Raw genomic sequence first — 57671 nt, forward strand, 5'->3', positions numbered from 1 at the left:
GGGTTCCTGGCGCTCGCCCCGCTGTGGCTGGTGGCGGTCGCCGCGCTCGCGGCGACGCTGCCGTCGTGGGTGTCGCTGGCCGGCGCGGCGGCGGGGGCGCCCCGGCGCAACGGCGGGCCGGTCGGCAAGACCGAGCGCTGCCTGCTGGTCGTGGTCGCCGCGGCGAGCGGCTGGGCCGTACCGGTGCTGATCGTGATCGCCGCCGGTTCGCTGCTCACGGCGGCGACCCGGCTGGCCGGGCTGTGGAGGGAGCTGGCCTGAGCGCCGTACTGATCGCCGAGGAGGCCGCCGTACGGGCGGTGCCGCTGGTGGCGGGCGTGCTGGGGGCGGGCGGGGTCGCGGTCGCGGTCCTCCCCTCGAAGGTGCGGATGCGCGCCGAGCTGCGCAGGCGGTGGCGGACCTGGGCCCTGGTCGCTCCGGTCTTCCTGGGGGCGTATTTCCTGGGCGGCGGCGGGACGTACGCGCTGGCCGCGGGGCTCGGGGTGATCGCCGCGAGCGAGTTCGTCCGGATGGCGGGGCTGCGGCGCGGCGACCATGTGGTGCTGGCAGCGGCCGCGGTCACCCTCCCGGCACTGGCCTGGCTGGCGCCGCACCTTCTGGACCTGCGGGCGGCGGCCCTGCTGATGGTCGCGGCCGCACTGCCGTCGGTGCTGGCCGGGGACGACCGGACGGGCTTCACCCGCACGGCCCGCACCGCCTTCGGGCTGCTGTGGATCCCCGTCGCGCTGACCGGTCTGGTGACGCTCGGCGAGACGGCCGTGGCGGTGGGCCTCGCGGTGGCGCTCGGCGATGTGGGCGCCTGGTGCGGCGGCACGGCGCTGGGCCGGAGCGGTCCGCTCGCCCGGCCCCTGTCGCCGCTCTCCCCCCACAAGACCTGGGCGGGCGTGCTCGGCGCGGCCGTCGCGACGGCCGTACTCCTGCTCGTGCTCGGCGAGTTCAGCCTCCCGCTGTGGGCGGCGGTGGTCGCCGGCTGCGTGCTCGGCGACCTGATCGAGTCCATGGTCAAGCGCGAGTCGGGGGTCAAGGACGCGGGCAGCTGGCTGCCCGGCTTCGGCGGGCTGCTCGACCGGATCGACTCCCTGCTGGTGGCCCTTCTCCTGGCGACGGTGATGACGTGAGGGGCGCGCTCCTGGACCTTCCTGCCCGGGTCGTGCTCCCGCGCCGCTCCCGCCGCGCAGGCGCCGCGCTCCGGCGCGGGCTGTGGTGGGTCGTGCTGAGCCTCACCGGCGGGGTCGAGCGGCGCGGCCGGCTGCCGCGCGGCGGCTGTGTGGTGGTCGCCAACCACTCCTCGCACGCGGACACGGCGGCGCTCCTCGCGGCACTCGACGCCCGGCACAGCCCGGCGATCGGTGCGGCGGCCGACTACTGGTTCGCCTCCCCGTGGCGGCGGCGGATCTGCCGCCGGCTGGCGGCGGGCTTCCCGGTGCGGCGGGGCGGCGGCGGGATGGAGGACCTGCTCACGATGGCCGGGGAGCTGCGGGCGGGCCGCGCTGTCGTCCTGTTCCCCGAGGGGACCCGGGCGCAGGACGGAGAGCTGGGCTCCTTCCACCGGGGCGCGCTGGTGCTGGCCGAGGAGGCGGGCGTGCCGGTGGTGCCGGTGGGGATCGCCGGCACGGACCGGCTGCTGCCCAAGCACGGGCGGCTGCGTTCGGCGCTGGTCCGGGTGACGATCGGTGAGCCGCTGCCCCCGGCCGTGACCCCGGAAGGGGCCCGCGACGCGGTGGTCGCGCTGCATGCCCGTACGGTCTGCGAGCCGCTGCGGGACTCCGCGACGCGACGCCGGATGGCGGCGGTCGTCACCTCGCGCGGGGGCCTGCCGCTGGCGTTCTGCTGGGCGCTGGCCGAGGCCCTGAGCTGGCCGCTGATGCCGGAGCTGCTGCTCGGCGCGGTGTGCGTGGCGGTGCCGCGCGCGGCCTTGAAGATGTCGCTCGGCGCGCTGGCGGGCAGCCTGGCGGGCGGTCTGCTGGCGCTGCACCTGGCCTCGGCCGGCGTCCACCTGCCGGCGCCGCTGACCACGGAGCGGATGCGGGCGGAGGTCCGGCACGAACTGGCCCTGGAGGGCGCCTCGGCCGTGCGCCACCAGCCGTGGAACGGGATCCCGTTCAAGGTGTACGGCGCCGAGGCGGGCCGCGCCGGAGTCCCCGCGCCGGAGTGGCTGGCCGCGTCGGCGGCGGCCCGCGGCTCGCGCACCCTGACGGTGGGCCTCGCCTTCGCCGGCTTCGGCCTGCTGCTGCGCCGCCACCGCCGCCAGTACGGCCGCTACCTGGTGCTGCTGGGCGGCGGGTTCGCGGCGGGGCTGTCGTTGATCGTGCACGGCTGGGGGTGAGCGCGGCCCGGGGCGGCCGGGACGCTTTCCCGTACTGCCCGGACCGCGCCCGGAGAGCGAAACCGCCTCCCGGCCGGCAGGGGAACCGGACGGGAGGCGGAGTGGGTCGCGGGGCGCCGGGGGGGGCGGCGCCCCGCAGGTATCAGCCCTGGTGGGGGTAGGTGTAGTCGGTCGGCGGGACCAGCGTCTCCTTGATGGCCCGGGTCAGGGTCCAGCGCTGGAGGTTCTGCGGGGCGCCTGCCTTGTCGTTCGTACCCGAGGCGCGGCCGCCGCCGAAGGGCTGCTGGCCGACGACGGCGCCGGTCGACTTGTCGTTGATGTAGAAGTTGCCCGCGGCGTACCGCAGCTTCTCCATCGTGTACGCGGCCGCGGCGCGGTCGTTCGCGATGACGGAACCGGTCAGGGCGTAGTCGGAGACCGACTCCATCTGCTCCAGCATCGCGTCGTAGTTCTCGTCCTCGTAGACGTGCACCGCGAGGATCGGGCCGAAGTACTCGGTCGTGAAGACCTCGTTCTCGGGGTCGCTGCACTCGATGACGGTCGGGCGGACGAAGTAGCCCACCGAGTCGTCGTACGTGCCGCCCGCGATGATCGTGCACGCCGGGTCGGCCGCGGCGCGGTCGATGGCGGCCTTGTTCTTCGCGAACGAGCGGTCGTCGATGACGGCGCCCATGAAGTGCGACAGGTCGGTGACGTCGCCCATGGTGATGGCGTCGACCTCGGCCGCGAACTTCTCCTTGAAACCGGAGTTCCAGATGGAGGCCGGGACGTAGGCGCGCGAGGACGCCGAGCACTTCTGGCCCTGGTACTCGAAGGAGCCGCGGGTCAGCGCGGTCTTCAGGACCGCGTGGTCGGCCGACGGGTGGGCGACGACGAAGTCCTTGCCGCCGGTCTCGCCGACGAGGCGCGGGTAGGTGCGGTAGTTCGCGATGTTGTTGCCGACCGTCTTCCACAGGTGCTGGAAGGTGGGCGTCGAGCCGGTGAAGTGGATGCCGGCCAGGTCGCGGTGGTTCAGGGCCACCTCGGAGACGGCGATTCCGTCGCCGGTCACGAGGTTGATGACGCCCTTGGGGAGACCCGCCTCCTCCAGGAGCTGCATCAGCAGCACGGCGGCGTGGGTCTGCGTCGGGGACGGCTTCCACACGACGACGTTGCCCATGAGGGCGGGGGCGGTGGGCAGGTTGCCCGCGATGGCCGTGAAGTTGAACGGCGTGATCGCGTAGACGAAGCCCTCCAGCGGGCGGTGGTCCATGCGGTTCCACACGCCCGGGGAGTTGGCCGGGGGCTGCTCGGCGAGGATCTGGCGCGCGTAGTGCACGTTGAAGCGCCAGAAGTCGACGAGCTCACAGGGACAGTCGATCTCGGCCTGCTGGGCGGTCTTGCCCTGGCCGAGCATCGTGGACGCGGCCATCGTCTCGCGCCAGGGGCCGGCGAGCAGCTCGGCGGCGCGCAGGATGATGGCGGCGCGGTCGTCGAAGGCCATCGCACGCCAGGCCGGGGCGGCGGCGAGGGCGGCGTCGATCGCGTCCTGCGCGTCCTGCTCGGTGGCGCCGGCGTACGTGCCGATGACGGCCTTGTGGTTGTGGGGCTGGACGACGTCGAAGCGCTCGCCGCCACCCATCCGCTTCTCGCCGCCGATGGTCATCGGCAGGTCGATCGGGTTCTGGCCGAGCTCCTTGAGCTTCGCCTCCAGCCGGGCGCGCTCCGGGGAGCCCGGGGCGTAGGAGTGGACCGGCTCGTTGACCGGCGCGGGGACCTGGGTGACAGCGTCCATGGTTTCCGTGGCTCCTTCAGAGATAAAGGTGGGGGGCTCAGCCCTTGGTGAGGATGGAGCGGCCGAAGAACAGCAGGTTGGCCGGCTTCTCCGCGAGGCGGCGCATGAAGTAGCCGTACCAGTCGGTGCCGTACGCGGTGTAGACACGCATCCGGTGGCCCTCGGCCGCGAGGCGGACGTGCTCGTCGCTGCGGATGCCGTAGAGCATCTGGAACTCGTACTCGTCGAGCTTGCGGCCGGCCTTGCGGGCCAGTTCCTGGCCGATGGCGATGAGGCGCGGGTCGTGGGACCCGATCATCGGGTAGCCCTCGCCCTCCATCAGGGTCTTCAGGATGCGGACGTACGCCTTGTCGGTCTCGGCCTTGTCCTGGTACGCGACGGAGGCGGGCTCCTTGTAGGCGCCCTTCACGATGCGCACGCGGCTGCCTGCGTCGGCCAGGCGGCGGGCGTCGGCCTCGGTGCGGAAGAGGTAGGCCTGGATGACGCATCCGGTCTGCGGGTGGTCCTTCCGCAGTTCCTCGTGGATGGCGAACATCGAGTCGAGGGTGGTGTGGTCCTCGGCGTCCAGCGTGACCGTGGTGCCGATCGCGGCGGCGGCCTCGACGACCGGGCGGACGTTGGCGAGGGCCAGCTCGTGACCGTTCTCCAGCGCCTGGCCGAACATGGAGAGCTTGACGGACATCTCCGCCTTCGTGCCCAGGCCGAGCTCCTTGAGACGGCCGATGAGCTCCAGGTAGGCGTCGCGCGCCGCGGCGGCCTGCTCGGGGGTGGTGATGTCCTCGCCGACCACGTCGAGGGTGACTTCGAGGCCCTTGCCGGTGGCGTCCTCGATGACCGGGACGACCTGCTCGACCGTCTCACCGGCGATGAACCGGTCGACGACCTGCTTCGTGCCCGGGGCTGCCGAGATGAAACGGCGCATCTTGTCGCTGCGTGACGCGGCGAGAATCACGGGACCCAGCACGGGGCACCTCCACGGAAAGTACGAACGAAGGCCGAACCGCCGCAAGTACCCGATAGGGCACAGAAGCGGTCCAGCACGGAGAACCACCGTGAAATCTAAGGATCCCTCCGATCCTGTGCCATCGACAGCTGTCACGCATCCGTGCCCTGGATCTCAGACATATGTCTGAAGGGGTGCGAGAATGACGGGGTGAAGGGCGATTACCAGGAGCTGGTCGACGAGATCTCCGCGCTGCTCGGCGTCCCCGCGACGCTGGAGAACCGCGACTTCGGTCTGGTCGCCTTCGGGGCCCACGACAGCGACGACGACTCGGCGATGGACCCGGTCCGCACCCGTTCGATCCTGACCCGCCGGTCGACCCCGGCGGTCCGCGCCTGGTTCGAGAACTTCGGCATCACCCGCGCCACCGGCCCCGTCCGCATCCCGGCCGCCCCGGAGGCCGGTGTCTACCGGGGCCGGATCTGTCTGCCCGTACGCCATCGGGGCGTCGTGCTCGGTTACGTGTGGCTGCTGGACGCCGATCCGGGGCCGACCGGCGAACAGCTCGACGCGGCGATGGACGTGGCGGGCCGGATCGGGGAGCTGCTCTCCGACGAGGCGCGGGCGGGCACCGATCTCTCCCGGGAGTTCGGGGCCGTCCTGACGGCGGGGCGCGGCTGGCAGCGGGACATGGCGGTGGCGGCGCTGTCCGAGGCGCTCGGGCCGGACGCGGAGGGGCTGCACACGGTGGTGTGCGTGACCCCGTGGCCGGACGACCCGCCCTCGGCGCGCACGGTGCCGTCGGCGGCGGCCCTGTCCGGCCTCCCGGCCCCGGGCGGCACCAGGGCCCCTGCGCTGGCCGCACTGGTCCGGCTCCGGTCGCACGACGTCCTGGACCCGGCACTCGCGGCCGCGGACCGCCTGCGGGCCACGGCGGGGGCCGCGGCCACCGCGGGGGTCGCGGTCCCCCGCCGCGGCCTGGCGGAGCTGGCCGAAGCGTGGCAGGAGGCGTCGGCGGCGGCCCGGGCGGCAGCGGCGGAGACCCGGTTCGGCCCGGTCGCCGAGTGGTCGGCCATCGGCCCCTACCGCCTGTTGACGGCACTGACCACGGACGGCCCGCCGGACCACGCGGTCCGACCGCTGCTCACCCCGCCGCACCGGGACCTCGCCCGCACCGCCGAGGTGTTCCTCGACTGCGCGGGACAGGCGTCCCGGACGGCCGCCGAGCTGGGCGTCCACCGTCAGACGCTGTACTACCGCCTCTCCCGGGTCCAGCAGCTCACCGGCCTGGACCTGAACGACGGCGAGGACCGGCTGCTGCTGCACATGGCGTTGAAGGCGTCCAGGCTCTGAGCCAAGGGCTGGAAAAGGACCTACGGGCTGTCCCGCAATTCCTGGGGGGACAGCCCTTAGAGGGAATCGTCCTGGTCCGTGGCGCGCTCCCGGCCCGCGAGAACGGCCTTCAGCCCGTCCGTCAGGTCCTGCGCCGACGGCGCCGAGTCGCGGTCCATCATCCACTGGACCATGACCCCGGCGAGCAGTGCCTGGCAGAACAGTCCGGCCACCCGCGCCTTCTCGGGTTCGGTCGCCGAGTCGATGCCCAGCATGTTCTCCGCGAGCCCGTTGCGGCCCTCGCGCTGCGGTCCGGCCAGCGCCTTCTGGAGTTCGGGGTCGGTGTCGATCCTGGAGATGACCTCCATCTGGAGCTGCCAGACCGACCGGGTCTGGTCGTAGCTGCCGATCACCCGCTCCCAGGTGGCGCGGAACTGGTCGAGCGGGGCCCGGGAGCCGTCCTCGCCCTCGCCGGCCTGCCCGGACTCATCGGTCAGCAGGTCGCCCCACTCCTCCGTCACCTTGATGAAGGCGAGGTTGAGCAGCGCCTCCTTGGAGCCGTAGTGATAGCCGATGGACGCCAGGTTCGTACCGGACGCGGCGACGATGTCGCGGGCCGTCGTCCGGGCGTACCCCTTCTCCAGCAGGCAGCGCTTCGCGCCTTCGAGCAGATCCTCACGATGTCCCATGACAGCAGCGTACCCGGCCTCCAAACGCACGTGTAAGACGTACGTCTAGATGCCGGGTACGGAGTCTGCCGAACGGACTCAGTCGGTCAGGTTCACCGAACGGGCCGAGGCCGCGCCGATCTCGGCCGAGATCTCGGCCAGCACCGACGCCGGGACGTCGTCGTCGACGGTGAGGACGACCAGCGCCTCTCCGCCCACGTCGGCCCGGGAGACCTGCATGCCCGCGATGTTCAGCCCGGCCTCGCCGAGGATCTTGCCGACCGCGCCCACGACGCCGGGACGGTCCTGGTAGCGGAGGACGACCATGTGGTCGGCGAGCGCCAGATCCACGTCGTGCTCGCCGATCGCGACGATCTTCTGGAGGTGCTTGGGACCGGCCAGCGTGCCGGAGACCGCGACCTCCTGTCCGTCGGCCAGCGTGCCGCGGACGGTGACCACGTTGCGGTGGTCGGGCGACTCGGAGCTGGTGGTGAGGCGGACCTCGACACCGCGCTCCTGCGCGAACAGCGGGGCGTTCACGTAGGACACGGTCTCGTCGACCACGTCCTCGAAGACGCCCTTGAGCGCGGAGAGTTCGAGCACCTTCACGTCGTGCTGGGTGATCTCGCCGTACACCTCGACGTCGAGCCGGGCGGCGACCTCGCCCGCGAGCGCGGTGAAGATCCGGCCGAGCTTCTCGGCGAGCGGGAGGCCGGGACGGACGTCCTCGGCGATGACGCCGCCCTGGACGTTGACCGCGTCCGGCACGAGCTCACCGGCGAGCGCGAGACGGACGGACTTGGCGACCGCGATGCCCGCCTTCTCCTGGGCCTCGTCGGTGGAGGCGCCGAGGTGCGGGGTGCAGACGACCTGGTCGAACTGGAACAGCGGGGAGTCCGTGCAGGGCTCCTTGGTGTACACGTCGAGACCCGCGCCGGCGACGCGGCCCTCCTTGAGGGCGGAGGCCAGCGCCTCCTCGTCGACGATGCCGCCGCGCGCGGCGTTGACGATGCGCACGGAGGGCTTCACCTTGTGCAGCGCGTCGTCGCCGATCAGGCCGAGCGTCTCCGGGGTCTTGGGGAGGTGCACGGTGATGAAGTCGGAGACCTCCAGCAGCTCGTCCAGCGAGAGGAGCTTGACGCCCATCTGCGCGGCGCGCGCCGGCTGGACGTAGGGGTCGTACGCGACGATCTTCATACCGAAGGCCGACATGCGCTGGGCGACCAGGACGCCGATGCGGCCGAGGCCGACGACGCCGAGGGTCTTCTCGCTCAGCTCGACGCCGGTGTACTTGGAGCGCTTCCACTCGCCGTTCTTGAGGGCGGTGTTGGCCTGGGGGATGTTGCGCGCGGTGGCCACGAGCAGACCGCAGGCGAGCTCGGCCGCGGTGACGATGTTGGAGGTCGGCGCGTTCACGACCATCACGCCGGCCTTGGTGGCCGAGGAGACGTCGACGTTGTCCAGACCGACGCCCGCGCGGGCGACGACGCGGAGCTTCTTCGCGGCGGCGATGGCCTCGGCGTCGACCTTGGTGGCGGAGCGCACCAGGATGGCGTCGACATCGGCGATCGCGGGGAGGAGCTCGGCGCGGTCCGCGCCGTTGCAGTGCCGGATCTCGAAGTCCGGGCCCAGGGCGTCCACCGTGGCGGGCGACAGCTCTTCAGCGATGAGTACGACAGGTTTCGAGCTCACGTGAGTCCTCACAGATCCAGTGCGGACGGCCGTCCCGACGGCCGCAGGCGGTGGAGGGGCTTGCCGCGTGGAAGACGCACGACACTGTGGGCCTGACGCGTGTATGTGTGCAGAAGTGTAGTCATGCGCGAGGCCGCATACTGCGCCCCGTTGGAAGGATCACCCACAAGAGGCTGGACGACTTGTACACACGTACGACGCCGCCTCTTCCAGCGGGTGGGGCGGGGCGGAAGCCCGAGGCGGCGGATCCGGGGGATCCGCCGCCTCGGGCCCGGTGTTACGCGTCCTCGTCGTTGACCCAGCTCATGAGCTTGCGCAGCTCGCGGCCGGTGGTCTCCAGCAGGTGGTCGCTGTCGGCCTTCTTGTACTCGTTGTACTTGGGCAGACCGTTGTGGTACTCGGCCATCCAGGCGTTGGCGAAGGTGCCGTCCTGGATCTCGGTGAGGACCTTCTTCATCTCGGCCTTGGTGTCGGCCGTGATGATCCGCGGGCCGGTGACGTAGTCGCCCCACTCGGCGGTCTCGGAGATCGACCAGCGCATCTTCTCCAGGCCGCCCTCGTACATGAGGTCGACGATGAGCTTCAGCTCGTGGAGGCACTCGAAGTACGCGATCTCCGGCTGGTAGCCGGCCTCGGTCAGCGTCTCGAAACCGGCCTTGACCAGGGCGGCGGTGCCACCGCAGAGGACGGCCTGCTCACCGAACAGGTCGGTCTCGGTCTCCTCGGTGAAGGTCGTCTTGATGACGCCGGCCCGGGTGCCGCCGATGCCCTTGGCGTACGAGAGGGCGAGCTCCAGGCCCTTGCCCGAGGCGTCCTGCTCGACGGCCACGATGCACGGAACGCCGCGGCCCTCCTCGTACTGGCGGCGGACCAGGTGGCCCGGGCCCTTGGGGGCGACCATGCAGACGTCGACGCCGGCCGGCGGCTTGATGAAGCCGAAGCGGATGTTCAGGCCGTGGCCGAAGAACAGGGCGTCGCCGTCCTTGAGGTTGTCCTTGACGGACTCCTCGTAGACCTTGGCCTGGATCGGGTCCGGAACCAGGATCATGATGACGTCGGCCTCGGCCGCGGCCTCGGACGGGGTCACCACGCGCAGGCCCTGCTCCTCGGCCTTGGCCTTGGACTTGGAGCCCTCGTGCAGACCGACACGGACGTCGACACCCGAGTCGCGCAGCGACAGCGCGTGGGCGTGGCCCTGGCTGCCGTAGCCGAGAACCGCGACCTTGCGGCCCTGGATGATGGACAGGTCGGCATCGTCGTCGTAGAACATCTCGGCCACTGGGTCTTCTCCTTGGTGTGCAGGTGTTGCGTCCCACCGTACGGCGGGGTGCGTCAGTTACGTTTTCGGGTCTCGCGATGCGAGCGGCGTGGCGGACCCGGAAGGGTTACGCCGTGCGGTCGAGGGCGCGCAATGACCGGTCGGTGATCGAGCGTGCGCCACGTCCTATGGCGATGGTGCCGGACTGGACGAGCTCCTTGATGCCGTACTGCTCCAGCATCTTGAGCATCGCCTCCAGCTTGTCGGCGCCGCCGGTCGCCTCGATCGTGACGGCCTCCGGGGAGACGTCCACGGTCTTGGCGCGGAACAGCTGGACGATCTCGACGATCTGGGAGCGGGTCTCGCTGTCGGCGCGGACCTTCACCAGGACGAGCTCACGCTGGATCGCAGCGGACGGCTCGAGTTCGACGATCTTCAGAACGTTGACCAGCTTGTTGAGCTGCTTGGTCACCTGCTCCAGGGGCAGGTCCTCGACATTCACGACGATGGTGATGCGGGAGATGTCGGGGTGTTCGGTGGTACCGACCGCGAGCGAGTCGATGTTGAAGCCGCGGCGGGAGAACAGCGCGGTGATCCGGGCGAGGACACCGGGCTTGTTCTCGACCAGGACGGAGAGCGTGTGCTTGGTGGACATGGAAGTCGGTCTCTCTCTGTCTCTCAGTCGTCTTCGTTGTCGCCGAAGTCGGGGCGGACGCCGCGGGCTGCCATGACCTCGTCGTTGGAGGTGCCGGCGGCGACCATCGGCCACACCATGGCGTCCTCGTGGACGATGAAGTCGATGACGACGGGGCGGTCGTTGATCGCGTTGGCCTCGGCGATGACCTTGTCCAGGTCGGCCGGGTCCTCGCAGCGGATCGCGTGGCAGCCCATGGCCTCGGACAGCTTGACGAAGTCCGGCACCCGGGTGCCCTTGGCCGCGTTGCCGTCCGTGTCGGCGCCGGAGTGCAGCACGGTGTTGGAGTAGCGCTGGTTGTAGAAGAGGGTCTGCCACTGGCGGACCATCCCGAGGGCGCCGTTGTTGATGATGGCGACCTTGATCGGGATGTTGTTGAGCGCGCAGGTGGTGAGTTCCTGATTGGTCATCTGGAAGCAGCCGTCGCCGTCGATCGCCCAGACCGTGCGGTCCGGCATGCCGGCCTTGGCGCCCATCGCGGCCGGGACCGCGTAGCCCATGGTCCCCGCGCCGCCGGAGTTCAGCCAGGTGGCGGGCTGCTCGTACTTGATGAAGTGCGAGGCCCACATCTGGTGCTGGCCGACGCCCGCGGCGAAGATCGTGTCCGGCGGAGCCAGTTCACCGACGCGCTGGATGACCTGCTGCGGCGAGAGGCTGCCGTCCTCCGGCAGGTCGTAGCCGACCGGGTAGGTGTCGCGCCACCGGTTGAGGTCCTTCCACCAGGCGGTGTAGTCGCCGGTGTTGCCCTCGGTGTGCTCCGCCTGGACCGCCTGGACGAGGTCGGCGATGACCTCGCGGGCGTCCCCCACGATCGGGACGTCGGCGGCCCGGTTCTTGCCGATCTCCGCCGGGTCGATGTCGGCGTGGACGATCTTGGCGTACGGGGCGAAGCTGTCCAGCTTGCCGGTGACCCGGTCGTCGAAGCGGGCGCCGAGGGCGACGATCAGGTCGGCCTTCTGCAGCGCGGTGACGGCCGTGACCGCACCGTGCATACCGGGCATTCCCACGTGCAGCGGGTGGCTGTCGGGGAAGGAGCCGAGTGCCATCAGCGTGGTGGTGACGGGCGCTCCGGTGAGCTCGGCCAGCACCTTGAGTTCGGCGGTGGCCCCGGCCTTCATGACGCCGCCGCCCACGTACAGCACCGGGCGCTTGGCCTGGGTGATGAGCTTGGCGGCCTCGCGGATCTGCTTGGCGTGCGGCTTGGTGACCGGGCGGTAGCCGGGCAGGTCCATGACCGGCGGCCAGCTGAAGGTGGTCTTCGCCTGGAGGGCGTCCTTGGCGATGTCGACCAGGACGGGGCCCGGACGGCCGGAGGCGGCGATGTGGAACGCCTCGGCGATCGTGTGCGGGATGTCCTCGGCCTTGGTGACCAGGAAGTTGTGCTTGGTGACCGGCATCGTGATGCCGCAGATGTCGGCTTCCTGGAAGGCGTCCGTGCCGATGGCCGCGGAGGCCACCTGGCCGGTGATCGCGACGATCGGCACCGAGTCCAGGTACGCGTCGGCGATCGGGGTGACCAGGTTGGTGGCGCCCGGACCACTGGTGGCCATGCAGACGCCGACCTTGCCGGTGGCCTGCGCGTAGCCGGTGGCCGCGTGCCCGGCGCCCTGCTCGTGGCGGACCAGGACGTGGCGGACCCGCTTCGAGTCCATCATCGGGTCGTACGCCGGAAGGATGGCGCCGCCGGGAATGCCGAATACCGTGTCGGCCCCCACCTCCTCGAGGGAGCGGATGAGGGACTGCGCACCCGTGACGTGCTCAACGGTGGCGGACGACGATCCGCCGTTACGGGCCCGCGGCTGGGGATGGTGGGCCCCGGTGGCCTGCTCGGTCATCGGCATTCTCTTCTCGAAGCTGAGGGTTTACGCAAGTGTTTTGCGCTGGTTTGACTGGTGCCGGTGCAACAAAAAACCCCTCGTGCCGGGAGGCAAGCGAGGGGAGCGCGTCGGTGCGGTCTGCGGAGTGCCTTCGAGGAACTCTGCTTCAGCCGACGCGCTTTCCAAGTACGAGAATTCGGGTGCGCATGGCATTGACCCTCTCTCCGACGCACTCGACGTGTCAAGTGGGTGGGACGGGCGTCTCAGCATGTGAACCGGCGAGGAGGGGGACGGAGCCGCCCGCCAGGACCGGCTGGGCGGCCGGACTGCCGGGCACGGGGAACTCGCCGCGGACCAGGGCGCGGCGCAGCCGGTACTCGTCCAGCGGCCCGGAGAAGGCCATGCCCTGGCCGTGCGTGCAGCCCATGGCGCGCAGTGCGAGGACCTGTTCCGGGACGTCGACGCCGTCGGCCACGGACTGCATGCCGAGGTCGCAGGCGATCCGCAGCAGTCCGCTGGTGATCTTGTGCAGCCGGGCGGACTCGACGACGCCCTCCACCAGGCCGCGGTCCAGTTTCAGCACGTCGACGGGGAGCCGGCGCAGGGCGTTGATCGCGGCGTAGCCACTGCCGAAGCCGTCCAGCGCGATCCGTACACCGAGGCGCCGCAGGGCCACCAGGCGCTGCTCCAGCTCGTCGAAGGAGACCCGGGGGTCGCTGTCGGTGACCTCGATCATCAGGGCACCGGAGGGCAGCCCGTAGCGCGTCAGCAGCGCTTCGACGGAGCCGAACGGCGCCCCCTTGTCGAGCAGCCTGCGGGCCGAGAGCCGGACGGCGACGGAGACCTGGTGGCCGGCCCTCGCGCGGTCCGCGGCCTGTTCGACGGCCTCTTCGAGGAGCCAGCGGCCCAGCTCCGCGGTGCGGTCGCTGTCCTCGGCGACACTGAGGAACTCGGCGGGCGTGAAGAGGATGCCCTGGGCGGAGCGCCAGCGGGCCTGCGCGGCGACGGCGGCGACGGTGCCGGTCGCGAGGTGGACGACGGGCTGATGCAGCAGCGAGAACTCGCCGTCCCGCAGGGCGGTGCGCAGCCGGGCCGCCAGCTCGGAACGGCGCACCACCTCGGCCTGCATCTGCGGGGCGTACAGCTCGACGCGGTCCTTGCCGCCCGCCTTGGCGCGGTACATGGCCAGGTCGGCGTTGCGCATGAGGTCGTTCAGGGTGGTGCCGGGCTCGGCGAAGGCGACGCCGATCGAGGCGGTGACCCTGACCTCGCCGGCGCCGATGCGGTAGGGCTGGGAGAGCGTGAGGCGCAGCCGGTCGGCGATCTCGTGGACCTGGTACTCACGGGCCGCGTGGTCGCGTCCGCCGTCGCCGACGATGAGGGCGGCGAACTCGTCCCCGCCGAGGCGCGCGGCGGTGTCCCCCGCCCGGACGGACTCCTGGAGGCGGCGGGCCGCCTGGATGAGGAGTTCGTCGCCCGCCTGGTGGCCGAGCCGGTCGTTGGCCGCCTTGAAGCCGTCCAGGTCGATGAAGAGCACGGCGGTGCCCGCGTCGCCCGCCCGGCGGCCGCCGAGGGCCCGGCGGACCCGGTCGGTGAAGAGCGCGCGGTTGGGCAGGTCGGTGAGCGGGTCGTGCTCCGCGTTGTGCTGCAACTGGGCCTGCAGGCGGACCCGTTCGGTCACGTCCCGGCTGTTCAGGATCAGGCCGCCCTGGTGGCGGTTGACGGTGGACTCGACGTTCAGCCATTCACCGGTGCCGGAGCGGAAGCGGCACTCGATGCGCGTGGTGGGTTCCTCGGCGGGCGGGGCGGCCAGGAATCTCCGCACTTCGTGGACCACCCGGCCGAGATCATCGGGATGGATGATCGAGGAGAGCTCGGCGCCGACGAGGTCCTCCGCGTCACGCCCGTAGACGCCGGCGGCGGCGGGGCTGACGTAGCGGAGTATGCCGGTCGGGGCGGCGATCATGATGACGTCGCTGGAGCCCTGGACCAGGGAGCGGAAGTGGTTCTCCTTCTGCGCCAGTTCCTGGGTGAGGGCGATGTTGTCGACGAGCATGATGCCCTGCCGCACCACCAGCGCGAGCACCACCGCGCACCCGGTGAAGACCACGACGCGGTCCACCCGGCGGCCCTCGATGACGTTGTACAGGATGCCCAGGGTGCAGACCGCGGCGGCGAGATACGGCGTCAGCGCGGCCAGCGAGCCGGAGATGGGGCGGCTGGTGGTGCGGGCCGCGGGCCTCTGCCGGTCGGTGTCGTCCTCGTCACGGGTGACGCCCCAGGGGGCGTAGGCGAGGAGCAGCGAGCCGGCGAACCAGCCGGCGTCGAGCAGCTGGCCCGAGCGGTAGCTCTGGCGCAGCAGCGGCGAGGTGAACAGCGCGTCGCACAGGACGGTGAGGGCGAGGGCGGCGATCGCGGTGTTCACCGCGGCCCGGTTGACGCTGGAGCGCCGGAAGTGCAGCGCGAGCACCATGGAGACGAGGACGATGTCGAGCAGCGGGTAGGCGAGCGAGAGCGCCGCTCGGGCGACGCTGGCCCCCTCGACGTCCGCCACGTGCGCGGTGTGGGCGAGGGCGAGGCTCCAGGAGAGCGTGAGGAGCGATCCGCCGATCAGCCAGGAGTCGAGAACCAGGCAGAGCCAGCCGGCCCGGGTGACGGGGCGCTTGGCGAGGACGAGCAGCCCGACGATGGCGGGCGGCGCGAAGCAGAGGAAGAAGAGATCGGCCAGGGACGGGCTGGGCACCTGGACCTCGCGCACGCACTCGTACCAGCCCCATACCGCGTTGCCCGCCGCGGCCATCAGGGAGGAGAGCGAGAACAGCAGCCAGGCCGGCCGGGCGCTGCTGTCCGCGGAGCGCGCGAACAGGAAGCAGGAGACGGCGGCGACCAGGGCGGCCGCGCTGAGGCCGAAGTCCCCCATGAACAGGGCGAGTCGGTCCGATCCCCAGCCGACGGTCGCACCGACCGCGTATCCCCCGCAGACGAGGCCGAGGAGAAGCCGCGGCACCACCGCGGGCGCCCGGCCCACGGCCGGCCGGCGGGCCGGGAATGCTCCTCGGGCGCTCGCGGGCGCGCTCACCGGGGTGCCCCCGATGCCGCCCGGCGGCTGCGGCGCCGTCGCGCCTGACGCACCGTCGGCAGCCGCCGGCCGCCCCGCCGTGTCGGATCGTTCGCCCATCGGCCGTACATCGCCCGTCGCCCCCCTCGCGTGTGGCTTCCTCCCCGCGCCGCCCCTGCCACGGCGCAGCCCCCCTTTCGGGACGATACACCAGACTCGTCACAGAGGGACATAGTTCCTCTACTCTCCGTGACAACCTGCCGAGTTGTCGCCACGGAGTGGTACGTGACGTGCCCGTACCGTGTTCAGCCGGTGGTCCGCACGACGTTGTGCACCGGATCCCCCGCCGCGAAGCGGGTGAGCTGTCCGGCGAGCAGACGCTTGGCCCGAGGCAGGAACGCCGACGTGCTGCCGCCGACGTGCGGGGTGATGAGGACGTGGGGAGCATGCCAGAGGGGATGGCCGGCGGGGAGCGGTTCGGGGTCCGTGACATCGAGCGCCGCGTGCAGCCGCCCGGACTCGAGTTCGGACAGCAGGGCCTTGGTCTCGACGACGCCGCCGCGGGCCACGTTCACCAGCAGCGCCCCGTCCCTCATCGCGGCGAGGAACTCCGCCCCGACCAGCCCTTGCGTGGACGGGTTCAGCGGGGTGGACAGAACGACGATGTCGGCCTCGGGCAGCAGTGCGGGCAGGTCGTCGAGCGTGTGTACGGGGCCGCGTGCGGTGGTCCGTGCGGAGCGCGCGACGCGCGCCACCCGCGCGCACTCGAAGGGCGCGAGCCGGTCCTCGATGGCGGAGCCGATCGACCCGTAGCCGACGATCAGCACGGACTTGTCGGCGAGGGCCGGGTAGAAGCCGGACCGCCACTCCTCGGCGTCCTGGCCGTGCACGAACCCGGGGAACCCGCGGAGCGAGGCGAGGATCAGCGCGAGGGTGAGTTCGGCGGTGGACGCCTCGTGGACCCCCTTGGCGTTGCACAGCCGTACGCCGGCGGGCAACAGGCCCAGGCCCGGCTCGACATGGTCGATGCCCGCGGAGAGCGTCTGGACGACCCGGACCCCCCTCATGCCGCCGAGCGGACGGACCGCGACCGCCGGCCCCTTCATGTAGGGGACGACGTAGAAGGCGCAGTGCGCAGGGTCGGCGGGGAAGTCCTGCCCGCCGTCCCAGAAGCGGTAGTTGAACCCGTCGGGGAGCCCCTCGATCTCATCGGCTTCGAAGGGCAGCCACACGTCGGGGGCATCGGCGGAATGCGTGGTGTAAGTCATGGTCAGGAGGCTATGCGAAGCCCGGTGGGGCGCAGAGGTTAGTTTTGGGGGTGCGGTACGAAGAAGGGTTCGGGGAGTTGGAGCGCAGAAGTCTCGGTGCGGCGGCGCTCGCCGTGGGTGCGGTCGGCCTCGGCTGCATGCCGATGAGCTGGGCGTACGGCGCTTCGCGGCAGCGTGGTGACGAGGCGTTGCGCGCGGTGCACGCGGCGCTGGACGCGGGGGTGGACCTGCTCGACACCGCCGACATGTACGGGCCGTTCACCAACGAGCTGCTGGTCGGGCGCGCGTTGAAGGGGCGCCGTGAACAGGCGTTCCTCTCCACCAAGTGCGGTCTGCTGGTGGGCGATCAGCACATCGTGGCCAACGGCCGCCCCGGCTACGTGCGGCGGGCCTGTGACGCCTCGCTGCGGCGGCTCCAGACGGATGTGATCGATCTCTACCAGCTCCACCGGGCCGATCCCGAGGTGCCCGTCGAGGAGACCTGGGGCGCGATGGCGGAGCTGGTGACCGCGGGCAAGGTGCGGGCGCTCGGGCTCTGCGCGGTCGGTGCCAGGGCCGCCCGCAGGCCCGGAGCCCGGACGCACGACGAAACGATCCGGCAACTGGAGCGGGTGCAGCAGGTCTTCCCGGTGAGCGCGGTGCAGGCGGAGCTCTCCGTGTGGTCCCCCCAGGCGTTGGAGGCGCTGGTGCCGTGGTGCGCGGCGCGCGGTGTCGGGGTGCTGGCCGCGATGCCGCTGGGCAGCGGATACCTGACGGGCACGCTCACTCCGGGGGAGGGCTTCGAACCGGAGGATCTGCGGGCCAGGCATCCGCGGTTCACCGCCGAGATCATGGCGGCGAACCAGCCGCTGGTGGTGGGGCTGCGGCGGATCGCGGAGCGGCACGGGGCGACACCGGCGCAGGTGGCGCTGGCCTGGGTGCTGCGGCAGGGGCCCCAGGTGGTTCCGGTGCCGGGGACCAAACAGGCGCGGTGGGCCGTCGAGAACGCGGGGGCGGCGGGCGTGGAGCTGACTCCTCGGGACCTGACCGAGATCGACGGGCTTCCCGCCGCACGCGAGTCGTGGGACTGAGCGCCCGTACACCGGCCTCGGCGTGTGAAGTTTGATCGCCGAGCGAGAAAGTCCCCGGGCTTCGGGAACCCCGGGCCCGGCCGCGGTGTAAGAACAGGGGACAGGCGGTCGTCGAAGGGGTCGGTGCTGTGCGCGGTGCGAGGTTCGGATCTGTGCGGGAACCGGTGGGGCGTCGCGCGGCGCCCCCCGGGAGCGGTCGCGGTGCGCGGCGAGGTGCGCTGGCCGTGCTGGCGGCCGGCGCCCTGATGCTCGCCGCGGGGTGCTCCTCGCAGGAGGGGGCCGAGAGCACCGCGGGCCAGGGGGCGAGCTCACCGGCCGGTTCTCCCGCGGCTCCGTCGAACGGGACGGCCTCGCCGTCCACGTCGCCGTCGGCCTCGCGTCCTGCGGCCGATCTGCCGCCGGCGAAGGGCTCGGTGAAGGTGGTGTCGACGCTCACGCAGGGCCTGGACTCCCCCTGGGGTCTCGCGGAGCTGCCGGACGGCGATCTGCTGGTGTCCTCCCGCGACAAGGGGACGATCACCCGCATCGACGCGAAGAGCGGGAAGAAGACGCTGCTGGGCACCGTGCCCGGGGTGGCGGCGGCGGGCGAGGGCGGACTGCTCGGCCTCGCGGTCTCCCCCGACTACGGCACGGACCACCTCGTGTACGCCTACTTCACCACCGCATCCGACAACCGCATCGCCCGCATGCTCTACGACGAGGACGGCACGACCCCCGGTCAGCTGCTGGGCGCCCCCGACACGATCCTGCGGGGCATCCCGAAGGGCGCCATCCACAACGGCGGCCGGATCGCCTTCGGGCCGGACCGCATGCTGTACGCGGGCACGGGCGAGACGGGGGACGACGGTCTCGCGCAGGACGAGAAGTCCCTCGCGGGCAAGATCCTGCGGATGACGCCGGACGGCGAGCCGTTGCACGGCAATCCCCGGGCCGACTCCGTGGTGTATTCGTCCGGTCACCGCAATGTGCAGGGCCTGGCCTGGGACGGGCACAAACAGCTGTGGGCGTCCGAGTTCGGCCAGGACACCTGGGACGAGCTGAACCGGATCGTGCCGGGCGGCGACTACGGCTGGCCGGAGGCCGAGGGCAAGGCGGGCAAGGCGGGTTTCGTCGACCCCGTGGCACAGTGGAAGACGTCCGAGGCGTCCCCGAGCGGTATCGCCTTCGTCAAGGGTTCGATCTGGATGGCCGGTCTGCGGGGTGAGCGGCTCTGGCGGATCCCCCTGTCCGGTACGGCGGACAAGGAGCCTCTTGCGGCCCCCCAGGCATTCCTGAACGGCACGTACGGCCGTCTGCGCACCGTGCTCGCGGCGGGCGGCAACAGGCTCTGGCTCGTCACGAGCGAGACGGACTCGCGGGGCACCCCGAAGCCGGGAGACGACAGGATCCTGGTGGTCGAGGTGCGTTAGCGGCTACAGCGGCGGAAGGGTGCGCGGCCCGTGTTCAACTTCTTCGAGGAACTCTTCGCACCCGGTCGCAAGCACGCCGCCGAGGAGCGGAAACGGCTGGAGCTGACCCGCGTGGACCTCGGCGTCGGCGACCCCTCGCGGGGCCCCATCGACCTGAGCTCCGGCAAGGTCGTGGTCCGCCGCCGCGACGAGGACCCGGACCCCGGGGAGGCGGACGGGGACCGCGACGGCACGGACGACGGCGAGGCGGGCGGAGCCGGATCCCGCGGTGACGTAGCCGGTGCGGGCGCCGAGGACCACGGCGCCGGGGCCTGACCTTGCCGGGGGCCGCCCGGACGGTCGCGCTGTCCCGCAGTTCCCGGTGGATCAGCGCGCGGCGTCGGACGCGGTGCATCGCAGGCGGAGAGGCGCCCGCATACCGAATGTACTCGGGCATTTCAACAACGGGGCGAGGTGCCTTAGCTGTCGTCGCGCGCCCGCCAGGAATTGCGGACCAGCCCTCAGGAGTCCTTCGGCATCCGGTACAGCCGCAGCCGGTGGGCGAGGGCGGCGGCCTCGCCGCGGCCGGAGACGCCGAGCTTGGCCAGGATGTTGGAGACGTGGACGCTCGCGGTCTTGGGTGAGATGTAGAGCTCCTCGGCGATTCTGCGGTTGGTGTGGCCGGCGGCCACAAGCCGGTGGACGTCCTGCTCGCGGGGGGTCAGCCCGAAGGACTCCACCGCGGCCGCCGCCGCGGCCCGCAGCTGTTCCTCGGCGTGGTCCTGGCCGTCCGGCTCGTCGCCGTCCGCGACGGTCACGGCCACCGGGAGCGCGTCGGCGGAGCCCGGCGCGGTGCCGGGGTCGGTGAGCGGGATGCGCGCGCGGCCCGCGAGCAGTTCGATGGTCTCGGTCAGCGGGCGCGCCCCGAGCTGCCGGGCGGTGCCGTGGGCCTCGCGCAGCAGGGTGGTGGCCGCGGCCCGGTCGCCGGAGGCGATGAGGAGGGCCTCCGCCCAGCGGTGGCGGATCTGGGCGAGTTCGTACGGGCGGTGCAGGGGGGCGAACGCCTGGGCGGCGCGGGACCAGTGATCCGGGGTGTCGAGGCCCTCGGCCCGCGCCAGTTCGGCGTCTATCAGCACTCCGTAGGCGGCCCATACGGGGACGAGCGCCGGAAGCCGCTTGAGATGGCTGCGGACGAGCGCGAGGACCGCCGGCCTGCCGGGTTCGGTGGCGGGCAGCCCCCGGGCGTCCGCCTCCGCCGCCGCGACGACGTGCAGCAGCGGGAACGCGTACCGCTGGGTGCCGGGCGGGAACCCCTGTTCCGCCTGCGCCTCGAAGGCCGCCCGCGCCTCGGGCAGGGCCCCCTGCTGGACGGCGATGGCGATGGTGTGGCGGACGATGTTGACGAAGTGCTGCGGCTGCCGGTCGTTGGATCCGAAGTTTCTCCGGCACAGGGCGAGTTGCCGTTCGGCCTCGGCGAGGTCCCCGCGGGCCAGGGCCACTTCGGTACGGCGTGCGGCCACCAGGGCCTGCGACTTCCGGGAGAGTGCGGTACGGGCGGCGGCCTCGGTCGTGGCCAGGGCCTCGTCCCAGCGGCCGAGGGAGAACAGCGACATCGCCTGGTTCGTACGGGCCCAGGACTCCATGTCCGCGACGCCGTGGCTGTGGCAGATCTCGATCCCGTGGTCGGCCGCGGCCACCGCCTCCAGCGACCGGCCGACGGCTTCGAGCGTGGAGGGGAGGTTGATGCTGGCCCGGCCTATGACGCCCACGAGGCACAGTTCCTCGGCCCGGTCCCGTGCGGCGTATATCTCGGCGATGCCCTCGTCGACGGCTCCGGCGTCTGCGTTCAGCCAGCCTCGGGTGAGCCGTGCGTGCAGCTCGATGTACTCGTTGCCGATCAGCCGGGCGTACTCCACGGCCCGTTCGGCGGCGGCGAGGGTGTCGGGCCCGGGCCGGTGCAGCGCGCCCCAGCCGGCCACACTCGTCAGGACGTCCGCGTGCACGGCCGACGGCGGCAGGCCCCGGACCAGTTCCTCGGCGGTGGCCAGTTCCTCCCAGCCGTCGCCCCGGGTGAGGTCCTGGACCAGTCGGGAGCGCTGGACCCAGAACCAGGCGGCGCGCAGGGCGTCGTCCTCGCCCTCCAGGACGCGCAGGGCCTTCTTGCAGAGCATGAAAGCCCGTTCGCGCTCGCCGCCGAAGCGGGCCGCGACGGTGGCCTCGGCCATCAGATCGAGATGGCTCAGCGGCCTGGAGCCGTCGCGGCCGCAGGCCGGGTAGACCTCGGCGTAGTCGAGGGGGCGCAGGGTGCGGAGCACTTCCGCGGGCGTGTCGTCCCAGAGCTCCATCGCCCTTTCCAGCAGCCGCAGTTGCTCGGCGTAGGCGTTGCGGTGGCGCGCTTCGACCGATGCTTTCAGCACGGCGGGCAGGGCCTTGGCGGGGTCGTGCGCCCCGTACCAGTAGCTGGCCAGGCGCGTGGCCCGCTCCCCGTCGCGGACGAGGGTGGGGTCGGCCTCCAGGGCCTGGGCGTAACGCCGGTTGAGCCGGGAGCGTTCGCCGGGGAGCAGATCGTCGCTGACCGCTTCCCGCACCAGGGAGTGCCGGAAACGGTAGCCGTTGCCCTCCGGGGTCGTGAGCAGGAGATTGGCGCCGACCGCACCGCGCAGGGCCTCGATCAGCTCGTCCTCGGTAAGACCGGCGACGGCGGCCAGCAGTTCGTACTCGACGGCGGAGCCGCCCTCGGCGATGATCCGGGCGACCTTCTGGGCATCCTCGGAGAGGGCCTCGACGCGTACCAGAAGGAGATCGCGCAGGGAGCCGGGCAGCCCGGCCCCGTCACCGCACTCCAGACTGCAGGCGAGCTCCTCGACGAAGAAGGCGTTTCCGTCGGACCGCTCGAATATCTCGTCCACCAGGGCGGGTTCGGGCGTGCCCGCGAGAATGCCGGTGAGCTGGCGGCGCACTTCGGCCCGGTTGAACCGGGAGAGCTCGATGCGGCGGACCGTACGCAGCCGGTCCAGCTCGGCCAGCAGGGGGCGCAGCGGGTGGCGGCGGTGGATGTCGTCGGCGCGGTAGGTGCCGATGACGACGAGGCGGCCGCTGCGCAGCGTGCGGAAGAGATAGGCGAGCAGGTGCCTGGTGGAGGAGTCGGCCCAGTGCAGGTCCTCCAGCACGAGCACGACGGTGCGGTCGGCGGAGATGCGCTCCAGCAGCCGGGCGGTGAGCTCGAAGAGGCGGGCGGTGCCGTGTTCGTCGGCGGCGTCCCGGCCGGTCTCGCCGAGTTCGGGAAGGAGCCGGGCCAGCTCGCCCTCCTGGCCCGCGCAGGCGGCGGCCATCTCCTCGGGCAGGGTGCGGTGCAGGGCGCGCAGGGCGGTGGAGAAGGGGGCGTACGGCAAGCCGTCCGCCCCGATCTCCACGCAGCCGCCGACGGCGACGACGGCCGCACGGCGGACCGCGACCGCGAGGAACTCCTCGACCAGACGGGTCTTGCCGACGCCGGCCTCGCCGCCGACGAGGAGCGCCTGCGGCTCGCCGCCACCGCCGGCGCGGGCGAGCGCGTCGGTGAGCGCGGTGAGTTCAGCTGCGCGGCCGACGAACACGGGACTGACTGACCTGGTCTCCACGTCGCCGAGCATCGCACACGGGTCCGACACCGCGGAGCCCGGAAGCCGGACAGGCACGGCCGTCCGTCCCTACGCGGCGTGCGCGAACCGCTCCCGGCCCCTGTCCGCACTCACCGTCCTCTCGCGTTCCTGGCGGGCGGAGACGCGGGCCGCCTTGCGGGCCCGGCGGGCCTCGCGGACGAGCCGCTCGTTGTCGGCGCGGCGGACGAGTTCGGCGGCCATGATCTTGTGGAGTTCCAGCTCGTACATGTGATGCCCCCTGGAGACGGGCCCGTCGGGCCTCGGTGGCGGCAGTGTTTCTGCCGTGCCACCACTGTCGTCCCCCAGGGGGTGGTGCCGCATCGGGCGAGTTCCGCATCTGTGGCGGGCGGGGGCCTTAGGGAGGGGCTCGGGCCACCGCACGGCCCCGCCCGGGACCCCCGCGCATGCCTTAGGCCGGGCCTCAGGGCGGCGTACGGGGCAGCGAAGCCCCCTCACCGGCCGGGCGCCATGGGTCCTAACCCGCCGTGGCCGGTGCCGTCGGCAGGGGGACGATGAGGTCGAAGTACATGCACACGGCGAGCAGTACGCCCAGCCCGGCGAGGGCGAGGCCCCCCTTGGCCACCGCGCGGATCCAGCCCGGCTGCGGGTGCGCGGACGGCGTGCCGAACGCCGGACGGACCAGGACGTACACGCCGACGAGCAGCGCGAGCAGGCCGAAGAGGCCGTTGACCAGCGCGGTGGCGTGCCAGGCGTCGCCGTAGATCTCGGAGATCTGCTGTGCGGCCGAGCCTCCGGACGAGGTCTTCATCTGCCCTGTCAGCGTCTCGCGCTCGGCGGCGACCCGGCCGCTCCAGGCGCCGGTCAGGGAGACGATGCCGAGTCCGGCGGTGACGACGGCCGCGGCGCCGGTGGCGAGGGCGGAGGACCGCTCCTCGTCCGACTCGTCGAGGTCCTGGTCCGGGCCGAGGTCCTGGTCCTCGTCGAGGTCCTGGTCCTGATCCGGGTCGGCGCCGGGCTCCGGGGCCGTCTTGTCGAGCCGCGTGGCCGGCGCCTCGGGCACGCCGGCGTCGGCGACGGTCTTCTCCGTGGCGGTGTCGGTGGTGGTGTCGCCCTCGGCGACGGGAGCGGTGGGAGTAGTGGGGGTGGTGGAGTTCATCTTCCGCACGCTAGGTGCGGCAGATGAGAACCCGCTTAACGCCCGCCCCGCACCGGTCGGTGACCTCACGCACTCCAGGTGGCACGGGCGCCCCGCACGGTCAGTGCACCCGCTGCGGGGCCGCCACGGCCTCGTCCTCCACGGCCCCGCCCGCGTACGCCGCCGGGATGTTCGCTCGCGGGGCCCCGCAGCCGGGCGGTTCGATGCTGATGCGCGGCAGCCGCCGGTCCAGCCACCCGGGCAGCCACCAGTTCGCGCCGCCCAGCATGTGCATCAGGGCGGGGACCAGCAGGGTGCGCAGGACGAACGCGTCGAGGGCCACGGCCGCGGCGAGCGCGATGCCGAACATGGCGATGACCCGGTCGCCGCTGAGCACGAAGGCGAGGAAGACGGAGATCATGATCACGGCCGCCGAGTTGATCACCCGGCTCGTCTCGGCCAGCCCGACCCGGACCGCCCGCCGGTTGTCCCCGGTCTCCAGCCACTCCTCGTACATCCTGCCGACAAGGAACACCTGGTAGTCCATGGACAGCCCGAAGAGCACGGACACCATGATCACCGGCAGGAACGGCTCGATGGGGCCGGAGCTGCCCAGACCCAGCAGTTCGCTCCCCCAGCCCCACTGGAAGACCGCCACCACGACGCCGAACGAGGACGCCACCGCCGCCACGTTCATCACGGCGGCCTTCAGCGGGATGCCCACCGATCTGAAGGCCATCAGCAGGAGCAGGCAGCCGAGTCCCACGACGACGCCGATGAAGAGCGGGAGCTTGCCGATGACGACCTGCGCGAAGTCGTCGTAGCTGGCCGTCACACCGCCCACATGGGCCCGGAGCGAGGTGTTCTCGGACACCTTCGGCAGGACGTCCGTCCGCAGCCGGTCCACCAGTTCGCTGGTCTGCCGGGACTGCGGCGCCGAGTCCGGGACGACGGTGACGTACGCGGTGTCGCCGCTGGAGTTGTACGTCACCGGGTAGGCCCAGGAGACCCCGTCGGTGGCGCGCAGCGTCGCGGGCAGGGTGTCCATCGCGAGCCGGTCGTCCGCGCCGTCCAGGTGCGCGGCGACGGTCAGCGGGCCGTTGACGCCGGGGCCGAAGCCGTCGGCGAGCAGGTCGTACGCCTGCCGGGTGGTCGAGGACCCCGCGTTGTTGCCCTGGTCGGAGCTGCCCAGGTGGAGCGAGAAGGTGGGGAGGGCGAGGGCCAGCATCACGGCGGCGGCGAGGGCGCCGAGGAGTTTGGGGCGCCGCTCCACGAAGGCGGCCCAGCGGGCGGCGAAGCCCGTGGCCGGCTCCGGCTGCGGGCCGTGCGCGGCCAGCCGTCTGCGCTCCCGACGGCTCAGCGCCCGCATGCCGATGAGGGACAGCAGCGCGGGCAGGAGGGTCACGGAGGCGGCGACGGTCAGGACGACGGTGAGCGAGGCGGCGACGGCGACGCCGTTGAGGAAGCTCAGCCGCAGGATGAGCATGCCGAGCAGCGCGATGCAGACGGTGGCCCCGGCGAAGACGACGGCCCGCCCCGTGGTCGCGACCGCGTGCTGCGCCGCCTCGGGTACGGTCATGCCGCGCCGCAGCCCTCTGCGGTGCCGGGTGACGACGAAGAGCGCGTAGTCGATCCCGACGCCGAGCCCGACGAGCATGCCGAGCATGGGCGCGAAGTCGGCGACGGTCATCAGGTGTCCGAGCAGCGTGATGCCCGCGTACGCCGTGCCGACCGAGACGAGGGCGGTGGCGATGGGCAGCAGGCTGGCGGCGAGCGAGCCGAAGGCGAGGAAGAGCACGACGGCGGCGACGGCCACCCCGACGGCCTCGCTGAGGTGGGCGGCCGGCGCCTCGGTGAGGGCTATGGCGGAGCCGCCCAGTTCGACCCGGAGGTGCTCGCCCGCGGCGGCCTTCGCCGTGTCGACGACGGCGTGGACCTGGCCGACGGGCACGTCGTCCGCCTGCCGGTCGAAGGTGACGGTGGCGTAGGCGGTGTGCCCGTCGGCGCTGATCTGTCCGGATCCGGCGTCCGTGTACGGCCCGGTGACGGCTCCCACGCCGGGCAGCCGTTCGACGGCGTGCAGGGTGGCGGTCATCTTCTGGGTGACGTCGGCGGCCCGCACGGTGGAGTCGTCGGTGTGCCAGACGATGGTGTCGGTGTCCCCGCCGAGGTCCGTGAAGCCGTCCTTCAGCAGTCCGGCCGCCCGCCCGGACTCGGTTCCCGGGGCCTCGTAGTCGTTGGAGTACGCGGAACCGGCGAACCCCGCCGCGGCCGCCGTGCCGCCGAGGGCGAGCAGCCAGACGAGGACGGCGAGGAGCCGGTGCGTGACGCACCAGCGGGCGATGGCAGCCAAGGGACGTGCTCCCTGCGGGTTCGTGGTCTCCACGGAGGTTCGGCAGAACCGTCCGCGCGAGAACGCATGACCTTGAGAACCGCCACTCTGACAGCGAACTGTGATCATTTGCCCGTTTCGTGGCCTTAGTCACATGGATCGGATCCACATATGAGCGACATGAGCACCGCCGTACGGCGGGGGGCGCACGCCCGGCGCCTCAGCGGGCGCACGAGCGCCCGGCCGTGCTCCCGGGCCGCGTTCCCGGGGCGCGCTCCGGCCGGAAAGGGGCCGCCCCGGAGGCCGGGCCCCCTGCTCGCCGTTGACCGGGAAAGGGTGGTCCCGGATATCTTATGAGCCGTCAATTACCGCGCCTTGGGGGATGAGTTGAGCAGCGCGACGCACCACATCGGACCGGATGCGACACCTGACAGATACCGCCTGCTCAACTCCATCGGACGGGGCGGCGAGGCCGTCCTCTACCGGGCCGAGATAGAGCTCGACGGGGCGCCCGAGACCGTGGTCGTGAAGGTCCTGGACTCGAAGACCACGATCACCATCGAGCAGTTCCAGCGCCTCAGCGCGAAGTGGCGGGAGCAGGCGGAGCTGCTGCGGTTCGTGCACCGGCCCGGCGTCGTCGGCGTACGCGAGCACTTCGAGGGGCCGCCGATCCACAGTGCAGGGGACGCCTCGACCGCTGCCGGGCGGGCCCTGGTCCTGGTCATGAACCATGTGGACGGCCTCGACCTGCGGGACTGGCGGGCCGAGCGGACCCTCGCCGGTCACGCCGAGCGCCGGGAGGTGCTGCGGACGCTCGAACAGCTCGCGGACGTCCTGGACTGGCTGCACTCGGGCCGGGCCACGCCGTCCGGGCGCACCGTCGTCCACGGCGACCTGTCCCCCGGCAACGTGATGGTCGACGAGCACGGCCAGGCCACGCTCGTCGACTTCGGGCTGAGCAAGCTGACCGCGGACCACCAGACGGCAGAGGTCTGGTTCACCCCCGGCTACGCGGCCCCCGAGGTCTTCGAGGGCAAGCGGACGCCGAACACCGACCGGTACGCGTTCGGCGCGATCGCCTACTTCCTGCTCAGCGGCCAGGCCCCGCCCAGCACCCCCGAACAGCTGCGCGCCGCTCTGCGCGCGCTCCCCCAGGTGGCGGCCGCTGCCCCCGAGCGCCGCGAGCGCATCCTGTCGGTCTGCGCGGCGGAACCGGACGGGCGGCCGGAGAACCTGTCCGCGTGGGTGAAGGACGTGCGCTCTGCGGTGGTGTCGACGACGACGGCCGGCCCCTCCGCGCGGGACGGCGTGGCCGCCGAGTCCGTGCGGGACACGCCACGTGCCGTCCCGCCGCCACCGCTGCCGCCGCCGCCCGGGCGGCCCCCGCAGTCGGCCGGGGGCCAGGCGCCGCCGCCCTCCGGGCCCGCACTTTCCTCCGGCGGGCCGTCCGGGCCCGCCCCCTCGTCCGGCGGCCCGGTGTCGCCGCCGGCCTTCCCGCCGCCGATCACCGCCTCCTCCGAGCCCGGGGTGGCGCCGCCCACCACGGTGAACCCCCTGGGGGCGCCGCCGGATCCCTCCGGGCCGCAGCAGGCCGTGCGACAGGAAGCGCCGTTCCCGACGCAGCCGGACGGCGCGGCGAATCCGGCGCCTGCGGTGAAGAAGCGCCGGCCGGTCCTCGTCCCCCTCCTCTCACTCGCCCTGGTGGCCTCGCTCGCCACGATCGGCATCCAGGCCCTGCGTTCGGGTGACGACGAGAAGGGGGACGGCAAGGCGGCGAGGGCGACGCCCACCGTGACCGTCACGACCACGGCGCCCGCCGAGCAGGCCGACGGCCCGGGGAGCGGGCCCAGCGCCTCACCCGACGCGTCGGAGGGGACCGGCAAGCCGCCGGAAGCCGCCTCGGTCGACCACAAGTCGCTCACGACGCTGGAGCCCGTCGCCTCCGGCGGTTTCGCCGACCTGGCCGTCGGGAGCGGCACGCTGAACAGCAAGTACTACGACACGGCCCTGGTGCCGGACGGCACCGAGGAGGAGTGCAGCGGCTCCGCCGAGTACAACCTGAGCCGCGAGTGGAAGACCCTGAGCCTGGTCGCGGGCGTCGACGACAACTCGTCGGACAAGGCCGCCCGGCTCACCATCGAGCTCGACGGCGAACCCGGTTACACCGGGGAGGTGTTGCTGGGGAAGCCGAAGACCATCTCCGTGCCGGTCACCGGCGTGCTCCGGCTGAGCATCTCGTACGCGGACCCCGGCGACAACTGCACCATGGGTGATCTGGTCCTGGGCGCGCCGACGCTCAAGAAGTAGCGCCGTCGCGCGATCTGCGCGAAGGGGCGGTGCGTCCGGCTGGAGAACCGGACGCACCGCCCCTTCGGGTGCCTGCGCGGAGGACTCAGCCCTCGACGCCGAGCTTCTCCAGGATCAGTTCGCGCACGCGCGCCGCGTCCGCCTGGCCACGGGTGGCCTTCATGACGGCGCCGACGAGCGCACCGGCGGCGGCGACCTTGCCGCCCCGGATCTTGTCCGCGATGGCGGCGTTGCCCGCGATGGCCTCGTCCACGGCCGTGGACAGCGCGCCCTCGTCGGACACGACCTTCAGGCCGCGCTTCTCGACGACGGTGTCCGGGTCGCCCTCGCCCGCGAGCACGCCCTCCAGCACCTGACGGGCCAGCTTGTCGTTGAGATCGCCGGAGAGGACGAGTTCGGCCACCCGGGCGACCTGGGCGGGCGTCACACCGAGCTCGTCGAGGCTCCGGCCGGTCTCGTTGGCGTTACGGGCGAGCTCGCCCATCCACCACTTGCGGGCCTGGTCCGACGGGGCGCCCGCCTCGGTCGTGGCCACGATCAGGTCGACCGCGCCCGCGTTGAGGATGGACTGCATGTCGTGCTCGGAGACGCCCCACTCCTCCTTGAGCCGGGCGCGGCGCAGCCGCGGCAGCTCGGGAAGCCCCTTGCGGAGCTCCTCGACCCACTCCCGGGCCGGGGCGACCGGCACCAGGTCGGGCTCGGGGAAGTAGCGGTAGTCCTCGGCGTTGTCCTTGATGCGGCCGGCCGTGGTGGAGCCGTCCTCCTCGTGGAAGTGCCGGGTCTCCTGCACGATCGTGCCGCCCGAGTTCAGCACCGCGGCGTGGCGCTGGATCTCGAAGCGGGCGGCCCGCTCGACGGAACGCAGCGAGTTCACGTTCTTCGTCTCGGAGCGGGTGCCGAACTCCTCGCGGCCGTGCGGGCGCAGCGACAGGTTGACGTCGCAGCGCATCTGGCCCATCTCCATGCGGGCCTCCGAGACGCCGAGCGCCTTGATGAGCTCGCGGAGCTCGGCGACGTACGCCTTGGCGACCTCGGGGGCACGCGCGCCCGCTCCCTCGATCGGCTTGGTGACGATCTCGATGAGCGGGATGCCCGCGCGGTTGTAGTCGAGCAGGGAGTGGGACGCGCCGTGGATACGGCCGGTGGCGCCGCCGACGTGCGTCGACTTGCCGGTGTCCTCCTCCATGTGGGCGCGCTCGATCTGCACCCGGAAGATCTCCCCGTCCTCCAGCTGGACGTCCAGATAGCCGTCGAAGGCGATCGGCTCGTCGTACTGGGAGGTCTGGAAGTTCTTCGGCATGTCCGGATAGAAGTAGTTCTTCCGGGCGAAGCGGCACCACTCGGCGATCTCGCAGTTCAGCGCGAGGCCGATCTTGATGGCGGACTCGACGCCGACCTCGTTCACGACCGGCAGGGCGCCGGGCAGCCCGAGGCAGACGGGGCAGGTCTGCGAGTTGGCGTCCTGCTTGAGCTCCGTGGAGCAGCCGCAGAACATCTTGGTCTTGGTGCCGAGCTCGACATGGACTTCGAGGCCCATGACGGGGTCGTACGTCGCGAGGGCGTCCTCGTACGACTCCAGGTCAATGACAGTCACGATGAAACTTTCCCTCTCAGCCCAGCAGGACGTCGTCGTCGCCGAGACGCTTGAGCTCGCGGTACAGGATCGCGAGTCCGGTGACGATCGCGGCGGCGGATACGGCGGCGTCGATCAGCCGCAGCGTGTCGTTGTCCTGGCGGGCCATCCGCGCCTGCTTGACGACGCTGAGCGCGCCGAAAGCGGTGGTGCCCAGGGACACGTACACGCCGGACTTGGACTTCTTGAAGTTCTTGGCCTTCTTAGCCATGGCACTCATAGCGACGGAGCCTCCTCAAGCAGCGGGTGCCCCCACCTTTCCACGAACGCGGCCTCGACGGCGGCTCCGACCTTGTACAGCCGGTCGTCCTTCATGGCGGGGGCGATGATCTGCAGTCCGACCGGCAGGCCGTCCTCCGGCGCGAGGCCGCAGGGCAGCGACATGGCGGCGTTGCCCGCCAGGTTGGTCGGAATGGTGCACAGGTCAGCGAGGTACATCGCCATCGGGTCGTCGGCGCGCTCGCCGATCGGGAAGGCGGTGGTGGGCGTCGTCGGCGAGACGATGACGTCCACCTGCTCGAACGCCTTCTCGAAGTCCCGCGTGATGAGCGTACGGACCTTCTGCGCGGACCCGTAGTACGCGTCGTAGTAGCCGGAGCTCAGCGCGTACGTACCGAGGATGATCCGGCGCTTGACCTCGTCGCCGAAGCCGGCCTCGCGGGTGAGCGCGGTGACGTCCTCGGCGGACTTGGTGCCGTCGTCGCCGACCCGCAGGCCGTAACGCATGGCGTCGAAGCGGGCCAGGTTCGAGGAGCACTCGGACGGCGCGATGAGGTAGTACGCCGAGAGGCCGAGGTCGAAGGACGGGCAGTCCAGCTCGACGACCGTGGCGCCGAGCGACTTCAGCAGCTCGACCGACTCGTTGAAGCGCTGGACGACACCGGCCTGGTAGCCCTCGCCCGAGAACTGCTTCACGACGCCGACGCGCATGCCCTGTACGGAGCCGTTGCGCGCGGCCTCGACGACCGGCGGGACCGGGGCGTCGATGGACGTCGAGTCGAGCGGGTCGTGCCCGGCGATGGCCTCGTGCAGCAGGGCCGCGTCCAGGACCGTACGGGCGCAGGGGCCGCCCTGGTCGAGGGAGGACGAGAAGGCCACCATGCCGTAGCGCGAGACGCCGCCGTAGGTGGGCTTGACGCCGACGGTGCCGGTGACGGCGGCGGGCTGGCGGATGGAGCCCCCGGTGTCCGTGCCGATGGCGAGCGGGGCCTCGAACGACGCGAGGGCCGCCGACGAACCGCCGCCGGAGCCGCCCGGGATGCGGGTGAGGTCCCACGGGTTGCCGGTCGGGCCGTAGGCGCTGTTCTCGGTGGAGGACCCCATGGCGAACTCGTCCATGTTGGTCTTGCCGAGGATGACGACGTCGGCGGCCTTCAGCCGCTTGGTGACGGTCGCGTCGTACGGCGGGACCCAACCCTCGAGGATCTTCGAACCGACGGTGGTCGGCATGTCCTCGGTGGTGAAGATGTCCTTCAGCGCGAGCGGGACGCCGGCCAGCGGGCCGAGCTTCTCGCCGGCCGCCTTCTTGGCGTCGACGGCGCGTGCCTGCGCGAGGGCGCCCTCGCGGTCGATGTGCAGGAAGGCGTGGACCTTCTCGTCGACGGCTTCGATCCGGGCCAGGTGCGCCTCGGTGACCTCGACGGCCGTGAGCTCGCCCGAGGCGATCTTCGCGGCGATCTCGGCGGCGGTGAGCTTGATGATGGTGCTGATGTCCGTCATGACTTTTAGTCCTCCCCCAGGATCTGCGGCACCTTGAAACGCTGCTGCTCCTGGGCCGGGGCGCCGGAGAGCGCCTGCGCGGGGGTGAGCGACGGACGGACCTCGTCCGCCCGCATGACGTTGGTCAGCGGCAGCGGGTGGGAGGTCGGCGGTACGTCTTGGTCGGCGACCTCGGAGACGCGGGCGACCGCGCCGATGATGTCGTCGAGCTGACCGGCGAAGTGATCGAGCTCTTCGCCCTTCAGCTCCAGACGCGCCAGCCGGGCGAGGTGGGCGACCTCCTCGCGCGTGATGCCAGGCATGCAGCGATCCTCAGGGGTTGGTGTGTGGTTGTGGCTGGGCCGGCGCCACGGTTCCACCGTCCGTCCGAAGGACGGGCCGCGCGGCGTGGTGCGTGCGATCGCAAGGCGCCGGAGCACCCTCGTGGCGGAGCCACGTGGGCGTTTCGGCAACGCGGCGAGCGTGCGTGCCAGGCGTCGCGCGGCAGGTGGAAATGTGCCGCCGGCCCCCAATCCTATGGGGTCGCCCGGACCGGCTACGGCCAACCGTGGAAGACCCGCCCGGCGCCCGGGGACAAAGCCGACGCCGGCGCCGTCGAGCAGCCCCTCGTGGGGTCCCCCCATGCCCTTCGGGCCCTGGGGGAGATCGAGGACGCAACGGCCACCGGGCTCCTCGCCGCGGCCCGCCCTACGTCGTCGCGGGCCGCGAGTCGATCGTCCGCCCGGACGGCCGCTGCTCCAGCTCGGGCGTCACCTTGGCGGCGGCCCCGGCGCTCGCGGCGGCGGCCGCCGCGGCAGCCGCGGCCAGCTCCGCCGGCCGCCGCCACCCGTGCTCGCCGCGCGCCCGCAGCCACGCGGTCGTCTCCTGGGGCGGCATCGCGGCCGCCACCAGCCACCCCTGCACCGCGTCGCAGCGCAGGTCCCGCAGCCGCTCCCAGGTCTCGTCGTCCTCGACGCCCTCGGCGACCACCAGCAGGCCGAGCGAGTGGGCCAGGTCGATCGTGCAGCGGACGATCTCCGCGTCCTCGTGGTCGATGGCGAGCCGGGCGACGAACGACCGGTCGATCTTGAGCTCGCTGACCGGCAGCCGGCGCAGGTGGACGAGCGAGGAGTAGCCCGTACCGAAGTCGTCCAGGGACATCTTCACGCCGTGTCCGGTGAGGCCGGCCAGCGTGTCCGCCGCTCGCTGCGGGTCTTCCAGGAGCACGTGTTCCGTTATCTCCAGCTGCAGCGCGGCGGCCGGGACGCCGTGCCGGGCCAGCCGGGCCGCGACACCGCCCGCGAACCCCGGGGTGTGTACGTCGCGCGGGGACACGTTGACCGCGACGGGGACGAAGAGACCCTGCGCCCGCCACCGGGCCACCTGGGCCAGGGCCGTCTCCAGGACGTACTCCGTGAGGTGCGGCATCAGCCCGGACGACTCGGCTATGGCGATGAACTCGTCCGGGGGGACCCTCCCCCGCTCCGGGTGCACCCAGCGGACCAGCGCCTCCAGGCCGGCCACCTGGCCGTCGAAGCGGACCTTCGGCTGGTAGTGCAGTTCCACCTCGCCGGCGTCCAGCGCGCGCCGCAGATCGCCGAGGAGGCCGAGCCGGTCCGGGGTGTTGCTGTCGCGCTTCGACTCGTACACCTCCACGCCCGTCCGGTCCCGCTTGGCCTGGTACATCGCCACGTCCGCACGCCGGAGCAGCCCCTCCGCGTCCAGCGCGTGGTCGGGGTGGACGGCGACGCCGGCACTGGCCTCCAGCACCAGCGTGAGTCCGTCGAGGTCCAGCGGCGAGGAGAGTGCGGCCACCAGATGGCGGGCGACCCGCTGGGCGCTGGTCGTGGAGTCCGCGGTCGGCAGCAGGACCGCGAACTCGTCCCCGCCGAGCCTGGCCGCCTCCGCGCCGCGCGGCAGGGCGAGCCGCAGCCGGTCCGCGATCTGCAGCAGCAGCCGGTCCCCGGCGAGGTGGCCGAGGGTGTCGTTGACCGCCCGGAAGCGGTCGAGGTCGATCAGGACGAGGCCGACCCGGGTGCCGACGCTCTCGGCCTCCTCCAGAGCCGTCCAGGTCCGTTCCAGCAGCCACTGCCGGTTCGGCAGCCCGGTCAGCGGGTCGCGCAGCTGCTCCTCGGCGCGGGCGCGGGCGATCCAGAGGGTGGAGTCCAGCGCGACCAGCGGGACCGCGAAGAGGGGCAGCAGGACGGGCAGGGCCATCGCGACGACACAGATCAGCGGAGCGATCCCGAGGAGTGCGACGGCGACGAGTCCCTGCCGCAGGAGCGCGGTGCGGGCGACCGTGGGCATTCCGCCGCCCTGCGGGGACCGGGCGTACCACAGCAGGACCCGGGTGACGAGCAGATACGTGGAGGCCGCGAGCAGGACCTCCGGGACGGCGTCGATGCCCCAGTCGAGTGGCTGCCAGGGCGACTCGACGGTCTGCACCTCGCCGAAGGCCGCCAGGACCAGCGCGGCCGCGCCCACGCCGAGGATGTCCACCGCCCCGTGCAGCAGCCCCTGCCGCCAGCGGTGCCGGCGGGCCACGCCCACGAGCACCACCACGACCAGGCTGACCAGGCCCGCGGGCACCCAGCCGTACAGGAGCAGCACCGCGAGGGTGAGGGCGGCGCCCGAACCGGTGCCGCCCCACCAGCGGTCGCGGCCGAGCGCGACCAGGTGACCGACGATGATCCCGGTGAGGACGGCGAGCGACCAGCCGGCCGTCTCGTCCGGGAAGAGGGCGTGCCCACTGCTCAGGGTCCGGTAGAAACCGGCCGCCAGCTGCACCGTGGCGAGGGCCACGACGACCGCGCCGACCTTGGAGGTGAGGCCGGCGAAACCTTGCAGCCGCGACACCGGTGCGGCGTTCTCGGTCGGTTTCATTCCGTCCCTCTCACAGCCGGCGGTGCCGATATCACCTGATGGTTCCGTTGCGTGCCACCACGCCCCCGCCGGCCCGTGGGCGGGTACGGCAGGCGCGTCTTCCCACAGTAGGCCGCCGAAGGGCTCCACGGGCAGCGGTCTGCCGCTCTTGCCCGAATGCAAACCGACCACCCGTCAGCATCTGCTATGCGCCGTTGGGGTGAATCCGACGGTGCGTCACCCCTTCCCCACCCCGCGCCGTCCGGTACGGTCCCCGCCGGCGCCCCCCTACTCCTCCCCGGGCGTGACGGCGGCCTCGCGCGCCGCGTCGGGGCCCTCGTCGAGCAGCACCGCGAAGCCGTCCTCGTCGAGCACGGGCACCTTCAGCTGCATGGCCTTGTCGTACTTCGACCCGGGGTTGTCGCCGACCACGACGAAGGAGGTCTTCTTCGAGACAGAACCGGTGACCTTCGCCCCGCGGCTCTGGAGGGCCTCCTTCGCGCCGTCCCTGGTGTGCCTGCTCAGAGTGCCCGTGACGACGACGGTGAGTCCTTCGAGCGGCCTCGGCCCCTCCTCCTCGCCCGCGCCCTCGTCCTCCATCCGGACCCCGGCCTCCCGCCACTTGCCGAGGATCTCGCGGTGCCAGTCCTCGGCGAACCACTGCTTGACCGAGGCGGCGATGATCGGCCCGACCCCGTCGGCGTCGGCGAGCTCCTGCTCCGTGGCCTCCTCGATCCGGTCCATGGACCGGAACTGGCGGGCCAGCTCCCGCGCCGCGACCGGCCCGACGTGGCGGATGGAGAGGCCCGTGAGGATCCGGGCCAACGGGGCCTTCTTCGCCTCGGCGATGGCCTCCAGCATGGCGAGGGCGTTCTTCTTGGGTTCGCCCTGCTGGTTGGCGAACACCAGGGCGGTCTTCTCCTCACCGGTCTTCGGGTCCCGCTTGGGCAGCCCGCTGTCCGGGTCGAGCACGTAGGCGCGGATGGGCAGCAGCTGCTCGACGGTCAGCCCGAAGAGATCGCCCTCGTCGCGCAGCGGCGGGTCGACGGGCTCCAGCGGCCGGGTCAGCGCGGCGGCGGCGACGTAGCCGAAGTGGTCGATGTCCAGGCACTTGCGGCTCGCGAGGTAGGCGACCCGCTCCCGCAGCTGCGCCCGGCAGGTGCGCGCGTTGGGGCAGCGGACGTCGACATCGGCCTCCTTCATGGGCTTCAGCTCCGTCCCGCACTCGGGGCAGTGCGTGGGCATGACGAACGCCCGCTCGGTGCCGTCACGGAGGTCGGCGACCGGGCCGAGGATCTCCGGGATCACGTCGCCGGCCTTGCGGAGCACGACGGTGTCGCCGATCAGGACGCCCTTCGCCCGGACCACGTTCTGGTTGTGCAGGGTGGCGAACTCGACCTCGGAACCCGCCACTTCGACCGGCTCGACCTGGGCGTACGGGGTGACGCGGCCGGTGCGGCCCACGCCGACGCGGATGTTGAGCAGCTTGGTGTTGACCTCCTCCGGCGCGTACTTCCAGGCGATCGCCCAGCGCGGGGCGCGGGAGGTGGAGCCGAGCCGGCCCTGGAGCGGGATCTCGTCGAGCTTGACGACGACGCCGTCGATCTCGTGCTCCACGGAGTGCCGGTGCTCGCCGAAGTACGCGATGAACTCCCTTACCCCGTCGAGGGAGTCCACCACCCTGTTGTGCTTGGCGGTGGGCAGTCCCCACGCGTGGAGCAGCTCGTAGGCGTGCGAGAGGCAGTCGATGTCGAAGCCCTCGCGGGCGCCGATGCCGTGGACCACCATGTGCAGCGGCCGGGTGGCGGTGACCTTGGGGTCCTTCTGGCGCAGCGAACCGGCCGCCGCGTTGCGCGGGTTGGCGAAGGGTTTGTCGTCGGCCTCCACCAGCCGGGCGTTCAGCTCCTCGAATCCGTCCATCGGGAAGAAGACCTCGCCCCGGATCTCGACGAGCTCCGGGATCCGGTCGCCCTTCAGCCGGTGCGGGATCTCCGCGATCGTGCGGACGTTGGGCGTGATGTCCTCGCCGGTGCGGCCGTCGCCGCGGGTCGCGGCCCGGGTCAGCAGGCCGTGCTCGTAGGTGAGGTTCACGGCGAGGCCGTCGACCTTCAGCTCGCACAGGAAGTGGTAGCCCGTGGCGCCGACGTCCCGGGCGACCCGCTCGCCCCAGGCGGTCAGCTCCTCGTCGTCGAAGGCGTTGTCCAGGGACAGCATCCGCTCGCGGTGCGCGACGGACGTGAACTGCGTCCGGTAGGGCCCCGCGACCTTCTGGGTCGGCGAGTCGGGGGTGCGCAGCTGCGGGTGGGCCTCTTCCAGGCCCTCCAGCTCACGCATCAGCCGGTCGAACTCCGCGTCGCTGACGACCGGCTGGTCGTTCACGTAATAACGGAAGCGGTGCTCCTCGATCTGCTCGGCGAGGAGCTTGTGCCTCTCCTGCGCCTCCGCTGGCACCGCGGTCTGCTGTTCGCCGGCCATCGTCCCGTCCTCCCGTTACCCGTACCCGTTACTCAGGGTTGTCTGCGAGCGATTTCGCGGCCCGGGCGCAGTGGGCGAGCGCGGCTCGTGCGTACGCGGGCGAGGCACCCGCGAGACCGCACGAGGGGGTGATCGCCACGGACTCGGTCAGAGTCCCCGGATTCAGCCCCAGCCTGCGCCACAGCGTCCTGACACCCATGACGCTACCGCCCGGGTCGGACAATCCGCCCGAGGCCGGGTCGGTGCCCGGCACCACCCCGAGGAACAGCTGGGTCCCACCCTCGACCGCTTCCCCGATCGCTTCCTCCTCACGCTCGGTGAGCAGAGAGAAATCGAAGGAGATCCCGTCGGTCCCGGCGCGGCGCAGCAGGGCGAAGGGCACGTCGGGCGCGCAGGTGTGCACGACGGTGGCGGCCTCGCCGGCCACGCCCAGCACCTCGCGCAGCGTGTCCTCCACGACCTGGCGGTCCACGGCCCGGTAGGTGCGGTAGCCGCTCGCCGTCCTGATCCGCCCGAGCAGGACCCCCGTCAGCGACGGTTCGTCGAGCTGGAGGATCACGCGCGCACCGGGCATCCGGCGCCGCACCTCGGCGAGGTGGTCGCGCAGCCCCTCCGCGAGTGAGGCCGCCAGGTCGCGGCAGGCGCCGGGGTCGCCGAGGACCGCCTCGCCGCTCCGGCGCTCCAGCGCGGCGGCCAGCGTCCACGGTCCGACGGCCTGCACCTTGAGCGGGCCCTCGTACCCCTGGGTGAATTCCTCCAGGGCGTCCAGGTCCTCGCCGAGCCAGGACCGGGCCCGGCGGGTGTCGCGCCCCGGCCGGTCGCTGATGCGCCAGCCGCTCGGCTCGACGTGTCCGTACATCTCGACGAGCAGCCCGATGGTCCGCCCGATCATGTCCGCACCGGGACCGCGCGCGGGCAGTTCCGCCAGGTAGGGCACGCCCTGTCCGTCCCCGAAGGAACCGGTGACGGTCTTCGCCGCCTCCCGTGCGTCCCCTCCGGGCATCGATCCGATTCCGGTGGCCGGGCACCCGCTGAACTTGCTCTTCTCGCTCACGCGGGAAGCCTACGGCCGGTCCCCGCCCGGGGCGTCAGCGGCCGGGCGCGCCGCGGGACCACAGGAGCGCAAGGCCGGCGGACCGCAACCCCGCGGGACCGCCGGACCGCACCCCCCCGTCCGGCCCGTCAGCGGCCGGGGCGCACCGTGAGGTCGTTGACCTCGGCGTCGCGCGGCAGGTCGAGCGCCATCAGGATCGTGGTGGCGACGGACTCCGGGTCGATCCAGCGGGCGGGGTCGTAGTCCTTGCCCTCCTGCTGGTGGACCTTCTGCTGCATGGGGCTGGCGGTGCGGCCGGGGTACACGGACGTCACGCGGACGCCGTTGCCGTGCTCCTCGTGGCGCAGCGAGTCGGCCAGCGCCTTCAGGCCGTGCTTGCTCGCCGCGTAGGCGCCCCACTCGGCGTGGGCGGCGAGCCCGGCACCGGAGTTGACGAAGAGGACGTGGCCCTCGGCGACGCGCAGCTGGGGCAGGAGGAGCCGGGTCAGTTCGGCCGGGGCGATCAGGTTGGCGTTGAGCTGGAAGTGCCAGGCCTTGGGCGTGAGCTCGCCGACGCGGCCGAGCTCGACGACGCCCGCGATGTGCAGGAGGGAGTCCAGCCGCTCCGGCATCGGCTGCTGCCCGAAGGCCCAGGAGAGCCGGTCCGGGTTCGACAGGTCGCCGACGAGCGTGCGGGCGCCGGGGTGGAGCGCGGCCAGTTCCTTGGCGCGGCCCGCGTCACGGGCCAGGAGGATGAGGTCGTCCCCCCGCTCCGTGAGACGGCGGGCGACGGCTGCGCCGATGCCGGAACCGGCACCGGTGATGAGGTGAGTGGGCATGCCCCCATCGTCGCACCGCCCCTCCCACCGCCCGCACATCGGCGTCGGCGCCTCACTGCAGGCCGGCCCACTCCTCCAGGTAGGCCAGGGCGCCGACCCCGTCCTTCGCGAAGAACACCAGCTCGGTCAGCGGGACCGGGAGGAAGCCCTCGTCCTCCATGCGCTGGAACTGCTGGCGCAGGCCGTCGTAGAAGCCCGCGGTGTTGAGCAGCACGACCGGCTTGGTGTGCTTGCCGTGCTTCTTCAGCTCCAGGATCTCGGTGGCCTCGTCCAGCGTTCCGGTGCCGCCCACCATGATCACGATCGCGTCGGACTTCTCCAGGAGCAGCGCCTTGCGTTCGGCGAGGTCCCTTGCGATCACCATCTCGTCCGCGTTGGTCCGCGCCTTCGCGGCCAGGAAGTCGACCGAGACCCCGACCAGCTTCCCGCCGGCCTCCTGCACACCGTCCGCCACCACCTTCATCAGCCCGCTCTCGGAGCCGCCCCAGACCAGCGTGTGCCCCCCGCGGCCGATCAGCTCGGCGAATTCACGGGCGGGCACGGTGTAGCGGTCGTCGAGGTCGGCGGCGGAGAGGAAAACGCAGATCTTCATGACCGCCACGTTAGGTCCCTCCACCGACAGGGGGGAATCCGGGGAAGAATCCGGCGGACGGCGGGGCTGAACAGAGCATGACTGCTACCCGAGGGCACCACATCACCGTCGAGCGCGGCACCGAGCACGTGCGCGTGGTCCGCGACGGTCTCCTGCTCGCCGAGAGCCGCCGCCCGCTCGTGTTGCGCGAGACGGGCTGTCCGGTCCGCTACTACCTGCCGCCCGAGGACGTCCGCACCGAGCTGCTGACGGCGTCGCAGACGCACACCCACTGCCCGTTCAAGGGCGACGCCTCCTACTGGTCGCTGCCGGGAGCGGACGATCTCGTGTGGGCGTATCCGGAGCCGAAGGCCGAAGTGGCCGCGATCAAGGACCACTTCTGCTTCTACGACACCGAAAGGCTGGCCGACTGAGAGCCGGCACGGCGTCAACACCCCTTCCGAGCTGCGGAGAAGAGAAACTTCGGAAATGGCTCGCGGAGAGCGATGAGTTTCCGGGGACCCGGCAGTCCACCTCCACATGGACAAGACTCTCTCGCGCGACGGCACTCTGATCGCCTATCGGCGCCGGGGCGAAGGACCGCCGTTGATCCTCGTGGGCGGGGCGCTGTGCACCGCGGAGACGGAGGAGCCGCTGGCGCGTCTCCTCGCGCCGCGCTTCGAGGTCGTCACGTACGACCGGCGCGGCCGGGGCGCCAGCGGGGACGGGTCGCCCTACGCGGTGGAGCGCGAGATCGAGGACCTGGCCGCGCTCGCGGACACGGTGGGCGGCCGGCCCTCGGTGTTCGGCGTCGGGGCCGGCGGTGCGCTGGCCCTGGAGGCGCAGGCCGCCGGGCTCCCGGCCGACCGGCTCGCGGTGTACCAGCCGCCCTACACTCCGGGCGCCGCCGGTCTGCTGTTCAAGGCCGACTGCACGGCCCGGCTGCACCGGCTGCTGTCCGCCGGGGACCGGGGCGGAGCGGTGGAGCTGTTCCTGACCGTGACGGGGGTCGCGGCCGACATGATCTCCAGGATGCGGAAGGCGCCGCTGTGGCGGACCCTGGAATCCGTGGCGCACACGCTCGCCTACGACGACGCGGTGCTGGGCGACGGCGCGGTTCCGGCGGAGCGGTTCGCCTCGGTGACGGCGCGGACCCTGGTGGTCTGCGGCGGCTTCAGCTCCGCCTCGGCGTGGACGGCGACCCGCCTGCTGGCTGACGCCCTCCCCCGGGGCCGGCACCGCACCCTGACGGGTCAGACGCGGGAGCTGGCGCCCCAGGTGATCGCTCCGGTCCTGGCGGAGTTCTTCACCCGGGACGCCTACGCACGTCAGGCGTCCTGACAGCCCAGGCGGCACACGGGCGGGGCCGGGGGGATGGACACCCCGCGCGGCCACGCCCGTACAGGGGTCGGGCGTTCCCGCGCGGGGGCTGGAACGACAGGGCGGGCCGCCCGGGGCCGCCCTCTCCCCCGAGCAGGCCGCCCGGCCCGTGGGGCGTCTGGGCCCCGGCGGGCCGCCTCAGCCCGCCGGGGCGGTCTCCCGCCGCTCCGTCGTCGCGATCGTCGCCGACCCGACCACGCGCGTCCCGTCGTACAGCACGACCGCCTGGCCGGGGGCGACGCCCCGCACCGGCTCGGTGAACGTGACGTGGAGCGTCCCGTCCACCAGCTCGGCGCCGACCTCGGTCTCGCCGCCGTGGGCGCGGAGCTGGGCGGTGTACGTCCCCGGGCCGGAGGGCGGGGTGCCGCACCAGCGGGGCCTGATCGCGGTGAGGGCGGTCACGTCGAGGGCCTCGACGGGGCCGACGGTCACCGTGTTGTTCACCGGGGAGATGTCCAGGACGTAGCGGGGCTTGCCGTCGGGGGCCGGGTGGCCGATGCGCAGGCCCTTGCGCTGGCCGATGGTGAAGCCGAAGGCGCCCTCGTGGGTGCCGACCTTCGTACCGGACTCGTCGAGGATGTCGCCCTCCGCCTTGCCGCCGAGGCGGTCCGCCAGGAAGCCCTGGGTGTCGCCGTCGGCGATGAAGCAGATGTCGTGGCTGTCGGGCTTCTTGGCCACCGCGAGACCGCGGCGCTCGGCCTCGGCGCGGATCTCGTCCTTGGTGGTGAGGGTGTCGCCGAGCGGGAACATCGCGTGGGCGAGCTGGCGCTCGTCCAGAACGCCCAGCACGTAGCTCTGGTCCTTGGCCATGTCGGAGGCGCGGTGCAGCTCGCGGCTGCCGTCCTCGGCGAGGACGACGGTGGCGTAGTGGCCGGTGCACACCGCGTCGAAGCCGAGCGCCAGCGCCTTGTCCAGCAGGGCCGCGAACTTGATCTTCTCGTTGCAGCGCAGACACGGGTTGGGCGTGCGCCCCGCCTCGTACTCGGCGACGAAGTCCTCCACCACGTCCTCGCGGAAACGTTCCGCGAGATCCCAGACGTAGAAGGGGATGCCGATGACGTCCGCGGCGCGGCGGGCGTCACGGGAGTCCTCGATGGTGCAACAGCCGCGGGCCCCGGTCCGGAAGGACTGCGGGTTGGCCGAGAGGGCGAGGTGCACACCGGTCACGTCGTGCCCCGCCTCGGCGGCGCGGGCCGCCGCGACGGCGGAGTCGACACCGCCCGACATGGCGGCGAGCACACGGAGGGGGCGCTGGGAAGTCTGAGTCATAGCTCCCCCAGGGTACGGGTCGCCGGGAACCGAAAGCTCGCGGATATGCGTTGACGATCACATGGGGACCAAGGGGACGGCGGGCGCCAAGGGCCCCGCGGGATCGGGGACCGGCAGCGGGATCAGCCGACGCGCGGTGCTGATCGGCGGCGCCGTCACGGCGGCGGGCACCGCGGCGCTGGCCCGGGACCGGCTGAAGCGCGCCTGGTGGCGCCTGCCCGGCGTGGAGAAGCCGCGCACGCCGGGCGAGGTGGACTACGCCCGGGCCACCTGGACCGCGGCCTCCGAGGCGAACTGGCGGCGGGCGGACCGGCCCGACGACTACGGCATCGACCGCGTGGTCATCCATGTCACCCAGGGGAGCTTCAACAGCGCGGTCCGGGTCTTCCAGGACCCGGGGCACGGGGCGGCGGCGCACTACGTGGTGCGCAAGGACGGTCATGTGACGCAGATGATCCGCGAGCTGGACGTGGCCTTCCACGCGGGCAACCGCTCCTACAACGAACGCAGTGTGGGCATCGAGCACGAGGGGTTCGTGGAACGGCCGCAGGGCTTCACCGCCGCGATGTACGGGGCCTCCGCCCGGCTCACCGCGGCGATATGCGCGCGGTACGACATCCCGGTGGACCGCGAGCACATCATCGGGCACGTGGAGGTGCCGGGGGCCGACCACACGGACCCGGGGAAGGGCTGGGACTGGGACCGCTACATGAAGCTCGTGCGCGCGGCGAAGGCCTGAGGCCGGGGGCGACGCCCGCCCCCGCGTGCCGGGTCAGTGATGTCCCGGGCCCCGGCCGGCCCCCGGAGTCAGCTGAGCCCCGCCGTCCTCGCCCGCTCCACCGCCGGGCCGATCGCCCGTGCCACGTCCTCGACGTCCTGCCGGGTCGTGGTGTGGCCGAGCGAGAAGCGCAGGGTGCCGCGTGCCAGGTCGGGATCGGTGCCGGTGGCCAGCAGGACGTGGCTGGGCTGGGCGATCCCGGCCGTGCAGGCGGAACCGGTGGAGCATTCGATGCCCTGGGCGTCCAGCAGGAGCAGGAGGGAGTCGCCCTCGCAGCCGGGGAAGGTGAAGTGGGCGTTGGCCGGCAGGCGTCCGCCGGGTGCCGGGTCACCGCCCAGGACGGCGTCGGGCACCCGCGCCAGGACGGCCGCGACCAGCTCGTCGCGGAGGCCGCCGATCTCCCGGGCGAAGACCTCACGCCCGTCGGCGGCGAGCCGCCCCGCGACGGCGAACGCGGCGACGCCGGGCACGTCCAGGGTGCCGGAGCGGACATGGCGTTCCTGGCCGCCGCCGTGCAGTACGGGTACGGGGGTGTACTCACGGCCGAGCAGGAGCGCGCCGACGCCGGACGGCCCGCCGATCTTGTGCGCGCTCACGGTCATCGCGGCCAGTCCGGAGCGGGCGAAATCGACTTCGAGCTGCCCGAACGCCTGGACCGCGTCGGCATGCATGGGCACGTCGAACTCGCGGGCCACCGCGGCGAGTTCGCGTACGGGCATGACGGTGCCGATCTCGTTGTTCGCCCACATCACGGTGATCAGCGCGACATCGTCGGGGTCGCGGACCAGCGCCTCGCGCAGCACGTCGGGGTGGACGCGGCCGTGGCGGTCGACGGGGAGGTACTCGACGGTCGCCCCCTCGTGCTCGGCGAGCCAGTCGACGGCGTCGAGCACCGCGTGGTGTTCGACGGGGCTGGCCAGGATCCGGGTGCGGCGTGGGTCGGCGTCGCGGCGGGCCCAGTACAGGCCCTTCACCGCGAGGTTGTCCGACTCGGTGCCGCCGGAGGTGAGGACCACCTCGCTGGGGCGGGCGCCGAGGGCGTCGGCGAGGGTCTCTCTGGACTCCTCGACGGTACGGCGGGCCCGGCGCCCGGCGGCGTGGAGTGAGGACGCGTTGCCGGTGACGGCGAGCTGCGCGGTCATCGCCGCGATCGCCTCCGGAAGCATCGGCGTGGTCGCGGCGTGGTCGAGGTAAGCCATGGTGGGCTCGATTCTACGAGCCCGCGGCGGGGCGTACGGCGGGCGCATGGTCTCCCGGGACCCGCGCACCCGGAAACGCGCGGCCTGGGCCGCCCCGATCCGGAGCCCGATCCGGTGGGGTGGGTCACGACGAGGTGCTCCGTCAGCCGCCGAAGTTCCAGGCGACGACGCCGTTCCCGGTGACCAGGAAGGCGAGGATCACCAGGTCGGCGACGCCGAGGGCGAGCCCGAGCAGGGCGCGGCCGCGACGGGCGGTGGAGCGGGCCAGCGCGACGACCGCCATGACGATGGCCGCCGGGCCGAGCACCAGGTTCATCACCAGGAGGCCGACGAGACCGAGCACGAAGGACGCGACGGCGAGACCGTCCGCGTCCCGGGTGGACCGCTCGGCCGGGGTGTCCTGGGCGGTGGCGCCGGCGGGGGGCGGGGCGGTGGTCTCGGAGCGGCGGGTGAATGCGGTGAGTGTCATCGTGCGGACTCCTTCGGCTCTGGGTGGGTCTGGATGGGCCGGGCGGCGCGGGGGGTGGTCACCGGGAGCGGCGACGGACGCCGGTCCGCTCGCGCACGGCGAAGACCAGCAGCCAGCACCCGATCAGGGCTCCGAGCGTGAGGGACAGCGGAAGCGGAATCTGGACCACCGCTCCCAGCACGATCCCCAGCAGGAGCAGGGCGGCGACGAGGACGATCATGGTCGGCCTTTCCACGTTTGGGAGTACGACTGTTCACTGACTTCTCAGTCTAGACCTCTACCCCGCTTCCCCCCTTCGGAAAACAGTTGTTTACTGAATGGCATGAGTCACACCGCCGGCATCCGCCAGGCACAGAAGCTGAAGACGCGTCAGACCCTGCTCGACGCCGCTCTCGGCCTGCTGGAGCACCAGAGCCTGAGCAGCCTGGGCCTGCGCGAGGTGACACGGACCGCGGGCGTCACCCCCACGGCCTTCTACCGGCACTTCGACGACATCGCCTCGCTCGGTGTGGCCCTAGTCGAACAGACGCTCGGCAGCCTGCACGGAATGATCGGCGCGATCCTCGCCGAGACCGGCGACAGCGAGGTGCGGCTGGACCGCAGCGTCGACCTGATAGCGCGCCATGTCCGGGAGCAGCCCGCCCACTTCCGCTTCATCGCCCGCGAGCAGCACGGCGGGGTCGGCCCGGTCCGCGAGGCCATAGCGGCACAGCTCCGGCTGTTCGCCGAGGAGGTGGCGGCGGCGCTCGCGGACGAACCCGAGTCACGTGGCTGGCACGAGGAGGATCTGCTGATGCTGGGCGGCCTCTACGTCGACCACATGGTGATCACCGCGTCGGCGATGCTGGACGCCGGCCCGGACGGCGACACGCAGGTGGCCAGGACCGCCCGGCGCCGCCTGCGGCTGGTCACCCTCGGCCGCCTGCACTGGCTGGACGCCCCCTCGCCGGACGCCGGCTCCTGAGGCATCCTCCCCGGGCCGGGCACCGCCCCCAGGCCCCCTCGCCGGACGCCGGGTCCTGAGGCACGCCCCCCGGGCCGGACACCGCCCCCACGCTCACCCCCCGCCCTCCCCGTACAGCGCCATCACCGCGGCGGCGTGCGCGGCCATCACCGCACGGGCCTCCGGCGGCGCCAGCACCTCCACGTTCGGACCGAAGGAGAGCAGGGAGCGCGCCCACTCCACCGACTCCACGGCGAGATCGGCCCTGAGCCACGCGCCCTCCCGCTCCTCGGGTCTCGGCTCCCCCGTGAGCACGCCGGCGTTCAGGCGCAGGAACAGGTCCAGCCGGGAGCGGTGCACCCGCACCCGGAGCATCACCGGTCCCTGCCGTTCCTCGACCTGCCGGCGCAGCTCCTCCCAGACCTGCGCCAGTTCCACGCCCGGCCTGCGGACCACCGGCTCCCGCGTCGGGACGGCCTCGCGCACCCGGTCCGCGCGGAAGAGCCGCGGTTCCCCGTCCCGGTCGGCGACCAGGTACCAGACGCCCGCCTTCACCACCAGGCCGTACGGATCGACGGTGTAGGCGCGGGCGGTCCGCGTACCGCTGTGCCGGTAGCGCAGCCGCAGCCGCCGGTCGGCGAACACGGCGTCGTGCAGATCGCCGATGTCGACCGTGGCGGGCTTCCCGCCCATCCAGCGCACGGGGTCGACGAGGATGCGCCGGCTGGTCAGCTCGGCGGCGGGCCGGTGCGGGGCGGGCAGCGCGGCCATCACCTTGCGCAGGGCGGATCCGATCGCCTCGTCGAGTCCGAGCGCGGCGTGGGCGCCGTCCGCGGCCAGCACGAAAAGGGCGCGCGCCTCGTCGGCGGTGAGCCCGGTGACGTCCGTGCGGAACCCCGGCAGCAGGGCGATGCCGCCGTGCCGGCCGCGTTCGGCGTAGACGGGCACGCCGGACGCGGAGAGCGCCTCGACGTCCCGGTAGATGGTGCGTACGGACACGTCGAAGCGCTCGGCCAGCTCGGTGGCGGGCACGAGCCCCCGGGTCTGGAGCAGCAGCAGGATCGAGAGCAGCCGGTCGGATTTCACCGGTCCAGCATCCCCCGGGCCGAGCGGGTACGGCCGTCGGCCGTGGCCGGCCCCGCCCGTACCGGTGTCAGCTGCGCGGGGCGCGGGCGAGCTGGCGGGACTGGGCGACCAGCCGGTCCGCGCTGTCCCAGACCTCGGCGTCCTCCTCCAGGAAGCCGCCTGCCAGGTTGCGGGTGGTGATGGAGACCCGCAGGGGGCCCGGGGCGGGGCGGCAGCGGATGTGGGCGGTGAGCTCGATGGTCGGGGTCCAGCCCTTGAGCCCGAGCTCGAACGAGGTCGGCGGCAGCGCGTCGACGGTGAGGAGCAGCGAGAGCGGGTCGGCGTCGCGGCCGTCCGCGAGCCCGAACCAGCCGCGCATCTCACCCTTGCCGGACGGCTGCCCGACGGCCCAGCCGACGGTGGCGGGGTCGAGCTTGATGTCGAGCCGCTCGGTGATGGCGGAGCTGCCGGGGATCGGGGCGTTGCCGTCGCTCGCGCCGAGGCAGTGTTCGCGGGGCGGGATGACCGGCGGCTCGGCCGCTGTGCGGATGTCGTCGGTCAGGGCGTCCAGGTCGCCGTAGGTGGCGATGACCCGGATGCGCTCGACCTCCGTGCCGTCCTCGGCGTACTGGAAGAGGGATGCCTGACCGGTGGAGAGGGTGCGTCCGCTGCGGACGGTCTGGGTACGGATCACCGCCGGGCCGGGGACGGACGCGGTGAGGTAGTGCGCCGAGACCGAGAAGGGGTCCGCGTGCGGCAGGGCCTCACTGAGCGCGCGGCCGAGCATGGCCAGCAGGTAGCCGCCGTTGACGGCGTGGATGATCGTCCAGCCCGCCGAGAGCTCGGCGTCGTAGACGCCTTCCTCGCGGAGGGTGACGGCGGTGTCCCGGTCGAACTCGCTGTCACCGATGGATGCCTGCGCGGCCGGTGCCGCCTGCGTTGCTGCCTGTGCCATGCAACGCACCGTACACCGATCCTATTACTGAGCGGTAGCTTTTCCGGAGCGGCAGCTTTTTCGGCCGGTGGGGCAGTCGGCGGCTCTTTCGGCCGGCGAAAGGCGGCAGCTCGTTCGGCCGCCGAACGCGGAGCGGCCTACGCCTCGTCCGCCGTCGCCGAGCGCCGGTTGTAGGCGCGTGGGGCCCGCCAGTGGTAGCGCAGCGCCAGAAGCCGCAGGACGAGGGCCGTGATCACCGCGCAGCCGCTGGTGACGGCGTTGAGCGCGTCGAAGCGGATGCACAGCACGGTCATGGTCGCCCCGACGATGGCGGGCACCGCGTACAGATCGCGGTCCCAGCGCAGCAGCGACGGCACCTCGTTGGCCAGGACGTCGCGCAGTACACCGCCGCCCACCGCGGTGGCGAGGCCCAGCGCCGCCGACGCGGTGAGCCCGAGGCCGTAGTCGTACGCCTTCACCGTCCCCGTGACGCAGAAGAGGCCGAGGCCGGCGGCGTCGAAGACGTTGACGCCGACCTGGATCCGTTCGACCTGCGGGTGCAGGAAGAAGACCAGGCCGGCGGCGAGCAGCGGGGTGGTGAAGTACCCGAGGTCGGTGAAGGCGGCGGGCGGCACCGCGCCGATGATCAGGTCACGGAACAGCCCTCCGCCCAGCGCGGTCACCTCGGCGAGCACCGCGATGCCGAAGACATCGAAGTTCTTGCGTACGGCGAGCAGAGCGCCGGAGATCGCGAAGACGAAGATTCCGACGATGTCGAGCGCATGCTGGACGGAGGGCGTGAACAGTTCGTTGAGCACCGGGCAATTGTGCCGGTCCTACTCCTTGGGGTTGTCCCCCGAGGTCCCGGAGGCTTCCGAGGGGGTCTCGGGCGCGGCCTTCGCGACCGGCTCGGCGACTTCCTCGACCGTGTCCGCCTCCGCGACCGGCTCGGCGGCCGTTTCCGCCTCCGCGACCGGCTCGGGGGCCTCCTCGGCGACCGGCTCCGGGGCCGGTCCGGCGACCGCGACCGCCTCCACGTCCGGCTCGACGGCCTCCGCGACCGTGACCGGCGCGGCCTTCGCCACCAGTTCGACCGCCTCCCGGGCCCCGGCCAGCACCTGCTCCCCCGGCACCTGGTCCGGAGCGTTCTCCGGGTGGTGGCAGGCGACCTGGTGGCCGGTCTTCAGCGCGATGAGCGGCGGCTCCTGCGTCTTGCAGACCTCCGTCGCCTTCCAGCACCGGGTGTGGAAGCGGCAGCCGCTGGGCGGCGAGATCGGCGAGGGCACGTCGCCCTTGAGCAGGATGCGCTCGCTCTTCGCCCCGCGCCGCCGCGGGTCCGGCACCGGCACCGCGGACATCAGGGCCTTGGTGTACGGGTGCATGGGCGCCGAGTACAGCGACTTGCGGTCGGCCAGCTCGACGATCTTGCCCAGGTACATCACCGCGATGCGGTCCGAGACGTGCCGGATGACCGAGAGGTCGTGCGCGATGATCACGTACGTGAGCCCGAGCTCGTCCTGGAGGTCGTCCAGCAGGTTGACCACCTGGGCCTGGATCGACACGTCCAGCGCCGAGACCGGTTCGTCGGCGACGACGAGCTTCGGGCGCAGGGCCAGCGCGCGGGCGATGCCGATGCGCTGGCGCTGACCGCCGGAGAACTCGTGCGGGTAGCGGTTGTAGTGCTCGGGGCTGAGCCCGACCAGCGACAGCAGCTCCTGGACGTGGTTCTTGAGACCGCCCTCGGGCTCGACGCCCTGGAGCTTGAACGGCGCGCTGACGATCGTGCCGATCGTGTGCCGCGGGTTCAGCGAGGAGTACGGGTCCTGGAAGATCATCTGGACGTCGCGGCGCATCGGCCGCAGCTTGCCCATGGACAGGTGCGTGATGTCCCGGCCCTCGAACTCGACCTTCCCGCCCGTCGGTTCGATCAGCCGGGTGATGAGCCGGCCCATCGTCGACTTGCCGCAGCCGGACTCGCCGACGACGCCCAGGGTCTCCCCCGGGTACACCTCGAAGTCGATGCCGTCGACCGCCTTGACCGCGGCGGTCTGCCGTCCCAGCAGCCCCTTGCGGATCGGGAAGTGCTTGACCAGGCCCTCGACCTTGAGCAGCGGCTCGCGTGAAGAGGTCGCCTGTTCCGGGATCTTCACGTCCTTCTCCAGCACCGGGGGATCCTTCTTCTCGCTCACGTCGCTCACCTCACTCGCCTCGCTCACAGCTTCGGCGCAATCTCTTCGGTCCAGATCCTGGTCCGCTCCTCCGGTGCCATGTGGCAGGCGGAGAAGTGGCCGTCGCCGACCAGTTCCAGTTCGGGACGCGTCGTGCGGGTGACGTTGTCCTTGGGAATGTCCGCGTACGGGCAGCGCGGGTTGAAGGCGCAGCCGCTCGGGACGTTGATCAGCGACGGCGGCTGGCCCTTGACGGGGATCAGCCGCTCGGTCTGCTCGCGGTCGATGCGCGGCATCGAGGTGAGCAGGCCCCAGGTGTACGGGTGCTGGGCCTCGTAGAAGACCTTCTCCGCCGGGCCGCGCTCGATGCACCGGCCGCCGTACATCACCAGGAGCTCGTCGGCCATCTCGGCGACGACCCCCAGGTCGTGGGTGATCATGATGACGGCGGAGCCGAACTCCTTCTGCAGGTCCCGGATCAGGTCCAGGATCTGCGCCTGGACGGTGACGTCCAGGGCGGTGGTCGGCTCGTCGGCGATGAGCAGTTCCGGGTTGTTGACCAGGGCCATGGCGATCATGGCGCGCTGGCGCATACCGCCGGAGAACTCGTGCGGGTGGGAGTCGACCCGCTTGTGCGGCTCGGGGATGCCGACACGGTCGAGCATCTCGATGGCACGGGTGCGGGCGATCTTCTTGCTGACCTTGTTGTGGACGCGGTACGCCTCCACGATCTGCGCGCCGACCGAGAAGTACGGGTGCATCGCGGAGAGCGGGTCCTGGAAGATCATCGCCATCTTGCGGCCGCGCAGCTCGCGCACCCGGGCGTCGGACGCGCCGAGCAGCTCCTCGCCGTCCAGCCAGACCTCGCCGGATATCCGGGCGTTGGGGGCGGTGCGGTGCAGACCGAGCACGCCGAGCGAGGTGACGGACTTGCCGGAGCCGGACTCGCCCACGATGCCGAGGGTCTGTCCGGGCTTCACGTCGAAGCTGACGCCGTCGACCGACTTGACCAGGCCGTCATCGGTCTGGAAGTGGATGCGCAGATCCCGTACGGAGAGGAAGGCCTCGTCGGAACGCGGGCCGGCCACCGGCTCGCCCGGCGCCTCGGTCTTGGAAACCTCAGTCACGAGAGCCTCACCCTGGGGTCGATGGCGGCGTACACCAGATCCACCAGCAGATTGCATACGACGATGAAGAAGGCGGCGACGAGCGTCACGCCCATGACGATCGGAAGGTCGTTCTCCTGCACGCTCTTGATGGCGTACTGGCCGAGCCCGGGGAAGGAGAACACGGTCTCGGTGATGACGGCGCCTCCGACCAGCAGGCCGAAGTCCATGCCGAAGATGGTCACGATCGGGGTGAGCGCGGCCCGCAGACCGTGCTTGCCGATGACGCGGCTCTCCTTGAGGCCCTTGGCGCGGGCCGTACGGATGTAGTCCTCGCCCATCGTCTCCAGCATCCCGGCCCTGGTGATGCGGGCGTAGAGCGCGGAGTAGAGGAAGGCCAGGGAACACCACGGGATGAGCATGTTCCACGCCCACTCCAGCGGATCCTCCGTGAAGGGGACGTAGGTGATGGCTTCCCAGATGGGCCACTGCACGGTCAGCACGCCCAGGGCGAGCATGCCGGTGAAGAAGATCGGCAGGGAGACGCCGGCGAGCGCGACACCCATGAAGAAGCGGTCGAGGATCGAGCCCCGCTTCAGCGCGGAGACGACACCGATGGCCACACCGCTGATGAGCCAGATCACCGCGGCGCCGATGGCGAGCGAGAACGTGACCGGAATGCGCGCGGTCAGCTCGGGCCACACCTCGATGTGACGCTTGAAGGAGTATCCGAAGCACGGCACACCGCAGTGCGTGGCCTCCGGGCCGAACTGGAAGTCGGCGCCGACGAACAGCTGCTTGAGGAAGTGCCAGTACTGGATGTAGAGCGGCTGGTCGAGGCCGAGGTTCTGCTTGACCGCGAGGATGGACTGGGGATTGGCGTCCTTGCCCACGTACTGGGCCGCCAGTTGGTCCATCGTCTGCCCGGCCAGGCGGGGGACGAGGAAGAAGATCGCGAAGGTGACTGCGCTGACGATCAACAGCAGCAGTACCGCGCCGAAGACGCGTCGGATGATGTACGCAGCCACAGCTATCCGGCGCCGGTATCAGCCCGCCGGGGGTTACCCATGCGTGCGGACACCGTGCCTTCACCTGCCTTTCGGGACAATTCTGAGGGAGTCCGGTGGCCGCTCCCCGGGCCGCGTGTGCGGCCCGGGGAGCGGGGCCGTTCCTACTACTTGGCGGAACCCATCAGCACGTAGTCGTACATGCCGAGGTAGGCCTGGGTGACCGTGACGTTCGTCGCGGACTCCGGGCGGAGCAGCAGGTTCTTGCGGTAGATCAGCGGCACCGCGGTGGCGCCTTCGGCGACCGCCTTGTCGATGTCGCCCCAGGCCTTGGCGCGGGCGGCGTCATCGGTGGTGGCGATGCCGTCGTTGAGCATCTTGTTGATCTTCGGGTCGTTCAGTTCCTGGACGTTGTTGCCACCGGACGGCTTGATGGCCGAGCCGTTGATGATCTGGTCCAGGAAGCCGAAGCCGGTCGGCCAGTCGGCGCCCCAGGCGCTCATGATCATGCCGAGCTTGTTGGCGTGCACGTAGCTCGGGTTGCCCGCGAAGTTCTGGAAGTACTTGCCCGCCGGGAAGGTCTTGATCTCGGCGGTGACGCCGATCTTCTTCAGCGAGGCCTGCACCGCGGTGACCATGGCCATCTCGGCGGGGCGGTCGGAACGGGCCGAGATCTTGGTGGCGAAGCCGTTCGGCTTGCCACACTGCTTCAGCTCGTCCTTGGCCTTCGCCTCGTCGCCCTTGTGGCCGGCGGACTCGTACAGGTCGAACTTCGCGTAACCGTTGACCGTCGGGGGCAGCAGCGTCGTGGCGACGTCACCCTTCGGGTCGCCACCCTGCGCGGCCTGGATCGACGCCTTGTCGATGCCCCACTGCACGGCCTTGCGGCAGTGGATGTTGTCGAACGGCGCGACGTTGACGTTCAGACCGATGTACGAGGTGGCGCCCGCGTACGAGTTGTCGGTCTGCTTCTTCAGGTCGGCCTTGGTGAGGACCTTCGGCTGGGTCGCCGGGGCGACACCGGTGCCGGCGCCGTCAACGGTGATGTTGTCGGAGAGCAGGTTGTTGTCGACCGTCTCCTGCTTCACCTTGAAGCGGATCGTCACCTTGTCCGGCAGGGCCGGGCGCAGCGTGTCCGTCTTGGCGTCCCAGTTCGAGTTGCGCACGAGGGTCGCGCCGCGGCCCTCGTCGTAGGACTCGAACTTGTACGGGCCCGAGGACACGATCTTCTTGACGTAGTCGGCGCCCTTGTCCTTCGCGGCCGGCACGGGGGCCGTCTGCGAGAAGGTCGCCAGGTAGTCGAAGTCCGCGAAGGCGTCCTTCAGCTTGAAGATGATCGTGGAGTCGTCCGGCGTCTCGATGGAGGCGATGCCGGCCGGGTTCTTGTCCTTGTACGGACCCTTGTACTTGTCGCCGCCGATGAGGTGGGCCTTGAAGTACGTCGGGCCGTTGGACAGGGCCTCCGGCGCGAAGTTGGAGCGCTCGACGGCGTACTTGACGTCCTTCGAGGTGATCGGGGTCCCGTCCTCGTACTTGAGACCCTTCTTCAGCGTGTAGGTCCAGGTCTTCGCGTCCGGGCTCGCCTTGCCGAGGCTCTCGGCGAGGTCCGGGACGACCTCGAGGCCCTCCTTGCCGGCAGCCGGCTTGAAGGACGTCAGCGTCCGGCCGTACAGGCGGGAGAAGTTCTGCACCCAGCCGTAGTACGTGTTGCCGGGGTCGAGGGAGTCGGGCTCGTCCGACATCTCGAGCTTGAGGGTCCCGCCCTTCTTGTCCGACTTGTTGACGATGGACGTCAGCGCCGCGTCGGTCGCGCCCTTGCCGCCCTTGCCGCCCTTGGCGGCACCGTCGTCGTCCCCGCCGCCGCACGCGGAAGCTCCGAGCATCAGGACCACAGCTGTGGCGACCACCGCTGTCGTTTTTCTGGTCTTCACGTGAGGAAATCCCCCTCATTCGATGGTTGCCGTGGCTTGTCGCACCACGTTGTGACGATCACCCGGGCACTACTTACTACGAGGATCGAGGGCATCACGCAGCCCGTCTCCCAGCAGGTTGAACGCCAGGACCGTGACGAAGATGGCCACGCCCGGCACGATCATGTACATCGGGTCGTTCTCGTAGAAGTCGATCGCGTTGGTGAGCATCCCGCCCCAGGAGGACTGCGGCGGCGCGATACCGACACCCAGGTAGCTGAGCCCCGCCTCGAAGAGGATGTTCGAGGGGATGAGCAGCGTGGAGTAGACCAGGATCGGCGCCACCAGGTTCGGCAGCAGCTCCCGGAAGAGAATGAAGGGCCCGCGTGCGCCCAACGACCGTGCGGCTTCGACGAATTCGCGATTGCGCAGGCTCATGGTCTGGGCCCGGACGATACGGCCCATGTACGGCCAGCTGAAGAAGCCGATCACGAAGATCAGTACGGCGATCCGCAGCGGCAGTCCCTCCAGGCCGAACGCGCCGTCCTGCAGCGCCGCCGAGATGGAGATCGCGAAGAGCAGCAGCGGGAACGCCAGGAAGGTGTCCATCATGCGGCTGATGAGGGTGTCCACCCAGCCGCCGTAGAAGCCCGACACCACGCCGAAGAAGACGCCGATCACCACGGAGAGCAGGGTGGCTCCGACCGCGACGACCAGGGACACCCAGGAACCCTCGATGATCCGGGTCATGATGTCGCGGCCGTACTGGGGCTCGACGCCGAAGGGGTGGCTCCAGCTGATGCCGCCCCAGTCGCCCTTGGGGGCCAGCAGCGCGGGATCGATGAGGTCCTGGTGGAACTCGTTGGGGTCCAGTCCGAAGACGGCCTGGATCGGCTTGGAGAGCACGGCGAGCAGGATCAGCAGGATGACAACGATGCCGCCCGCCACCGCCACCTTGTCGCGCTTGAAGCGCGTCCAGGCGATCTGTCCGAGCGAACGGCCTTCGATCTGGCTCTGTTTGACTCCCGTGAGTACTGCCTCCGGCTGCGCCTCGGCAGCCGAACCGGTGGTCTCGATCGGTGCGGTCACAGTGCCTCTGACCCCTCCCGCCGGCGGTGGCCGGCCCCTACTCGCCGCGGTAACGGCCTGGCGCGTGTCAGCCGGGATGCTTGATCCGGCTGATGTGTTCGGTGCGATGGATACGTCGGTGAAATGACCGCCGGTGCAACCTCGTACAAAGGGCGGACGATCCCCACTAGCCGGGAGTCTTCAATGCGATCGCGATCACCCGCCAGACCTGACGGGGAATGTTTGCTCAACCGTGATGCGGTCAGTGAGCTTCCGTTATCCGGACAGCTTGATCGAGTGAGCGGACTACTCGGCCGCTAATCCACCAGAACGGACATGCCGCCCAACGAGCGCTATTGGGTGGCGATTTGGGTGAGCGCGGCGGACGTCTTGTCCGTCCGGGAGTCGTTTGTCCGTTCGCCGGACGGGCGCGGGCGGGCCTAGTAGGCGCGCGGGGCGGGACCGGGCGGCTGCGGGTAGCCGTAACCGGGAGCGACGACGGCGCCACCGCCGGCCGGGGCGTGCGGCTCGCGGTCGTAGAACGGCCGGGAGTTGGCGCGCAGCCACATCGCGACCGGGTCGTACTCGTCGGACATCGCGACCGTGGAGACCGGGAGGCCCTCCGGGACGGCGCCGATGGACTGCTGCATCATCGCCCGCACGGCGTCGACGGACGGCCCGCTCGTGTCGTACAGATCGAGGCCGATGGCGAGGTAGGGGACGCCGAGCGCGGGCTGCACCCAGGCGCGGCGCAGCGAGCGGATCGCGGGGGTGCGGTGGGCGTTCTGCGTGAGCTGGGCGTAGAACTGCGGGATCTCGACGGCGGGGGCGCTGATCCGCAGCGGGCCCGCCGGCATCCTGTCCAGACCGGTGGCGATCCGGCGCAGGTCCAGCCACGGGATGCCCACGCCCCCGCCCTGGGCGTGCGGGTTCAGCCAGATGCCCCAGCGGTCGGGGAACAGGGCGCGGGCGATGTCGCGGCCGCTCACGAGCTCGTGGTCCCGGTTCCAGCCGCTGGCGGAGAGCTCCTGGGCCGAGGTGACACAGGGGGCGTAGCCGAGGCCGTCGACCTCCATGTTGCCGTACTGGGCGTCGGGTGAGCCGGCCCGGCCGTGCCAGAGGAGCATCCAGACCCGGTCGGCCGCCAGCGCCTGGAGGAGCGCCTCGTACGCGTCGTAGCGCCCGGGCGTCACCTGGCGCAGCATGTGCTCGACCTTTCCCCGGGCACTCGGCTCCGCTCGAGCAGCGGAGACCCCATCGGCCGCCCCCATGCCTGACGCACTCACCCTGGGTCCCGCCCCTCTTCGATCCAACGTGTCGGCCTGCCGCTCCCGGGGCTCTCGGGGACGGCGCGGTGCCGAGCACCCGCCATCAAACCAGCTTATGCGGCGGCCCTGACACCGACTTGACTCCACGGGCCCGGGCCGTCGTCCCGGGCCGCGGTTCCTGCCGTGCCGCTACTCGGCGGGGCGCTGATAGAACGGCCGCACCCGGGCCCGCATCCAGTCGGCGACCGGGTCCTGGGCGACGTCGAGCAGCACCAGGTTGACCGGCCACGGCACCTCGACGCGCCCCAGCGCCCGCCCCAGGGCGTCCATGGGGGCGTTGCGCCCGGCTCCGTCCCAGGTGGAGAACTCGATGCCGACGAAGAGGACGGGGTCGCCGCCCTCGATGCTGGCCAGGGCGCGCCGGGCACTGAGGACGACGCCGCTCTCCTCGAACTCGCCGGCCGCCGCGGAGAGGAAGTCGACGGGGTCCTCCTGCCAGTCCGGCTCGTACAGCCGGACCCGGCCGCCGCTGGCCGGTCCGTCCAGCACGGTGCGGCCGGCCCGGCAGAGCTCGGCGACGGCGGGCGGGGGAAGGGGCACGCCGACCGCGCCGCCCGGGTTCACCGCGATCCCGAGCTGCGGCGGCAGCCCGCGCGCGAACTCGCGCGCGGGCGCCACGGTGAACGACATATGGGCGCCGACGCAGGTGAGGAACTGCTGCTCGGAGCTGAACACGGGGACGTAGGGCGCGCCCTCGACGTCCAGCGTCGGCAGGTCCAGGTCGGTGGCGTCCGGGGAGCCGCCGTTGGGCAGCGGCACCCAGAGGTGGCTGCGGCCGAGCACCTCCACCAGGCGGCCGCCCGCCTCGGGGCTGCCGAGCGAGGCGCTCAGCACTTCTTCGAGCTCGTTGGCCGGCCATCCGCCCTGCGGATGGGTCCGGGCCGGTGCCGGAATGTCCACTGTCTCCCTCTCTCACCCCATGTCGTGCAGCAAGAGGTTAACGCCGCGCCCGCGCAGGCCCGCCGCCCGCACACCCGCTGTCCAGCCATCGGACGGCTCTCTTTCAGGCCTCACCCTGTGCGTCTGCGAAGGTGATCCGCTTCAGCAGGCCCGCCGCCTCCCGGTCCAGCAGCACCGCCGAGGAGCATCCGAGCGGCAGGAGGCCCGATTCGGTGTCCCGCAGCAGCCGGCCCACGGCCCTGCGGTGCCGGGCGAACGCGTAGCCGGAGACTCCGCGCCCCCGCTCGCGCTGCCCCTCCCTCGCCGTCCGCGGGGTCACGTCGAGCAGCACGAGGTGCAGGGTGCGGCCACGGCGCCGGGCGTCGCGGGCCA

The 57671-nt window shown here is 71.8% G+C and carries 49 protein-coding genes (2 of these 49 cut by a window edge); 12 read left to right on the forward strand and 37 right to left on the reverse strand.

Translation table 11 applies throughout. The annotated features are described in order from the left end of the window. The 3 genes in view from E6R60_RS27270 to E6R60_RS27280 are tightly spaced (each overlapping or abutting the next) and all read left to right on the forward strand, a layout consistent with a single transcriptional unit that may run on beyond the window. Positions 1 to 261 carry the 3' portion of a CDP-alcohol phosphatidyltransferase family protein gene (locus tag E6R60_RS27270; protein ID WP_136329333.1) on the forward strand. The gene continues 312 nt to the left of window position 1, outside the view, so 261 of the gene's 573 nt are visible here — the last part of the coding sequence; the start codon falls outside the window, past its left edge; its stop codon occupies positions 259 to 261. Continuing rightward, positions 258 to 1118 carry a phosphatidate cytidylyltransferase gene (locus E6R60_RS27275; RefSeq protein WP_136329400.1) on the forward strand — a complete coding sequence of 287 codons (861 nt, stop codon included), beginning with the start codon at positions 258 to 260 and terminating at the stop codon, positions 1116 to 1118. Before E6R60_RS27270 ends, E6R60_RS27275 begins: the two co-directional genes overlap by 4 nt. Continuing rightward, entirely contained in the window at positions 1115 to 2326 is a 1212-nt protein-coding gene (locus tag E6R60_RS27280; protein WP_240802697.1) for a lysophospholipid acyltransferase family protein, read from the forward strand. The genes E6R60_RS27275 and E6R60_RS27280 overlap by 4 nt, the downstream gene beginning before the upstream one ends. A 142-nt stretch (positions 2327 to 2468) precedes the next feature. Here the strand turns inward: E6R60_RS27280 and pruA are convergent, their stop codons facing one another. Then, a complete protein-coding gene (pruA, locus tag E6R60_RS27285) occupies positions 2469 to 4100 on the reverse strand; it encodes an L-glutamate gamma-semialdehyde dehydrogenase (RefSeq protein WP_136329334.1) in 1632 nt (543 codons plus the stop codon). 37 nt (positions 4101 to 4137) lie between these two features. Continuing rightward, positions 4138 to 5064, reverse strand: a complete 927-nt coding sequence (locus E6R60_RS27290) for a proline dehydrogenase family protein (RefSeq protein WP_136329335.1) — start codon at positions 5062 to 5064, stop codon at positions 4138 to 4140. 189 nt (positions 5065 to 5253) lie between these two features. On the opposite strand from E6R60_RS27290, the gene E6R60_RS27295 reads away from it, so the two are divergent. Further along, entirely contained in the window at positions 5254 to 6396 is a 1143-nt protein-coding gene (locus tag E6R60_RS27295) for a helix-turn-helix domain-containing protein (protein ID WP_136329336.1), read from the forward strand. A 56-nt stretch (positions 6397 to 6452) separates the two neighbouring features. Here the strand turns inward: E6R60_RS27295 and E6R60_RS27300 are convergent, their stop codons facing one another. The 7 genes from E6R60_RS27300 to E6R60_RS27335 form a co-directional block, all read right to left on the reverse strand. Further along, the gene (locus tag E6R60_RS27300) at positions 6453 to 7064 is read right to left on the reverse strand and encodes a TetR/AcrR family transcriptional regulator (protein WP_136329337.1); all 612 of its coding nucleotides are present in this window, start codon (positions 7062 to 7064) and stop codon (positions 6453 to 6455) included. A 78-nt stretch (positions 7065 to 7142) separates the two neighbouring features. Continuing rightward, positions 7143 to 8735: a phosphoglycerate dehydrogenase gene (serA, locus tag E6R60_RS27305; protein WP_136329338.1), complete on the reverse strand. Its 1593-nt coding sequence runs from the start codon at positions 8733 to 8735 to the stop codon at positions 7143 to 7145. Between the two features lie 277 nt (positions 8736 to 9012). Next, positions 9013 to 10014: a ketol-acid reductoisomerase gene (ilvC, locus tag E6R60_RS27310; RefSeq protein WP_136329339.1), complete on the reverse strand. Its 1002-nt coding sequence runs from the start codon at positions 10012 to 10014 to the stop codon at positions 9013 to 9015. Between the two features lie 106 nt (positions 10015 to 10120). Further along, on the reverse strand, positions 10121 to 10648 hold the full coding sequence (gene ilvN, locus E6R60_RS27315; RefSeq protein ID WP_136329340.1) for an acetolactate synthase small subunit: 528 nt from the start codon (positions 10646 to 10648) through the stop codon (positions 10121 to 10123). 23 nt (positions 10649 to 10671) lie between these two features. After that, positions 10672 to 12528 carry an acetolactate synthase large subunit gene (locus E6R60_RS27320; RefSeq protein ID WP_206309527.1) on the reverse strand — a complete coding sequence of 619 codons (1857 nt, stop codon included), beginning with the start codon at positions 12526 to 12528 and terminating at the stop codon, positions 10672 to 10674. Between the two features lie 217 nt (positions 12529 to 12745). Then, a complete protein-coding gene (locus E6R60_RS27330) occupies positions 12746 to 15682 on the reverse strand; it encodes an EAL domain-containing protein (RefSeq protein ID WP_136329343.1) in 2937 nt (978 codons plus the stop codon). A gap of 185 nt (positions 15683 to 15867) precedes the next feature. Further along, positions 15868 to 16830, reverse strand: coding sequence for a 2-hydroxyacid dehydrogenase (locus E6R60_RS27335; RefSeq protein WP_136329344.1), 963 nt, complete (start codon positions 16828 to 16830; stop codon positions 15868 to 15870). 113 nt (positions 16831 to 16943) lie between these two features. Here E6R60_RS27335 and E6R60_RS27340 point away from each other — a divergent pair, with 113 nt between their 5' ends. The 3 genes from E6R60_RS27340 to E6R60_RS27350 all read left to right on the forward strand — a co-directional run bounded on the left by E6R60_RS27340 (position 16944) and on the right by E6R60_RS27350 (position 19624). Then, on the forward strand, positions 16944 to 17900 hold the full coding sequence (locus E6R60_RS27340) for an aldo/keto reductase (RefSeq protein WP_206309531.1): 957 nt from the start codon (positions 16944 to 16946) through the stop codon (positions 17898 to 17900). A 218-nt stretch (positions 17901 to 18118) separates the two neighbouring features. After that, the gene (locus E6R60_RS27345) at positions 18119 to 19309 is read left to right on the forward strand and encodes a PQQ-dependent sugar dehydrogenase (protein WP_136329402.1); all 1191 of its coding nucleotides are present in this window, start codon (positions 18119 to 18121) and stop codon (positions 19307 to 19309) included. 30 nt (positions 19310 to 19339) lie between these two features. After that, positions 19340 to 19624 carry a DUF6191 domain-containing protein gene (locus E6R60_RS27350; RefSeq protein ID WP_136329346.1) on the forward strand — a complete coding sequence of 95 codons (285 nt, stop codon included), beginning with the start codon at positions 19340 to 19342 and terminating at the stop codon, positions 19622 to 19624. A gap of 185 nt (positions 19625 to 19809) precedes the next feature. Here the strand turns inward: E6R60_RS27350 and E6R60_RS27355 are convergent, their stop codons facing one another. The 4 genes from E6R60_RS27355 to E6R60_RS27370 all read right to left on the reverse strand — a co-directional run bounded on the left by E6R60_RS27355 (position 19810) and on the right by E6R60_RS27370 (position 26378). Then, positions 19810 to 22920: a helix-turn-helix transcriptional regulator gene (locus tag E6R60_RS27355; protein WP_206309533.1), complete on the reverse strand. Its 3111-nt coding sequence runs from the start codon at positions 22918 to 22920 to the stop codon at positions 19810 to 19812. 57 nt (positions 22921 to 22977) lie between these two features. After that, positions 22978 to 23157 carry a hypothetical protein gene (locus tag E6R60_RS27360; RefSeq protein WP_136329347.1) on the reverse strand — a complete coding sequence of 60 codons (180 nt, stop codon included), beginning with the start codon at positions 23155 to 23157 and terminating at the stop codon, positions 22978 to 22980. Between the two features lie 247 nt (positions 23158 to 23404). Continuing rightward, positions 23405 to 24046 (reverse strand): hypothetical protein, encoded by a 642-nt coding sequence (locus tag E6R60_RS27365; protein WP_206309528.1) that lies wholly within the window; start codon positions 24044 to 24046, stop codon positions 23405 to 23407. A 100-nt stretch (positions 24047 to 24146) separates the two neighbouring features. Then, positions 24147 to 26378, reverse strand: a complete 2232-nt coding sequence (locus tag E6R60_RS27370) for an MMPL family transporter (protein ID WP_240802698.1) — start codon at positions 26376 to 26378, stop codon at positions 24147 to 24149. Between the two features lie 366 nt (positions 26379 to 26744). On the opposite strand from E6R60_RS27370, the gene E6R60_RS27375 reads away from it, so the two are divergent. Next, positions 26745 to 28664, forward strand: coding sequence for a protein kinase (locus tag E6R60_RS27375; protein WP_136329349.1), 1920 nt, complete (start codon positions 26745 to 26747; stop codon positions 28662 to 28664). A gap of 85 nt (positions 28665 to 28749) precedes the next feature. Here E6R60_RS27375 and gatB read toward each other — a convergent pair whose 3' ends face one another. The 9 genes from gatB to E6R60_RS27425 form a co-directional block, all read right to left on the reverse strand. Further along, the gene (gene gatB, locus E6R60_RS27380) at positions 28750 to 30258 is read right to left on the reverse strand and encodes an Asp-tRNA(Asn)/Glu-tRNA(Gln) amidotransferase subunit GatB (protein ID WP_136329350.1); all 1509 of its coding nucleotides are present in this window, start codon (positions 30256 to 30258) and stop codon (positions 28750 to 28752) included. Between the two features lie 16 nt (positions 30259 to 30274). After that, on the reverse strand, positions 30275 to 30517 hold the full coding sequence (locus tag E6R60_RS27385; protein ID WP_136329351.1) for a hypothetical protein: 243 nt from the start codon (positions 30515 to 30517) through the stop codon (positions 30275 to 30277). Next, positions 30514 to 32016, reverse strand: a complete 1503-nt coding sequence (gene gatA, locus E6R60_RS27390; protein ID WP_136329352.1) for an Asp-tRNA(Asn)/Glu-tRNA(Gln) amidotransferase subunit GatA — start codon at positions 32014 to 32016, stop codon at positions 30514 to 30516. Before gatA ends, E6R60_RS27385 begins: the two co-directional genes overlap by 4 nt. A gap of 5 nt (positions 32017 to 32021) precedes the next feature. Beyond that, on the reverse strand, positions 32022 to 32318 hold the full coding sequence (gene gatC / locus E6R60_RS27395; protein WP_003966094.1) for an Asp-tRNA(Asn)/Glu-tRNA(Gln) amidotransferase subunit GatC: 297 nt from the start codon (positions 32316 to 32318) through the stop codon (positions 32022 to 32024). 385 nt (positions 32319 to 32703) lie between these two features. Continuing rightward, complete coding sequence (locus E6R60_RS27405) at positions 32704 to 34878, reverse strand: bifunctional diguanylate cyclase/phosphodiesterase (RefSeq protein ID WP_136329353.1); 2175 nt, start codon at positions 34876 to 34878, stop codon at positions 32704 to 32706. Between the two features lie 267 nt (positions 34879 to 35145). Further along, positions 35146 to 37332 (reverse strand): NAD-dependent DNA ligase LigA, encoded by a 2187-nt coding sequence (gene ligA, locus E6R60_RS27410; RefSeq protein WP_136329354.1) that lies wholly within the window; start codon positions 37330 to 37332, stop codon positions 35146 to 35148. Between the two features lie 28 nt (positions 37333 to 37360). Next, the gene (locus tag E6R60_RS27415; RefSeq protein WP_136329355.1) at positions 37361 to 38386 is read right to left on the reverse strand and encodes a methionine synthase; all 1026 of its coding nucleotides are present in this window, start codon (positions 38384 to 38386) and stop codon (positions 37361 to 37363) included. Positions 38387 to 38514: 128 nt separating this feature from the next. Beyond that, a complete protein-coding gene (locus tag E6R60_RS27420) occupies positions 38515 to 39204 on the reverse strand; it encodes an SDR family oxidoreductase (RefSeq protein ID WP_136329356.1) in 690 nt (229 codons plus the stop codon). A gap of 52 nt (positions 39205 to 39256) precedes the next feature. Continuing rightward, a complete protein-coding gene (locus tag E6R60_RS27425; protein WP_136329357.1) occupies positions 39257 to 39796 on the reverse strand; it encodes a TIGR00730 family Rossman fold protein in 540 nt (179 codons plus the stop codon). 77 nt (positions 39797 to 39873) lie between these two features. On the opposite strand from E6R60_RS27425, the gene E6R60_RS27430 reads away from it, so the two are divergent. Both E6R60_RS27430 and E6R60_RS27435 read left to right on the forward strand, forming a co-directional pair. Then, positions 39874 to 40209 carry a DUF427 domain-containing protein gene (locus tag E6R60_RS27430; protein ID WP_136329358.1) on the forward strand — a complete coding sequence of 112 codons (336 nt, stop codon included), beginning with the start codon at positions 39874 to 39876 and terminating at the stop codon, positions 40207 to 40209. Positions 40210 to 40315: 106 nt separating this feature from the next. Further along, entirely contained in the window at positions 40316 to 41116 is an 801-nt protein-coding gene (locus tag E6R60_RS27435; protein ID WP_136329359.1) for an alpha/beta hydrolase, read from the forward strand. Positions 41117 to 41293: 177 nt separating this feature from the next. On the opposite strand, the gene mnmA is transcribed toward E6R60_RS27435, so the two are convergent. Then, on the reverse strand, positions 41294 to 42424 hold the full coding sequence (gene mnmA, locus E6R60_RS27440) for a tRNA 2-thiouridine(34) synthase MnmA (RefSeq protein ID WP_136329360.1): 1131 nt from the start codon (positions 42422 to 42424) through the stop codon (positions 41294 to 41296). 61 nt (positions 42425 to 42485) lie between these two features. On the opposite strand from mnmA, the gene E6R60_RS27445 reads away from it, so the two are divergent. Beyond that, positions 42486 to 43163 carry an N-acetylmuramoyl-L-alanine amidase gene (locus E6R60_RS27445; RefSeq protein ID WP_136329361.1) on the forward strand — a complete coding sequence of 226 codons (678 nt, stop codon included), beginning with the start codon at positions 42486 to 42488 and terminating at the stop codon, positions 43161 to 43163. A 68-nt stretch (positions 43164 to 43231) separates the two neighbouring features. Here the strand turns inward: E6R60_RS27445 and E6R60_RS27450 are convergent, their stop codons facing one another. From E6R60_RS27450 to E6R60_RS36845, 3 genes are all read right to left on the reverse strand, one after another. After that, complete coding sequence (locus E6R60_RS27450; protein ID WP_136329362.1) at positions 43232 to 44401, reverse strand: cysteine desulfurase family protein; 1170 nt, start codon at positions 44399 to 44401, stop codon at positions 43232 to 43234. A 142-nt stretch (positions 44402 to 44543) separates the two neighbouring features. Next, complete coding sequence (locus tag E6R60_RS37550; protein ID WP_240802699.1) at positions 44544 to 44870, reverse strand: DUF4190 domain-containing protein; 327 nt, start codon at positions 44868 to 44870, stop codon at positions 44544 to 44546. Positions 44871 to 44928: 58 nt separating this feature from the next. Next, the gene (locus E6R60_RS36845; protein WP_168713687.1) at positions 44929 to 45105 is read right to left on the reverse strand and encodes a hypothetical protein; all 177 of its coding nucleotides are present in this window, start codon (positions 45103 to 45105) and stop codon (positions 44929 to 44931) included. An 87-nt stretch (positions 45106 to 45192) separates the two neighbouring features. Between E6R60_RS36845 and E6R60_RS27460 the strand changes: the two genes are divergently transcribed. Continuing rightward, complete coding sequence (locus E6R60_RS27460) at positions 45193 to 45834, forward strand: TetR family transcriptional regulator (RefSeq protein WP_136329363.1); 642 nt, start codon at positions 45193 to 45195, stop codon at positions 45832 to 45834. 93 nt (positions 45835 to 45927) lie between these two features. On the opposite strand, the gene E6R60_RS27465 is transcribed toward E6R60_RS27460, so the two are convergent. The 11 genes from E6R60_RS27465 to E6R60_RS27515 all read right to left on the reverse strand — a co-directional run. Continuing rightward, complete coding sequence (locus E6R60_RS27465; protein ID WP_136329364.1) at positions 45928 to 46899, reverse strand: YafY family protein; 972 nt, start codon at positions 46897 to 46899, stop codon at positions 45928 to 45930. A gap of 67 nt (positions 46900 to 46966) precedes the next feature. Further along, a complete protein-coding gene (locus E6R60_RS27470) occupies positions 46967 to 47833 on the reverse strand; it encodes a thioesterase family protein (protein ID WP_136329365.1) in 867 nt (288 codons plus the stop codon). A gap of 137 nt (positions 47834 to 47970) precedes the next feature. Further along, positions 47971 to 48630, reverse strand: coding sequence for a trimeric intracellular cation channel family protein (locus tag E6R60_RS27475; RefSeq protein WP_136329366.1), 660 nt, complete (start codon positions 48628 to 48630; stop codon positions 47971 to 47973). Between the two features lie 18 nt (positions 48631 to 48648). Next, on the reverse strand, positions 48649 to 49974 hold the full coding sequence (locus tag E6R60_RS27480) for a dipeptide ABC transporter ATP-binding protein (RefSeq protein WP_136329405.1): 1326 nt from the start codon (positions 49972 to 49974) through the stop codon (positions 48649 to 48651). A 50-nt stretch (positions 49975 to 50024) separates the two neighbouring features. Beyond that, positions 50025 to 51107, reverse strand: a complete 1083-nt coding sequence (locus tag E6R60_RS27485; RefSeq protein WP_136329367.1) for an ABC transporter ATP-binding protein — start codon at positions 51105 to 51107, stop codon at positions 50025 to 50027. After that, complete coding sequence (locus E6R60_RS27490; protein ID WP_136329368.1) at positions 51104 to 52114, reverse strand: ABC transporter permease; 1011 nt, start codon at positions 52112 to 52114, stop codon at positions 51104 to 51106. The genes E6R60_RS27485 and E6R60_RS27490 overlap by 4 nt, the downstream gene beginning before the upstream one ends. Before the next feature lie 146 nt (positions 52115 to 52260). Then, on the reverse strand, positions 52261 to 54024 hold the full coding sequence (locus E6R60_RS27495) for an ABC transporter substrate-binding protein (RefSeq protein WP_136329369.1): 1764 nt from the start codon (positions 54022 to 54024) through the stop codon (positions 52261 to 52263). A 69-nt stretch (positions 54025 to 54093) separates the two neighbouring features. Then, complete coding sequence (locus tag E6R60_RS27500) at positions 54094 to 55092, reverse strand: ABC transporter permease (protein ID WP_136329370.1); 999 nt, start codon at positions 55090 to 55092, stop codon at positions 54094 to 54096. Positions 55093 to 55511: 419 nt separating this feature from the next. After that, positions 55512 to 56276, reverse strand: a complete 765-nt coding sequence (locus E6R60_RS27505) for an enhanced serine sensitivity protein SseB C-terminal domain-containing protein (protein ID WP_136329371.1) — start codon at positions 56274 to 56276, stop codon at positions 55512 to 55514. A 252-nt stretch (positions 56277 to 56528) separates the two neighbouring features. After that, positions 56529 to 57299: an enhanced serine sensitivity protein SseB gene (locus tag E6R60_RS27510; RefSeq protein WP_136329372.1), complete on the reverse strand. Its 771-nt coding sequence runs from the start codon at positions 57297 to 57299 to the stop codon at positions 56529 to 56531. Between the two features lie 103 nt (positions 57300 to 57402). Beyond that, on the reverse strand, positions 57403 to 57671 hold the final stretch of the coding sequence (locus tag E6R60_RS27515; protein ID WP_136329373.1) for an AAA family ATPase. 418 nt of this gene lie beyond the right edge of the window; only the last 269 of its 687 coding nucleotides appear in the window; the start codon falls outside the window, past its right edge; its stop codon occupies positions 57403 to 57405.

This window comes from Streptomyces sp. A0642 (assembly GCF_004795105.1).
Taxonomy (GTDB): Bacteria; Actinomycetota; Actinomycetes; order Streptomycetales; family Streptomycetaceae; genus Streptomyces.

What these genes read in the sequence shown, in the direction of transcription:
- E6R60_RS27505 (WP_136329371.1), bottom strand. Translation starts at nt 56,276, where the DNA reads ATGCTGCGCCAGGTGACGCCCGGGCGCTACGACGCGTACGAGGCGCTC.
- pruA (WP_136329334.1), bottom strand. Translation starts at nt 4,100, where the DNA reads ATGGACGCTGTCACCCAGGTCCCCGCGCCGGTCAACGAGCCGGTCCAC.
- gatA (WP_136329352.1), bottom strand. Translation starts at nt 32,016, where the DNA reads ATGACGGACATCAGCACCATCATCAAGCTCACCGCCGCCGAGATCGCC.
- E6R60_RS27425 (WP_136329357.1), bottom strand. Translation starts at nt 39,796, where the DNA reads ATGAAGATCTGCGTTTTCCTCTCCGCCGCCGACCTCGACGACCGCTAC.
- E6R60_RS27365 (WP_206309528.1), bottom strand. Translation starts at nt 24,046, where the DNA reads ATGAACTCCACCACCCCCACTACTCCCACCGCTCCCGTCGCCGAGGGC.
- E6R60_RS27430 (WP_136329358.1), top strand. Translation starts at nt 39,874, where the DNA reads ATGACTGCTACCCGAGGGCACCACATCACCGTCGAGCGCGGCACCGAG.
- E6R60_RS37550 (WP_240802699.1), bottom strand. Translation starts at nt 44,870, where the DNA reads ATGACACTCACCGCATTCACCCGCCGCTCCGAGACCACCGCCCCGCCC.
- ilvN (WP_136329340.1), bottom strand. Translation starts at nt 10,648, where the DNA reads ATGTCCACCAAGCACACGCTCTCCGTCCTGGTCGAGAACAAGCCCGGT.
- E6R60_RS27420 (WP_136329356.1), bottom strand. Translation starts at nt 39,204, where the DNA reads ATGCCCACTCACCTCATCACCGGTGCCGGTTCCGGCATCGGCGCAGCC.
- E6R60_RS27355 (WP_206309533.1), bottom strand. Translation starts at nt 22,920, where the DNA reads ATGCTCGGCGACGTGGAGACCAGGTCAGTCAGTCCCGTGTTCGTCGGC.
- E6R60_RS27450 (WP_136329362.1), bottom strand. Translation starts at nt 44,401, where the DNA reads ATGGCTTACCTCGACCACGCCGCGACCACGCCGATGCTTCCGGAGGCG.
- mnmA (WP_136329360.1), bottom strand. Translation starts at nt 42,424, where the DNA reads ATGACTCAGACTTCCCAGCGCCCCCTCCGTGTGCTCGCCGCCATGTCG.
- gatC (WP_003966094.1), bottom strand. Translation starts at nt 32,318, where the DNA reads ATGCCTGGCATCACGCGCGAGGAGGTCGCCCACCTCGCCCGGCTGGCG.
- E6R60_RS27300 (WP_136329337.1), bottom strand. Translation starts at nt 7,064, where the DNA reads ATGGGACATCGTGAGGATCTGCTCGAAGGCGCGAAGCGCTGCCTGCTG.
- E6R60_RS27360 (WP_136329347.1), bottom strand. Translation starts at nt 23,157, where the DNA reads ATGTACGAGCTGGAACTCCACAAGATCATGGCCGCCGAACTCGTCCGC.
- E6R60_RS27445 (WP_136329361.1), top strand. Translation starts at nt 42,486, where the DNA reads ATGGGGACCAAGGGGACGGCGGGCGCCAAGGGCCCCGCGGGATCGGGG.
- E6R60_RS27320 (WP_206309527.1), bottom strand. Translation starts at nt 12,528, where the DNA reads ATGCCGATGACCGAGCAGGCCACCGGGGCCCACCATCCCCAGCCGCGG.
- E6R60_RS27435 (WP_136329359.1), top strand. Translation starts at nt 40,316, where the DNA reads ATGGACAAGACTCTCTCGCGCGACGGCACTCTGATCGCCTATCGGCGC.
- E6R60_RS27470 (WP_136329365.1), bottom strand. Translation starts at nt 47,833, where the DNA reads ATGGCACAGGCAGCAACGCAGGCGGCACCGGCCGCGCAGGCATCCATC.
- E6R60_RS27460 (WP_136329363.1), top strand. Translation starts at nt 45,193, where the DNA reads ATGAGTCACACCGCCGGCATCCGCCAGGCACAGAAGCTGAAGACGCGT.
- E6R60_RS27330 (WP_136329343.1), bottom strand. Translation starts at nt 15,682, where the DNA reads ATGGGCGAACGATCCGACACGGCGGGGCGGCCGGCGGCTGCCGACGGT.
- ligA (WP_136329354.1), bottom strand. Translation starts at nt 37,332, where the DNA reads ATGGCCGGCGAACAGCAGACCGCGGTGCCAGCGGAGGCGCAGGAGAGG.
- E6R60_RS27335 (WP_136329344.1), bottom strand. Translation starts at nt 16,830, where the DNA reads ATGACTTACACCACGCATTCCGCCGATGCCCCCGACGTGTGGCTGCCC.
- E6R60_RS27405 (WP_136329353.1), bottom strand. Translation starts at nt 34,878, where the DNA reads ATGAAACCGACCGAGAACGCCGCACCGGTGTCGCGGCTGCAAGGTTTC.
- E6R60_RS27385 (WP_136329351.1), bottom strand. Translation starts at nt 30,517, where the DNA reads ATGAGTGCCATGGCTAAGAAGGCCAAGAACTTCAAGAAGTCCAAGTCC.